Source organism: Nonomuraea jiangxiensis (assembly GCF_900099965.1).
Lineage (GTDB): Bacteria > Actinomycetota > Actinomycetes > Streptosporangiales > Streptosporangiaceae > Nonomuraea > Nonomuraea jiangxiensis.
Window position 1 is genome coordinate 1 of record NZ_FNDJ01000042.1, and the last position, 57,281, is coordinate 57,281.

Here is a 57,281-nt window from a genome sequence, read left to right on the forward strand (position 1 = left end):
CTGGATGTGGGGTTGCTGGAGCGGGCGTTGGTGGGGTTGGCGGAGCGGCATGAGGTGCTGCGGTCGCGGTTCGTGCAGGTTGAGGATGAGGTGCTGGTGTCGGTGGGGGCCGAGCCGGTGGTGCCTTTTGAGGTGGTGGAGCTGGGTGAGGGGGAGGCTCGTGGGTTTTTGCTGGGGGTGGCGGGGCGGCGTTTCGATCTGACGGTTGAGCCTCCGGTGCGGGCGTGTGTGGTTCGGCATGGTGTGGTGGATCATCAGTTGCTGGTGACGGTCCATCATGTGGTGAACGATGCGTGGTCGGCGGTGTTGTTCGCCCGGGAGTTGGGTGAGCTGTATGCGGCGTTGGCGGAGGGGCGGCCTGCGTCGCTGGCGGAGTTGCCGGTGCAGTACGCCGATTACGCGGCGTGGCAGCGTTCGCGGGTGGAGGGTGAGCTGCGTGACACCCAGTTGGCCTACTGGCGTGAGCGGCTGGCGGGCATGCCGGAGCGCCTCGAACTCCCCGCGAGCAAGCCACGTCCTGCTCGACGCGGTCACGACGGTGCCAATGTTCCGTTCATGATCCCGACCCCGGTCTTCGAACGGCTGCGAGCGCTGGGCGCCGAGGAGAACGCCTCGCTGTTCATGGCACTGCTCGCCGCCTTCGCCGTCCTGCTCTCCCGGCACACGGGGCAGCAGGACATCTCCGTCGGCACGCCGACCGCGGAACGGCCCAGGCCGGAGCTTGAGCCCTTGATCGGTTTCTTCCTCAACACGTTGGTGCTCCGTACCGACTGCTCGGGTGACCCCACCTTCCGGGAGCTGATCAGGCAGGTCAGGACCACCACGCTGGACGCCTTCGCCAACGCGGAGGTTCCCTTCGAGGCGCTCGTCGAGGACCTGCGGCCGCGCCGCGATCTGGGCAGTACGCCGCTGGTGCAGGCCATGCTCAGCCTGGAGGACACGGAACGGCCTGCGATGCGGGCCGGGGATCTGCAGGTCGAGTGGGTGTCGTCGAACACCACGACCGCCAAGTTCGACCTCTCGCTCCACCTCCAGCGCTTCCCCGGCCGGCTGGGCGGCATCTTCGAGTACCGTACCGACCTCTTCGACGCCGACGTGATCGAGCGCATGGCCGAGCACTTCGTCGCCCTGCTCACCGCGGCGGTGGACGACCCCGACGCGCCCGTCTCCGAGCTTCCCCTGCTCTCCCGGGATGTGGCGGCGGTGGAGGGGTGGAACGCGACGGGGGCGGCGCGGGAGTTCGTGTCCTTGCCCGACGCGGTGGCCGCACGGGTGGCCGCGACGCCCGACGCGCCCGCGGTGTGCGACGCCGACGGTGCATGGCTGACCTACGCCGAGTTCGGCGCGCGGGTGAACGCGCTGGCCGGAGCCTTGCGTGAGCGTGGTGTGCGCGTGGGTGACGTCGTGGGTGTGTGCCTGCCGCGCGGCGTCGATCTGGTGGTGGCCGTGCACGCCGTGGTGGCGGCGGGAGCGGCGTACCTGCCGCTTGCGCCCGACGACCCCGACCAGCGGCTGGCGTTCATGGTCACGGACAGCGGAGTGCGGGCCGTGATCACCGAGGAGCCGCAGCGTTTCGCCGGGTGTGTCACGGTGAGTCCGGCGGCTGAGCCCGAGGACGGGGAGCCGGGACGTGTGCCGGTTCATGCGAGTGCGCCGGCGTATGTGATCTACACGTCGGGGTCCACGGGGCGGCCGAAGGGCGTGGTGGTCTCGCATCGGGCGATCGCGAATCGGCTGGTGTGGATGGGGGAGGCCTTCCCGTTGGCCGCCGGTGATCGGGTGCTGCACAAGACGCCGTTCACGTTCGACGTGTCCGTGTGGGAGTTGTTCTGGCCGTTGATGTCCGGCGCGGGGCTGGTGGTGGCGGGCCCGGGTGCGCATCGTGACACCTCCGCCTTGATCGGGCTGATTCAGCGGCATGACGTGTCGATGGTGCATTTTGTGCCGTCGATGCTGGAGGCGCTGCTGGAGGAGCCGGTCCTGGAGGTGCCTTCGCTGCGGCGCGTGGTGTGTTCGGGGGAGGCGTTGCCGTCGTCGTTGGCGGGGCGGTTCTTCGAGCGGATTCCGCATGCGCGATTGCACAACCTGTACGGGCCGACCGAAGCCGCCGTCGATGTGAGCTGGCATGAGTGTGTGCCGGGGGAGACGCGCACGCCGATCGGCGCGCCGATCCGGGGCATCCGGCTGGAAGTCCTGGACCAGGACCTGCGGCGGGTGCCGGTGGGGACGGCGGGGGAGCTGTGCATCGCCGGGGTGGGCCTGGCCGACGGATACACCGGCAGGCCGGGATTGACGGCGCGGCAGTTCGTCCCCGATCCCTACGGCCCACCGGGTTCGCGGTTGTATCGGACAGGTGATCTGGCGCGGTGGTCGCCGGAGGGTGAGGTCGACTACCTGGGCCGGATCGATCACCAGGTGAAGATCCGCGGGATGCGGGTGGAGCTTGGTGAGGTCGAGGCGGTGCTGGCCGGGCACGCGTCGGTGACCGCGGCGGTGGTGCGGCCGTTCGGCGGAGGGTTGGCGGCGTACGTGGTGGGCGAGCCGGACATCGCGGAGCTGACGGGGTATCTGCGTGCGCAGTTGCCCGATCACATGGTTCCGTCCTGGTTCACGGTGCTGGAGCGGTTGCCGGTCACCGCCAACGGCAAACTCGACCGTGAAGCGCTTCCCACGCCTCAGGCCCCGGCGGACGTGCCCTACGAGGAGCCGAGCGGGGCGGCCGAACGGGCGGTCGCCGAGGTCTGGGCCGAGGTGCTGGACATCGCGCCGCCGGGCGCCCACGACGGTTTCTTCGCCCTCGGCGGCGACTCCATCAGATCGCTCAAGATCGTCGCACGCCTCCGGGCCCGCGGCTACACCCTCAAGCTCGAGGACGTTTTCGTCCACCAGACGGTACGGGAGCTGGCCCAGGCGATCACCCTCGGCGAGACCGGCGAGAGCACGGGCAGCCAGGCGTTCGGCCTGCTCGGCTCGGCGGATCTGGATCGGCTCAAGCAACGATTCCGAGGAGGCAGGCGTTGACGGCGACAGAGTCCGTGACCGGGCTGGAAGACGCCTACCCGCTGACCGCGCTGCAGGCGGGAATGCTCTTCCACAGCGCCTACCAGGAAGACTCCGCGACCTACCACGACGTCTTCACCCTGATCCTGCACGGCACCTACCGGAGCGAGGTGTTCAGGTCCGCGCTGCGCGACGTCATGGCCGGGCACGCCGTCCTGCGGACCTCGTTCGACCTGACCGGATTCGACGAGCCGATCCAGCTCGTCTGGGAAGACGTCGAGCCGCCCGTACAGGAGATCGACCTTTCCGGGTTCGAGGATCCGCGGCAGCGGCTGAGCATCTGGCGGGAGGAGGAGAAGCGGCGGCCGTTCGACTGGGAGGCCCCGCCGCTCTTCCGCGCCGTCATTCACCACCTCGCACCGGGACGGTTCGCGCTCACGCTGAGCTTCCACCACGCGATCCTCGACGGCTGGAGCGTGGCCTCGCTCGTGACCGAACTGCTCGGCCGCTACGCCGCCAGGTTCGCCGCCGACAGTGAACCGGCGGTCCGGCCCGGTGAGGCCCCGAAGCTGACCTTCCGTGATTTCGTCGCCAGGGAGAAGGCCGCGGTGGCGTCCGCGGCGACCGAGCGGTTCTGGCAGGACGTGCTGGCGGAGGCGCCGACCACCACGCTGCCTCGCCTGCCCGGATACCGTACGGGGGACGCGGAGGAGACGACGGCTCACGCCGTACCCCTCGGCGAGCCGCTCGTGGCGGCGCTCCAGCAGGTCGCGCGCCAGGCCAAGGTGCCGCTGCGGACCGTGCTGCTCGCAGGCCACCTCCGCGTGCTCGCGCTGCTCACCGGCGACGCCGATGTCATCACCGGCCTGGTCACGCACGGCAGGCCCGAGCACGAGGCGGCGGAGCAGGTCCTCGGCCTGTTCCTCAACAGCGTGCCCGTCAGGGTCCGTACGGACGTCGGCACCTGGCAGGAGCTGATCAGGAAGGTCTTCGAAGCCGAGGTGGCCCTCCTGCCGCACCGCCTCTACCCGCTGTTCGAGATGCAACGGCTCACCAACCGGTCGCCGGTGATCGACGTCCTCTTCGACTACCGCGACTTCCACGTCTACCGCGACCTCGGTCCTGGCGGCCCGATCGAGGTCGTGGAGAGCGAGTTCTTCGAGCAGACCAACCTGCCGCTCTCGGCCAACTTCACGTGGTCCCCGCAGAGCGGCGGGCTGGAGCTGAAGCTGAAGTACGACGTCACCCAGTTCTCCGCGGACCAGATCCTCCGCATGGGCGAGTACTACCACCAGGTCTTCACCAAGATCGCCGCGGATCCCGCGGCCGATCCCCGTGGCGCGGCGGAGCTCCTCGCCCACGATGTGGCGGCGGTGGAGGGGTGGAACGCGACGGGGCCGGCGCGGGAGTTCGTGTCGTTGCCTGCGGCGGTGGCGCGGCGGGTGGCCGCGACGCCGGGTGCCGCGGCTGTTTGCGGCGGCGACGGGGTGTGGCTGTCCTATGCGGAGTTCGGCGCACGGGTGAGCGCGCTGGCTTCGGCCCTTCGTGAGCGGGGTGTGCGGCTGGGCGATGTGGTGGGGGTGTGCCTGCCGCGGAGCGTGGAGCTGGTGGTCGCCGTCCATGCGGTGATGGCGGCGGGGGGCGCCTATCTGCCGCTGGAGCCGGAGTACCCGGATGAGCGGTTGACGTTCATGGTGGCCGATGCCGGGGCGCGGGTCGTGATCACCGAGGCTCCGGAGCGGTTCGGGGAGGTGGAGACCGTCTCCACCACCGTGCCGGACGTCGGCCGCGGGGCGGAGCCTGTGGCCGTTCCTCCGGAGGCGTCGGCGTACGTGATCTACACGTCGGGGTCGACGGGGCGGCCGAAGGGCGTGGTGGTCTCGCATCGCGCGATCGCGAATCGGCTCGTGTGGATGGGGGAGGCATTCCCGCTCGGAGCGGGGGATCGGGTGGTGCAGAAGACGCCGTTCACGTTCGACGTGTCGGTGTGGGAGTTGTTCTGGCCGCTGGTGGAGGGCGCCGGGCTGGTCGTGGCGCCGCCCGGCGTGCACCTGGACGCGCCGGCGTTGGTGGAGTTGATGCGGCGGGAGCACGTGTCGATGGTCCATTTCGTGCCATCGATGCTGGACGCGGTGATGGAGGCGCCGGATCTGGCGATGCCGTCCCTGCGGCGGGTGGTGTGCTCGGGGGAGGCGTTGCCGAGCGCGCTCGTGGCGCGGGTTCACCAGATGTGGCCCGGTGTGGAGGTCCACAACCTGTACGGGCCGACCGAGGCGGCGGTGGATGTGACCTGGCATGCGTGCCAGGTGGGGGAGGAGCGGACGCCGATCGGGGCGCCGATCCGGGCGACGCGCATCGAGATCCTGGATGCCGATTCGCGGCGGGTGCCGGTCGGGACGGCAGGAGAGTTGTGCATCGGCGGAGTGCAGGTGGCCGAGGGGTATGTGCGGCGGCCCGGGCTGACCGCCGAGCGGTTCGTCCCGGACCCGTATGGCCCGCCGGGATCGCGGTTGTATCGCACTGGTGACCTGGCGCGGTGGTTGCCGCACGGCGAGGTGGACTACCTGGGCCGGATGGACGACCAGGTGAAGGTCCGCGGGATGCGGGTGGAACTGGGCGAGATCGAGGCGGTGCTGGCCCGGCACCCCGCAGTGCAGGCGGCGGCGGTACGGCCGATGAACGGCGTGCTGGCGGCCTACGTGGTGGGCCGGGCGGATGCGCAGGACCTGGTGGGGTTCCTGCGTGAGCGGTTGCCGGAGCACATGATCCCCGCGTCGTTCACCGAGTTGGAGCGCTTACCGGTCACCGCCAACGGCAAACTCGACCGCCAAGCACTCCCTGACCCGGCACCGGCGGCCCGTGCTCCGTACGAAGCCCCCCGGGACGACCTGGAGCGGACCCTCACCGAGATCTGGGCCGACATCCTCGGGGTCGAGCAGGTCGGCATCCGCGACGACTTCTTCGATCTGGGCGGTCACTCGCTGCTGGCGCTCCGCCTGGCCCTGCGCATGCGCCAGGAGCTCGGCCGCGAGATCCCGGTGGGGACGGTCCTCGCCGCGCCCACGGTGGCGCTGCTCGTCGAGGCGCTCGCCGACGAGGGCGAGAACCCGGTGTCACGCGGCAGGGTCGTCCCGCTGCGCACCACGGGCAAGCGCCCGCCGCTCTTCCTCATCCATGCCCTCGGCGGGCAGGTGTTCCGGTATCGGCCGCTCGCCCAGCACCTGGGCGAGGACCAGCCGGTCTACGCCATCCCGGCGCATGGCCTCACCGCGGGCGACGCCGTACACTCCTCGATCGACGAGATGGCGGAGGCCTACGCGGGTTACATCCGCGAGATCGCCCCGGCAGGGCCCTACTTCCTGGGGGGATTCTGCATCGGCGGGAACATCGCCCTGGAAGTGGCCCGCAGACTGCGCGCATCCGGCGAGGCCGTGCCGTACGTCTTCCTCGCCTGGTCCTCCGCGGACGAGCCGGTGGTCGGCTCCACCCTGGAGGACGACACCGCGCTGATGGTGCACGCGCTCGCCGGCGGCGCCACCTCGCTCGACCCACGCGAGCTCAGCCTGCTCGAACCGGCCGAGCGCCTGCTGAAGATCGTCAACGCGGCCACCAAGGAAGGGCAGCTGCGGACGGAGACCGACGACCTCGACCAGATCCAGCGCTACGTGGAGGTCTTCCGCGCCAACGCGCATGCGGTCGGCCGCTACCAGCACGACGTCTACGACGGGCCCGCCGTCCTGCTGATTCCGGAAGAGGACAAGGCGCCCGCCGATGAGGATTTCGGCTGGCGGCCGATCGTCCCGGGCCTGGACACCGGGCTCATCCCCGGCGCCCGCTTCAGCGCGTTGTACGACCCCTACGTCACCAGAACCGCCCACGAATGGAGGAGGTGGATGGACCGTGGCCTCGGACACGCCGACCACTGAGACACCGGCGCCCGCACCGGCCGTAGAGGAGCCCGCGAGCCTCTGGAAGCATCGGGAGTTCCTCAAGCTCTGGCTCGGCTACACCACCTCGCAGTTCGGTAGTCAGATCACCGTGGTGGCCATGCCGCTGGTGGCGATCGTCATCCTCGGCGCGGACGAAGCCGCGGTCGGCACGCTCGGCGCGGTCGGCCGACTGCCGTTCCTGTTGTTCCTGTTCGCCGGCTTCTGGGCCGACCGGTTCCGCAAGCGGCCCACCATGATCGCCGCGGACGTCGGTCGCGCCCTGCTGTTGCTCCTGATCGTCGTCATGTACCTCACCGATACGCTCACGCTCTTCTGGCTCGGCACGATCTCCTTCTTCTCGGTCGCGCTGTTCGTGTTCTTCGAGGTCGCCAACATGTCGCACCTGCCGTTCCTGGTGGGTCGCGAGCATCTCGGTGACGGCAACGCCAAGTTGCAACTGAGCACCTCCGTCTCCAGGATCGCCGGAAACAGCGCGGGATCGGCCCTGGTCAGCACGTTCGCCGCGGCCCTGGTCCTGGTCGTCGACGTGGTGACGTTCCTCGTCTCCGCGATCAGTTGCGCGCTGATACGCAAGCCCGAGCCGGTGCCCACCCCCGGCGAGGACCGGCCGGGCGTGTTCTCCTCGATCGCGGAGGGCCTGCGCTGGGTGTGGCGGGACCCGCTGATCAGGCCGGGTGTGATCGCGGCCGGCTTCTACATGTTCTTCTACACCGGCATCGAGGTCCTGCTGCCGCTCTGGATGGTCCAAGGGCTCGGCCTCAGCCCCTACTGGCTCGGTATCCTGCTGGCCGTCGGCGCTCCCGGCGCCATTCTCGGGTCGCTGCTGGCCACGCGGTCGATGAAGTGGATCGGCATCGGCCCGGCGTTCTTCTGGCCCACCGTGGTCGGCAACCTCTCGTTGTTCCTCATCGGGCTGGCGACGGGGCCGACGTGGCTGCTGCTCGTCATGATCGGAGCCGCGCAGTTCCTGCTGGGCATCACCGGGCCCATCGCGATGGTGGCGAGCGCGACGCTGCGCATGGGCGCCACCCCGCAGCATCTGCAGGGCCGGGTGATGGCCTCACAGCGTGCCGTCGCCCTCAGCCTCGCCCCGCTCGGCGCCCTGCTCACGGGGCTGCTCGCGGCCGGGATCGGGATGCGTACCACACTGCTGATCTGCGCGGCTGGCGCGGTGATCCCGATCTTCGTGCTCGCGCTGTCACCCATTCCCAAGACCAAGGGCATGCCAGAACCGCAGGAGCACTGACCATGGACAAGATCACCTCGGGCGCGACCACGATCGCGGTGCTCGGCGACGCCGCGCGCGGGCCCGCGGACGAGCTGCTCGTCCAGCACGGTGCCGTGCTGTTCCGCGGGCTCGGCATCGCCTCACCCGCCGACTTCCACCAGTTTGTCAGCACGTTCGGGGAACCGTTCACCGACTATCGGCACGGCAACTCTCCCCGCATGGCCGTGCAGACCGGCGTGTGGACCTCCACCGAGTACCCGGCGGAGTACGAGATCTCCCTGCACAACGAGCTGTCCTACGCCCACCGCTGGCCCTCGCGCCTGTTCTTCTACTGCGACCAGGCCCCCGCGACCGGAGGCGCGACGCCCGTCTCGGACTCCCGGGCCGTGCTGGCCGGCATCGCACCCGAGGTTCGCGAGCGCTTCGCCACCCGCGGCGTCGCCTACCTGCAGAACCTGCACGGGGGATTCGGCTTCGGCAAGTCCTGGCAGGACACCTACGAGACGACCGACCGGGCCGAGGTGGAGAAGGCCCTGGCGGAGACCGGCGCGGAGTTCCGCTGGACCGACGACGAGGAGCTCAGAGTACGGCAGGCCCGCCCGGCCATCCGGCGTCACCCCGTCACCGGCGAGGAGGTCTGGTTCAACCAGGCCGAGCAGTGGCACGTCTCCAACCTCCCGGACGACGAGGCCGACGCCCTGCTGGAGATGGCGGAGACCGACGAGGACCTGCCCCTCCAGGCCACCTACGGCGATGGCAGTCCGCTGGACGTGGTCGACCTCCAGCACATCCGCGACGTCGCCAAACGGAACGAATGCTCCTTCCCCTGGCAGGAAGGCGACGTCATGATGATCGACAACCTGCTCGTCATGCACGGCAGGCACGCTTACACCGGCCCGAGACGGATCCTGGTGGCGATGATCTGAGCGGCGCCGGCGCAGCGTCCCTGTATCTGCCGCTAGGACGTCAAGACCCGCGCACGCGGGTCGAGCCGGGGTTTGTCCGAATGCGGTCGGTCGTCCAGCCAGGACCGGATCTCGGCGTCGGTGCCGTCGGCCGGCCGCGCGGCCGGCTGGTCATGGGGTCCATTCGGTTTCGAGAATGGCGTAGATGGCTTCGCTGGCCCAGGTGCCTTTGACGAACTCGTTGTCGATGAGGGTCGCTTCGCGGCGCATGCCGAGTTTTTCCAGGACGCGGGCCGAGGCGGTGTTGAGTGCGTCGAGGCGCCCGGTGATGCGGTGCAGGCCGAGGTCGGCGAAGCCGAGGCGGAGCATGGCGCGGGAGGCTTCGGTGGCGTAGCCGTGGCCGTGGTGGTCGGGGTGCAGGATGTAGCCGATCTCGCCTTGGCGGTGTTGCTTGCTCGTCCAGATGAGCAGGCAACTGCCGATGAGGTGGCCGGTGTCGCGCAGGGTGACGGCCAGGTCGAGGGCGTCGCCTTCGTCGTGGAGCGCGGTGCGGGTGGTCTTCTTGTCAAGGAAGGTGGAGCTGGTGTCGCGGTCGCGGGGCTCCCAGTAGAGGTAGCGGGCGACGTCGGGGCGCGATTCGTAGGCGTTGACGGCGCCGAGGTCGTCGGGCGAGAAGGGGCGCAGGAGCAGGCGCTCGGTGATGATCGGGTAGTGGGGCTTGAGCACGGGGGAAGTGTAGGGGCCGGTCATGGAGGCTTCAACGCGTTTTCGACGGGCACGGTGAGACGTTCCCTCGCCGAGGCACCGCATGGTGACGCCTACCGGCGCGACGACGCGCAGGGGCCGAAACGCCACCGGTGAGACACCGGTGAGATGCCCGTGGAACGCCGCGCTCCCAGGCTTGGCGGCATGGCAATGACTGACAGGACCAGGAGCGCGGCCTGCGGGGCGGCACTTGTTCTCGCCCTAGCCGCCTGCGGTTCATCGGGGCAGGCGGCTCAGTCCTCGGCCGAGCCCTCGGCGAAGGCCCCTGCGACGACTCCGGAGGAGGCCCTGGCAGAGGAACCCGCGGAGGATCCTTCCCCCTCGCAGGAACCCCTTCCTTCGCGAGCGCAGGGCCTCGTCGCCGGACCCACCTCGACCGCCTTCCCGATCGAGGGCAGGAACCTGCGCCTGGTCAGGTCCGGGGAGAAGGAGCTGGCGCTGCAGTTGGACCTCTTCAACGGCACTGACAAGGAGATCTCGCTCGGCACGGTCGGCCTTGACAGTCGCGAGCAGCTCATCGCACTGGTGGACCTGCCCAGGGCCACGGCCTACGGCTTGGTCGGCGGCTCGGGCCCGGACGGGCGGATCAGCGAGGACCTCGACATCGAGCCGGGGCAGTCGGCGCCGGTGACAGCGGTCTTCACCGCTCCGCCCGAGGAGACCACCGAGATGCTCGTCGTGGCCAACGGCCTGCTTCCGGTGACCGTCCCGATCACGGACGACGAACTGACCGACGACCCTGCCCTGCACGGCCCGTACGGCAAGGCCCAGGTCGGCCCTCTGGTCTGCAGGACGGCGGACGGCGCGCGCGAGAAATTCCGGCTGCCCAGCGATGTGCTGTTCGAGTTCGGCAGCTCCAGGCTGTCACCGGCGGCCCGATCCGCCATCGAGGGGCTGCGCGGGCAGATCTCCGCCCCCTCCGGATCAGTGACTGTGGACGGACACACCGATGGGGTCGGGGGCGACTCCGCCAACCAGAAGCTGTCGGAGGAACGTGCCGCGGCCGTCGGCCAGGTGCTCCGGCCCTCCCTGGGCGACGGCTTCGCCTTCCAGGCGAAAGGGCACGGTGAGAGCGACCCCGTGGCGCCCAACACCAAACCCGACGGCAGCGACGACCCGGATGGGCGGGCGCAGAACAGGCGGGTCGAGGTGCAGGTCGAAGGCGACACCACCGTGCAGGCTCCGGCGACCGGCGGCGAGCTGTCGGAAGCCGGTCTGCAGGCGCGGGTGCAGAGCGTACGGCGGCTGTCCGGCTACCTCCTGGCGAGCGTCAAGGTCACCAACCCCGGATCGGAGCCCGCATCCCTCGAATACGAGAACCACTTCACGCCCAAGGAGCTCACCACCGGCCAGCTGTCGATCACGGACCAGAACAGCCGCGGCGACCTGTGCGGCTTTGCCGAGCCCACGTACTTCGACTTCATCGGCACCATGAGCGCCGGCTTCGCGCCGGGCGAGCTCGATTCGGTGCCTGCGGGGGCCGAGGTGACGTTGTGGGGGCTCTTCCCGGCCCCGAGTGCGAGCGTCACGTCGGTGAAGGTGCAGCTCGGCGGGTACGGCGAGCCGCTCCAGGCCGAGATCTCAGCGGACTGAGCCAGGCGCCTCCCCGACCAGGTCAAGGCATACGGCGGGCTGGGTCAGGCGACTCCCCGACCAGGTCGAGGCATACGGCGGGCTGGGTCAGGCGCTTCCCCGACCAGGTCAAGGCACACGGCGGGCTGGGTCAGCCGCTTCTCTGACGGATCAAGGTCCGGCGAGTGCGGCTCGTACCGCGGCCAGGCGGGCCGCGTAGCGGGGCCAGCCGAAGCCAGAGTCGGCATAGGCCGAAGCCGTCGCCTCCGCCAGCTTCCCGGCCCGCTGCCGATCCCCGGCCGCGAGCGCCAGCGCCGCCGACACGGCCCGGGCCGCGAGCCAGGGAATGCTGTGCTCGGCCGCCTCGGCGTAGACCTCGTCCAGCAGCGCCGCGGCCTCGTCCAGTTCGCCGCGCAGGATGAGCAGGTCGGCGAGGTCGATGTGCGCCATACCCGCCCCGGAGCCATCGGTCGCCGCGTAGCCGACAGCCGCGCGGATGTGCCGTTCCGCCCTGGTCAGATCCCCCTCGGCCGCGGCGGCGGCACCCCTGATCAGTTCGTTCAGCGGCAGGATCTGCCGGTCGTCCAGGCGCTCGGCGTAGTGGTCCGACCGGGCGGCGCAGGCCACCGCCTCATCTGGGCGCCCCATGCCCAGCAGCGCCTGCGCCTGGTTGCTGAGGCCGCGCGCCAGCCCGTGCTCGTCGCCGCTCTCCAGGTCGAAGGCGTTGGCGGTGACGTAACGTTCGAGTGCCTGCCGAGCATCGCCGGAGTACAGGTGCAGCGTGCCGAGTGCGTCGGCGAAGGCGGACATCCGCTGCGTGTGGGCGATCCCTTCCGCGTGCTCCAAGCCCTGGAGCAGTGGCGGGAAGGCGTCGCGCAGGCGGCCCCGCTCGATCTCCACGATGCTTCGGTAGTACAGGACGTTCAGGGTCACCAGGTCGTCGGAGGAGATCTCGGCCAGCTCGGCGGCCCTGGTCAGCAACTCGGCCGCCTCGTCGAACCTGCCGACCATGGTGGAGACGAAGGCATGGTCGTTGAGCGCCGTCGCCTGCTCGGTCGGCGTGCTGCCCGGCGCGTCGGCCAGGGCCGAGAAATGCCGCCTGGCCTCGCCGTACCAGCCGCGGATCAGCCACGGCGTGTGCAGTTCGAGCGCCAGCCGCAGCCCATCGGCCGCCCGCTCGGTGCCCGGAGCGCGTTCCAGCGCGTCGAGCAGGTTCGGCCACTCCGCGAACACGGCGGTCACCTCCTCCGCCGCGGCAAAGTCCGTCGGCTCGCCGATCCGGCGAACGAACGCCAGGCACCACCCCAGATGGGCCGCCAGCGCGCTCTTCGTCTCCCCGGCGGCGTCCAGCTCGGCCCGCGCGTAGTCCTTCACGGTCTCCAGCAGCCCGAACCGCCGCCCGCCGCCGGACGTATCCACCGTGACCAGGCTCCGATCGGCCAGCTCGGCCAGTGCGGGCGCGACGTCTCCGGCGGTGACATCCGGCACGGCGCGGTTCGCCGCGGTGGTGTCCGAGGGGGCGCCGCCCGCCGCCCCCGGCGCGGGGTGATCCGCCGCGGCGGCCACGACGCTCGGCACGACGTGTTCGGCCGCCTCCAGGTCGAAACCGCCGCTGAACAGCGACACCCGCCGTAACACCGCCCGCTCCCGCTCGGCCAGCAGGTCGTGGCTCCAGTCGAGGGCGGCACGCAGGCTCGTGTGCCTGCCGCCCGCGTCGCGGCCGCCACCCACCAGCAGGCGTAGCCGGTCCTCCACCCGTGCGGTGAGCTGCGCGACGGTGAGCGTACGGGTCAGACCGGCCGCCAGCTCGATCCCCAGCGGCAGCCGGTCGACGGCGGCACAGATCGCCGCGATGGCGGCGGGCTCGGCGCCGACCTGGTCGGGAGCGCATCGCTGGGCGAACAGCGTCGCCGCCTCCTGCTCGGCGAGCGGCCCGACCCGGTGCAGCTCCTCTCCCGCCGCCAGCAGCGGGCGCTGCGAGGTGACCAGAACGGTCAATGCCCTGGTACGGCTCAGCAGCCCGATGACCAGCTCGGCCGCCTGGTCGATGAGGTGCTCGGCATTGTCGAGCACCAACAGCCCGCCGTCCAGTCGCCCAGCCAGCTCCGGCACCGGATCGTCGGACTCCGACTCCAGCCCCACGGCCGCCGCCACCGCCGCGCGCACTGCTCCTTCCCGCCGTAACGACGCCAGCTCCACCAGCGTCACCGCCCTGGGCGCCGCGCTCGAACGGTCCGTCGCAGCCGGCAGGCCCGCCCCGTCCGGCGGGGCCGCGCCGAGAGCGACGGCTCTGGCCGCCTCGACCGCGAGCCGCGACTTCCCGCTTCCCGGGCTGCCCGTGAGCGTGACGAGCCCCGGTCGCGCGAGCCGCCCCACCAGCGCCGCCAGATCGCTGTCCCGGCCGACGAAGCTCGTCGTCGGCCCTGGCAGACGCACCGACGGCTGAACCGGACCCGGCGCGCGCACAGACGGCTCGGCCGGAAACTCCGCGGGCGACTCCCCGGCGGGGTCCGCCGGGCCTCTGGACGGCTCGCCCGCCGTGGGCTCGCGTCCGCCGGTGATCTCCAGGGCGACCTTTTCCTGCGGTCGCCCGCCTTCCTGCAGGGACGGATCCTGGCGGAGCATACGCAGCTCCAGAGCGGAGGTCTCAGGAACCGGGTCCACGCCGAGCGTGTCGGCCAGCCTCCGGCGAAGCCTGGCCAGCCGGTCGAGCGCGTCGGCCTGCCTGCCGGTGCGGTAGAGAGCCAGCGCCAGCAGCCCGCACAGGCGCTCGTGCAGTGGATGCTCGGCGGCCAGCCGTTCCAGCTCCATGCTCACCTCGGCCGCCGCGCCCAGGGCCAGGTCGGCGGTGAGCCGTCGCACCAGCAGGTCCAGCCGCCACGCCTCCAGCCGCTCCCCCTCCACCTCCGCATAGGGAATCGCCCGCAGGTCCGCCAGCGCGGATCCGCGCCAGAGCCCGAGCGCCTGCGCCGCGGCGCCCCGAGCGCCTTCGTGGTCACCGGACCTGGCGGCCGCGTGCGCCCGCTCGGCGGCGGACCGGGCCTTGGCCAGGTCCGCGGCGTGGGCGGCGAGCGCATATCCGCCGGGCGTCCTGACCAGTGGCGGCAAGGCCGAGCCACGCCCGCCATCCCGCTCCGCAAGGGTACTGCCGGCGACGAGGGCGGCACGCAGGCGAGAGGCGAGGACCCGCAGGCGCTCGGTGGGACGCGCCAGCTCCGCCTCCCCCCACAGGTCGGCGGCCAGTCGTAGGTCGGGAACCGGAGACCCTTCCGCGAGGGCGAGCCGGGCCAGCAGCGCACGCTCCAGGAGACGCTCCACCGCGATCGTCTCGTCTCCGGCACGGACGGTGACCGGTCCAAGCACGAGGACGTCCAGGCGGCAGGGGGAGGACATGAGGGGATTATCGCAGCGAACCCTCGTGAGAGGCCCGTGAAAGTGGCGGGCATGCCGCCGACGGGTTATGGCGCCGTACTGGCGTCCATGTCGTTGAAGAGCAGTGACTTGATCGTCACCGGCACCGTGCCCGAGGGTTGCCGGACGCGCCCGAGGTCGACGTAGTCGAAGTCGCGCAGGAGCAGGCCGTCGAGGATCAGGAGGTCGTTCTCGACCCCCAGTTCGTCGCGCAGGATCCGGCCGAGTGTCCGGGCGATGTCGCCGTCGACCACGAGGTAGAGCCGTTCACCGGCGGTGAGCCGGGGCGACAGCCCCTTGACGATGCCCTCGCCGAAGGCGCGCAGCCGATGGTACTCAGGGTCGCCGCTCCACGACAGGGCGACGGCGAGGTCGCCCTGCGTGAAACGGTCGAGGTGCTTCCTGAGCGTGTCGGCCATGGCCGCGGAGTCGACGGTGTCGCCGGGAACGTACGCGGGCCGCGCCACCGGCAGGTTGCGCCGGGGGAGGGTCCCCTCGGCCGAGTCGAGGTGGCTGGTGATGCCGCTGAGCTGCACGGTGTACTGCGAGGCGCCGAGCACCGTCGCGCGGATGCGCTCGGCGGCGGGCAGCACGGGGGCGGGGAGGAGCGCGCGTTCCGCGCTGCGTCGCAGCTCACCGCCGAGCCGGCGGCCGAGGTCGCCGAAGTCGGCGGTCTGGGTGCCGTAGACGTACTCGGCCACGCCGCCCGAGAAGACGATGCCGTCGAGCCGCTCCGGGATGAGAAGCGGCTCCGTCAGCCACAGGCCCTCCGTGTGTCGCCCGGCGAGGGCTCCCAGCAGCTCACCCGCCATGAGCGCGGCCACGTCGTCGAGCTGGTCGCCGGTCACCGGCGAGCCGAGCGCCAGGTCGTGCCCGGCCCGCAGGGCGTGCCGATGACCGCCGGGCTCGATCCGGGTGACCACGCCGCCGGCGACCGCGATGAGCCGGCCGCCGACGTGGAACGCCGCCGTCCCGGCGATCCGCCCGTCCTCCACCAGGGTCAGCTTGGTGGTGCCGCCGCCGATGTCGATGTTGAGCAGGCGACTGTGCTCCCGGCTCGACGTCCTGACGGCGCCAGAACCGTAGGCGGAGAGCATGGCCTCCATGTGGTGGCCGGCCGTCGCGCAGACCAGTTCGCCCGCACGCTCGCTGACCACCTCGGCGATCGCCTCGGAGTTGCGGCGGCGGAGCGCCTCGCCGGTGAGGATGACCGCACCGGTGTCGATCATCTCGGGCGTGACCCGCGCCTCGGCGTACGCCTCGTCGAGGAGCGCGCCGAGGCGGGCCGCGTCGATCCGCAGGTCCGCGCCGAACGGCGTCAGGTGGACCGGTGACTCGTAGAGCGACTCGCGCCGGACCACGACGTACCGGCTGGTGAGGTCCTCGCTCAGCCGCCGCAGGTGGAGCCGCGAGAACGCGAGCTGGGTGCCTGAGGATCCGATGTCCACGCCGACGCTGTGCAGGGTGACGTTGTCCTGCTGCCAGATCGGGTTCTGCTCCAGCGGGACGTCGGGCTCGTCGTCGTGGTCGTGGTCGCGCCCGGCGCCGTCAGCGTGGTGCCCGGTGCTCATGCGGTGGCGGTGCTCTCGCCCGGCTTCGGCGGCAGGTCCTCGAGCTCGGCCGCGTAGGCGGCCTCCATCCGTGGGGTCAGCCCCTTCTGGGCGAGCGCCTTGGCGAAGGTGTCGCGGACGATGGCGGACTCGTCGGCGTAGTCGATCTGATCGCCGCCGATCCGCCGGCTGATCCAGGCCTTCGGCACGCCCTGGGCGTTGCGGATCGAGACCACCTCGTGCTTGAACGCCAGGTACCGGGCAGGGCTGTCACCGGTGTTGAAGTGCTGGTGGAACCACATGTTGGGCGGGACGATGAGCGTGCCCGGCTGCCAGTCGTAGCGCTTGGGCTCCTCGCCCTCGGGCCACATCAGGCTGAAGCCCTCGCCGCTCATGATGATGACGTGCGCGCCCGGGCCGTGGCGATGACCCTTCTTGTACGTCGCGACGGGGAACTGCGAGATGTGGCTGTTCATGGAGCCCTTGGCCATCATGAAGCGGATGTGGCCTCCGCCCGCGCCGCGCTCCTTGGCGTGGATGAGCGGGAGGTTCACGGCGTCGGCGACGAAGTTCGTCTTGAGGAGCAGGCCCTCGACCTCGTCCTTGTCGGCGAAGTAGTCGGGCTCGCCGTTGAAACGGCCGACGAAGTCGTGTGCGGTGCCGAAGACGAACTCCGGCTCGTCGTACATGTTCATGACCGGCGGCATGTTCGTCGAGGAGACGAAGCGGGCGGCGGTGGTCCCCGAGCCGTTGAAGTGCTGGTGCCAGGTGTTGAGCGGAATCGCGAAGATGGAGCCGGGGCCCCACTCGAAGGTGACCTTTTTGCCGGCGTCGTTCCACACGCTGGTCGAGCCGTGGCCCGAGAGCACCATGAGCATCTCTTCGAAGAGCTGGCGCTGCGGGGCCAGCTTGCCGCCGGCGGGGATCTCGCACACGTAGCAGTCATTGGAGGTGCGGGAGGCTTCGTGGTTGATGAAGACCCCGCGCCCGCCGCGGCGCTCCCAGGGTTTCAGCTCGACCGTGTTGAGGTCGGGGATGTAGTGGGCGGAGATGATGTCCAGACCCTCGTTGCGGACCCATGAGGCGTACGGGGTGTCCTTCTCGCGGGCGAAGTTTTTCGCCATGCTGTCCGAAACGAGCGCATCTTTTGTCACAGAAACCTCCACTTTCATCTGGTACAACGGTAAGACCAATAGCTAGGTGGCGTCAACAAACGCGCCTCGATCCAACGGCTGGGTACGAGCGCCGCGGGCATCCCCGCCGCCTGGGTAGACTCGACCAGGCGTTGCCCGTCGAGCCGGTCGGTGCGCACGCCCGCGCTGGTCTCCGCCTCCGGACCGCGCCAAAGGACATACCATCAGACCTGAGTGTCATACCATTAGCTAATAATCTGTTTGGGGTGCCCGGCAACGTCTTGCCCCACGACGGCCTTGAGGAGTGCGCATATGGGGACTACGAGATCCGGGAGCAGCGCCGACCCGGCGGAACTCTTCAGTCCTGTCAACGTCGACCGCGTCTCGCAGGTCATCGTCGACCAGGTCAAGCTTCTCATCCGTGACGGGCAGCTGAGCCCTGGCGATCGCCTGCCCAGCGAGCGTGAGCTGTGCCAGCGTTTCGGCGTCAGCCGGGTGACCGTGCGCGAGGCCCTGCGTGTGCTGGAGGCCAGCGGGCTCGTCACGATCAAGGTCGGCTCGCACGGCGGCGCCTTCCTGACCTCGCCTTCGGCCGAGCGCCTCGGTGCCGGCCTCGCCGACCTCATCTCGCTGGCGCCCCTGACGGCGGCGAACGTCACCGAGGCGCGCACCATCGTGGAACTGGGCATCCTTCCGCTGGTCGTCGAACGAGCGACCGAGGAGGACATCGACGGCCTGCTCGCCATGGTCGAGGAGAGCCGGCAGGCCGTCGAGAAGGGCGAATACGCGGTCGAGATGTCGGCCGCGTTCCACACCCGGGTGGCGGCGTGCACGCACAACCCCGCCATCGAGATGCTGGTCCAGAGCTTCCACGGTCCCCTGCTGATGTCGTTGCAGGAGTCGCACGTCGACGCGCCGATGGGCCACCAGGGGACGGACGAGCACCGGGCGCTCACCTACGCCATCAAGGATCGCGACCCGGCGGCGGCTCGCGAGATCATGACCCGCCACCTCGAGCGAACGGCTCGCCGCGTCCGGCGCGACGGCTGACCGGCCTGCGATCACGACCGGAGGTCACTCCTCGCGCAGGGCGCGCATCTTCCGCAACCACGGCAACACCGCGAGGGCCGCGAGCCCTGCCGAGATCCCGGCCAGCAGAAGCCCCGTGCGCGCTCCCCACTGCTCGCACACCCACCCCGTGATCGGGGCTCCCAGCGGGGTGCTGCCGAGAAATATCAGGCTGTGCAGGGCGATCACCCGCCCCTGCATCGTAGGATCCGCCCTGATCTGCAACAGCGTGCGTGCGAGCGTGTTGAAGCAGATGTTCGCGACACCGAGGGCGACGACCGCAGCCATCGCCAGGCCGAGCGCGGGAGAGGCCGCGACGGCGACGTTCACGCCGGCGAAGGCGAACGTCCACAACAGCAGGGACCACGCGGTGGCGTCCACGCGCGCGGCGCTCGCGAGGGCACCGAGCACCGCGCCCACTCCGAGGGCGGAGGTGAGCCAGCCGTAGATCTCGGCGCCTCCGCCGAAGGTCTCGCGGGCGAGCAGAGGGAACACGACGCGAAAGTTCTGGCCGAGTAGCGCGACCACGGCTACGAGAAACAGGCACGCGCGTAACTCCGGGTGCTCCCATACATATCGCAGGCCCTGCCTGGCCTGGCCCTTGGCTCGGGGAAGGGCCGGAACCCGGTGCAGCTCCCGGGGATTCATGCGCGCGAGCCCGAGCAGGACCGCCACGAACGACAGCGCGTTGACCGCGAACGCCGCTCCGACGTCGACGGTAGCGATCAGGACTCCGGCGATCGCCGGGCCGACGAGGCGGCCGGCGTTGTGCACCGTCGAGTTCAGGGCCTGCGCGTTCACATAGTTCTCCGGGGTGACCATCTCGGTGACGAAGGCCTGCCGCGCGGGCACGTCGAGAACGGTGACCAGGCCGAGCCCGAGGGCGAGCGCGTAGACCATCCAGAGCTGCACCAGGTCGCTCAGCACGAGCACCGCGAGGGCGGCCGCGAGGACGGCGCTGGCCGCCTGCGTCGCCATGATCGTGCGGCGCCGGTCGAGCCGGTCGACCAGAACACCTCCCCACAGGCCGAACATGAGGGTGGGCAGGAACTGCAGCGCGGTCGAGATGCCGAGCGCGACGGGCGAGTCCGTCAGTTCGAGCACGAGCCAGTCCTGTGCCACCCGCTGCATCCAGGTTCCGATCACGCTCACCGCGTGACCGGTGAAGAAGCGCCGGTAGTTGGGCACGGTGAGCGAGCGGAAGACACGCCGGTGCGCGGTGCGGACGCGGGCGAGGAACGTGGCATCTGCCGAGCCCATGGACACCCCTCTTCCTAAATCAGGCTAATGGTATTACCTTTGCGTCGTTGGCCGGGAGGTTTGGGGTAATTGTTATGACTTGTTCCTGGACCGGGGTTGTCGTGAAGGGATATCCCGGTTTCACGGCCCTCGGGGGGTGCGGGTCGCCCGACGACGAAGGGTTCGCATGCCGGCGACAGTCGCCGCGGCCGGCTTGGAGCGCCGCCGCGTTGCGGAAGGCCCCGCGGGCGGACCTGCCCGCCGTACGGACTCGGGGCGCCGGAGTGGCACCTCGCGTGCTCCCCCCAGGGGTCTGACCAGCGCACTGGCGGGCCCCTATCAAGAGAGCCGCTCCGGGGCTTGTCCGCCGTGTAACGGTCCGGTAAAAGTATGGCTAAAGGGTTAGACCTTTAGTCCTACCGAGGTGTGTACTCGGGTAATTCGCTCAAAGGAGGCCGATATGTGCGATGACCATCTGGCTGGAGCTCTCGCCCGAGAGACGGGGAACCAGGACGGGCCGGAGATCGCCGCACGTGTTCCGTGGCGCCGGCGCTCCAACCTGGGCCGGATCGAGACGGGCGTGATCTGAGCACTACTTCTCGCGGGGGAACAGAAACGCATCATCGCCGGGTCGGTGGTCACACCGCCCCGCCGAGCTCGCGGGAGAGCATCCATGCAACACCAGAAATTCTTCGGATCGGTGGCGGTGGCCGCCGCCGTTCTCCTCCTAGGAGCCTGTGGCGCCTCGCCGACAGCCGGAGGGCCCATGCCGACCGGCACGTCCAGCGGAAAAGCTCAGGAGGTCTACGACCGCATCAACGGGCTCACCGGTGACGAACGCACCAAAACCCTCGTTGACCTCGCGAAACAAGAGGGCACGCTTTCGATCTACACCTCGAACACCGACCTGGACAAGGTCATCGACGGATTCGAGAAGACCTACCCGATCAAGGTGGAGGTCTACCGCGGGAACTCGGAGTCGGTGCTTCAGCGCGTGGTGCAGGAGCAGCAGGCGAACTACAACGGCAACGACCTCGTCGAGACGAACGCCGGCGAGCTCAACGTCATGGCCGACCAGAACATGCTCTACCCGTACGAAGGCGCGCTGCGTGCCGCCGTACGCAAGGAGGGCCAGGCGGATGGCTGGACCGCCACCCGGTTCAACGTGTTCGTGGTCGGCTGGAACACCACCAAGGTGAAGCCCGGCGAGGAGCCGAAGTCGTTCGAGGAACTGGCCGACCCGAAGTGGAAGGGACGTGTCTCCCTGGAGGTCGGCGACGTCGACTGGTTCGCGGCCATGTACAAGTACTACCTCGACCAGGGCAAGACGGACGCCGAGGTCCGCGATCTGTTCAACCGGGTCGTCGCCAACGCGAAGATCGCCAAGGGGCACACGGCGCAGGGCGAGCTGCTTTCGGCCGGCCAGTTCGCGGTGACCGCCTCCTCCTACAGCCACACGATCGACAAGGCCGCCGACCAGGGCGCCCCGGTGAGCTGGCATCCGGCCTCGGGGACTCCGGTACAGCCCATCGTGATACGGCCCAACGGCGTGGCACTGATGAAGACGGCGCCACACCCGGCAGCGGCGATGCTGTTCGTCGACTACGAGCTCAGCGAGGGACAGAAGATCCTGCACGAGTCCTTCCGGGTCGGGTCGATCCCCACGGCGGACGATCCCGTGGCCGGACTCACGACGATTTCCGTGCCCGAGAAGGAAATGCTCGACAACCCCAAGAAGTGGGACGCGCTCTACGAAGAGATCGTCCAGTCAGGCCGGGAGGTCAAGTGAACACCGCCCCCCTGTCGGGCCGCCGTGGCGGCGGGCCCGCGAAGCGTGCGCTGGTCTCAGGGTCCGCACTCGTACTCCTGCTCTCAGGCTGCGGAGGCTCGCCCACGGCCACGGCACCACAAGCCGCGACCGGCGGTGGGCCTAGCGCGGCGGAGAAGCTCTACACCGAGGTCAACGGAATGAACGGTCAGCAGCGGCGTGACAAGCTCGTCCCGCTGGCCGAGAAGGAAGGCGCGCTCGACCTCTACACGTCCATGACGAGCGATGTGGCTGACGCGGTCCTGAAGGCGTTCGAGGACCAGTTCAACGTCACGGTGAACCTGTACCGCGCCGGGTCGGAGACGGTGCTCCAGCGGGTCGTGCAGGAGCAGAAGGCCGGCTACCAGGGCAACGACGTGGTGGAGACCAACGCGACCGAGCTGTTCGACCTGAACACCGAGGGCGTTCTCGCCAATTACGACGGTGAGCGGCGCCGCATGGTCCCGGAGGCCGGTCGGCAGCAAGGATGGACCGCGACGCGGATGAACCTGTTCGCGCCGAGCTGGAACACCGGGCTCGTCACTCCGGAGCAGGCGCCGAAGACCTGGGAGGATCTCGCCGACCCCAAGTGGGACGGCAAGCTGGCGATGGAGCTCAGCGACTCCGACTGGTACCTGACCCTCTACAAGTACTGGGAGAAGCAGGGCAAGACCGGCGAGGAGATCGACAAGCTCTTCGACGGCATGGCCAGGGGCGCGAAGATCGTCAAGGGCCACACGGTGCAGGGCCAGTTGCTGTCCGCCGGCCAGTTCTCGGTCGCCGCCTCCAACTACTCCTACATCGTCCAGCAGGCCAAGGCCAAGGGCGCGCCCGTCGACTACCTGCCCTTCGTCCAGCCGGTCATCGCCCGGCCCAACGGCATCGGGCTGATGAAGACGGCCAAGCACCCCGCCGCGGCGATGCTGTTCGCCGACTGGATGCTCCAGGAGGGCCAGGCGCTTCTGGCGAAGCAGGGGCTCACCCCGGCCATCGTGGAGGGCGACGATCCCCTCAAGGATGTGGAGATCATCCCGATCGACGTCGAAGAGCTGACGAAGAACGGCGACGAGTGGAACAAGCGGTACGACCAGGTCATCTCCAACGGTGAGCAGGTAGACGGAAATTGAGTCACCGATCGTGCGGCGGCACCGGCATCGGTGGTGCCGCCGCGCCCGTGATCATCGCAGACTGGTTCAGAAAGAGGTGAGGGCATGACCACGGCATCTCCCGCCGTCTCTGCCCGCAGGGGAGCCACGCTCGGATGGCTGCGCCGGTTGGGGACCCCTAAAGTCATCATCATCGTCGTGGTCGCCGGCTTGATCGGCTATCTCGCGCTCGTGCCCCTTTACTACCTGATCTGGGGCACGTTCTTCGATGCCGACGGCTTCACCCTCGGCGGCTTCGCCCGAGCATACGGTGACCCGCGCGTCGGCGACATGATCGGGAACTCGCTGTGGTTCGCGGTCGGCTCGGCCGTGTTGTCGCTGGTCGTCGGCACCGCGCTGGCCTACCTCAACGTGCGGACGGATGTCCCGTTCAAGGGGCTCTTCTTCGCGGCCTCGATCATTCCGTTGATCATCCCGGGGATTCTGTACACCATCGCGTGGATCTTCCTGGCGAGCCCGGACATCGGCCTGCTCAACAAGGCGATCGAACCGATCCTCGGCCCAGGGTTCTTCGACATCTTCACCGTGTGGGGGATGGTCTGGGTCGAGGGCCTGCACCTTTCCCCCATCGTGTTCCTCCTCATGGTCGCCGCCTTCCGGTCCATGGACCCCTCGCTTGAGGAGTCGGCCCTGATGTCCGGGGCCAGCAGGTGGCAGGTCTTCCGCAGGGTCACCATGCCGCTGACGCGCCCGGCGATCGTCGCCGCGGTGCTCGTCATGGTCGTGCGCAGCCTGGAAAGCTTCGAAGTCCCCGCCCTGCTCGGCCTGCAGAACGGGATCTACGTCTTCACCAGCCGCATCTACTTCGTACTGCGCTCCTACCCGCCGGACCTCGCCGCGGCCGGCGCGCTGGCGGTGGGGCTTCTGGTGCTCGCGTTGATCGGCGTCACGATCTCCAACCTCGTCGGCAGGTCGGGCAAGACCTACCAGACCGTGACCGGCAAGGGCTTTCGTCCTCGTCCGATGGAGCTCGGCAAGTGGCGGCCGGTCATGGGCGGCGTCATCGTGCTGTACTTCTTCCTCACCGTCGTCGGGCCGCTGTTCGTGCTGCTCTACACGTCCCTGCTGAAGTTCTACCAGGCGCCGTCGGCCGAGGCCTTCGCGTCGATGTCCCTGGACAACTATCGCCAGCTCTTCGACATCTCGGACGCGATGACAGCACTGAAGAACTCCCTCGCGCTCGGTCTGGGGTCGGCGACGCTCGTCATGATCCTGATGGCGGTCGGCGCCTGGATAGTCGTGCGCTCGCGCATTCCCGGGCGGCAACTCGTGGACCACTTCTCGTTCGTCCCGCTCGTGATCCCCGGTCTGGTCCTCGGGCTCGCGCTTTCGTTCGTGTACCTGCGCAGCCCTGTCCCGATCTACGGCACGATCTTCATCCTGCTGATCGCCTACTGCACCCGCTACATGCCGTACGGCATGCGTTACGCGGTCACGTCGATGCACCAGATCTCGGCTGAGCTGGAGGAGTCGGCGCAGGTGAGCGGGGCGAGCTGGTGGCAGACGTTCCGCAGGGTGCTCCTGCCGCTCCTCTCGCCCGGCCTCCTGGCCGGCTGGATCTACATCCTCGTGGTCTCGTTCCGCGAACTGTCGAGCTCGATCCTGCTCTACAGCCCCGGCAACGAGGTCCTCTCCATCCTCATCTTCGAGCAGTACGAGAACGGCCAGTTCACCGTCCTGGCGGCACTCGGTGTCGTCATGGTGCTCACCCTCGCCGTGCTCGTCATCATCGCCTACAAGCTCGGCGCCAAAGTCGGGCTCCGGCAGGACTGAACAACGGGTTTCATCAGGAGGACAGGTGCTCCGCATCAACAACCTCGTCAAGACCTTCGACGGAGAGCGCCGCCGCCGGCGTGACTCGCGCGCGTCCTCGGCACAGGAGGCCCGGGTGTTCGCGGTCAACGACGTCAGCTTCAACGTCGAGAACGGTCAGCTGTTCACCTTGCTCGGCCCCTCGGGGTGCGGCAAGACGACGACGCTGCGCTCGATCGCCGGGCTGGAACGCCCTGACTCGGGGACCATCGAAGTCGGCGACCGTGTCCTCTTCTCCACCAACGAGGGGAAGAAATCGGTGAACGTCCCCGCGAATGAGCGGGGACTGGGCATGGTCTTCCAGTCCTATGCCATCTGGCCGCACATGTCGGTCTTCGACAACGTCGCCTTCCCGCTGCAGGTGAAGAAGCGCGGCGACCGGCTGGGCCGTAAGGAGATCTCCGAGCGGGTGATGCGCGTGCTCGAGACGATGGAGCTCGCCCACCTGGCCGACCGCCAGGCCACCAAACTGTCCGGTGGCCAGCAGCAACGGCTCGCCCTCGCCCGGGCACTCGTCATCGAACCCCCGCTCCTGCTGCTCGACGAACCGCTGTCCAACCTCGACGCGAAACTGCGGGAGTCACTGCGCTACGAGCTGAAGCGGGTGCAGCGCGAACTCGGCATCACCTCGGTGTACGTGACGCATGACCAGGTCGAGGCCCTGGCCCTCAGCAACGCGATCGCGGTGATGCGGAACGGCAACATCGTGCAGCTCGGCCGTCCCCGCGACATCTACGAGAACCCCAACTGCAGGTTCGTCGCCGAGTTCATCGGTACGTCGAACTTCGTGTCCGGCAACGTGGTGGCCAAGGACGGCGACCGATACACCGTCAACACCATCGACGGGCAGCTCGCACTCGACTCTGCCATGAGCCTTCCCCTGGGCACCGACGTGATCGTGTCCGTGCGGCCTGAAGTCCTGGAGGTCAGCACCACCTCCCGGGCGGGTGAGGTGCCCAACGAGTGGAAGGGTACGGTCCTGACCCGTGCCTACCTTGGGGACAGCCTCGACCACGTGGTGGGTGTCGGCAAGCACGAGCTGCGGACCCGCGGGAACCCCTCGACCTCGATAGAACCCGGGACCGAGGTCTATCTGCGGATGGATCCCGCCAAGCTCGTGCTCGTTCCCGTCGACTGACCGTACCTCCGATCAGTGAATCTGCGGGCCCGGCGCTCTCCGGGCCTTCGACGTGAGCAGGAGTGCGTGATCAGAAAGGTGGGAGACACCGCGTGATACCCGCGATCCTGCGGAACCGCGAGTTCACGCTGTACTGGGCCGGGGTCGTCCTGTCCCAGATTGGCACCCGCGGCACCGTGGCGGCGAATTTCTACCAGGTTTACCAGCTCACCGGCTCTGTCGCCTACACCGGGCTGGTCGGCGCCGCGCAGGCGGTCGCGCTGCTCGTCCTCAGCCCGCTGGGCGGGGCGCTCGCGGACCGCCTGGACCGGCGCCGGCTGCTCCAGGCCGCGCAGGCCGTCGCGTTGCTCGTCGCCGTCGCGCTCTCCTGGCTGACGCTGATCGGCCGGGCCGAGGCCTGGCACGTCGTGGTCTCCGTGGTGCTCACCACAGCCGCGGCGACCTTCGACCAGCCGGCCAGGCAGGCACTGATTCCCGCTCTGGTGCCGAAGAACCAGATCGGACAGGCGGTCGCGCTGCTCAACCCGTCGCGGGAGCTGGCCATCCTGGTAGGCCCGCTGCTGTCCGGAGTGCTCATCAGCCTGGCCGGGCCCGGACTGATGTACGTCGTCGACGCGGTGACCTACGCGGTGCTGGTCGGAGTGCTCGCCACGCTCCGGATCTCCAAGCTGGAGCCGGCCGCGGAGCGCCGCTCGATACTGGGATCGATCGCCGAGGGCGCCAGGTACATCGCCCACCGGCCGCTCATCTACAACCTCATGCTGCTCGACCTGTCGGCGACCGTGTTCAGCGCCTATCGCGTTCTGCTGCCGGCGCTCGCGCTGGATGTGCTGCACGTCGGCGCGACCGGATACGGAGTGCTGTCCGGTGCCCCGTCCGCCGGTGCGTTGATCGCGACATATGCGGTCTTCCGTACGGTGCAGCGAAGTCGAAGGCAGGGCCGGGTCCTGCTGGTTTCCACGGTCCTCTACGGCATCGCCGCCATTCTGCTGGCGCACTCGCCGGTCTTCCTCCTGGCCGTGCTCGCCGCCCTGCTCCTCGGCGCCTTTGACGCCATGGCGACCACGATCCGGCATGCCGCGGTCCAGATCGACACCCCGGACGAGATCCGGGGCCGGGTCACCGCCTTCTACCAGATGTCTTCGCGGGGAGGCCCGGCGATCGGGGACGTCGTCGTCGGGGCGGTGGCCGGTGTGATCGGACCCGTGGCGGCACTCACCATCGGCGGGCTGGGCCCGATGGTCGTCGCCGGGTGGTCATGGCTGCGGGGCGGCGTGGTGCGGTCCTACACCGGAATCGTGGAGGCCGACGACAATCCCGATGAGAAGCGGCGCTCCACACCGGGGACATGACCCTCACGGCCGGAAGGGCCGACGCCAGGCGCGCGCTCAACGCCCCTGGTCCGCCACCGCCAGGGCGCCCACAGCGGCCGCCTCCGGGTCAAGGTAGCGGCCACCGCGCAGGACCGGCTTCAGCTCGTCGTCGAGGTCATAGCGCAGGGGAACGCCGGTCGGGATGTTCAGCGCCATGACCTCCTCACGGTCGAGGCGGTCGAGGTGCGCGACCAGTGCCCGCAGCGAGTTGCTATGTGCCACGACAAGCACCGTATGCCCGGCGCGCAGGTCGGGAGCGATGACGTCGTACCAGTAGGGCAGCAGGCGGGCGACGACGTCGGCGAGCGACTCGGTCCGGGGCACGAGGTCGCGGGGTAGCCCGGCGTAGCGGGGGTCGCTCCGCACGTGCCACTCGTCGTCCGGGTCGGCCGGCGGCGGCACGTCGTACGACCGGCGCCAGAGCCGGAACCGCTCCTCGCCGTACTCCTGGAGAATCGCCCTTTTCTCCTTGCCCTGCAGTGCGCCGTAATGCCGCTCGTTGAGCCGCCAGTGCCTGCGGGCCGGGATCCAGACCCGGCCGGCCGCCTCCAGCGCCAGGTTCCCGGTGCGCACCGCGCGTGTGAGCAGGGAGGTGTGCACCACGGTCGGCAGCAGCCCGGCCTGGTGCATCAGTCGCCCGCTCTGCCGTGCCTGCTCCTCGCCGGACGGCGTCAGGTCGACATCGACCCACCCCGTGAAGAGGTTCTTGGAGTTCCACTCGCTCTCGCCGTGGCGCAGGAGGACCAGTCTCATCGTGGCCCCTTTCCGCCACGGTCACCGTCGACGCGAACGCCTCGCTCCGGGTGCTGGAGCGAGGCGCCCTTCGTCGGCGAGGTGACTACATCAGATCGAGGCCGGCTCGAAGTAGTGGACGGTGTCGTAGCCGAGGTGCTTGAAAACGCGGTTCTGCGCGTTGAACAGCCGCAACGGGGTCCCGTCCGCCGCGAAGATCTGGCAGACGTGGTTCTGCGGGACATAGAGCGTGTCGCCCCGCCTGATCTCATAGCGCTTCGGTTCGAGGGCGATCCTCGCGTAGTACTTCTCCGCGATCTCGGCCTCGACCTCCCACTGAAGCGCGTATCCGCCGCCGTCGAGGACGTAGTAGACCTCGTCGGCCATCTTCCAGTACTTGCCGCTGTGGCCACCCGCGGGGATGTCGAGCTCGAAGGCGTCCACGCTGAAGATGCGGGCATCCGTGCGCTCCGGGGACGACATGACGCGGACCCGCCCGAGCGGGGTCTGCTCCCAGGTCGTGTCGGCGGGCGAGATCACCTTCTTCCGGTCGAGCACCCCCGGCGTCCAGATGCGCGACCAGTCCTCACGGGGACCGAACCGCTCCTCCTCCTCGACCGGTCCCGACCGCCCCTGCTGGATCAGCCCCATGAACATCCACGTGCACTTCGCCTTCACCACCAGCGCGACGGCCCGCTCCTGGTACGGGTTGAAGTGCCGGTGCACGGAGTCGGTGTGCACGAAGACCAGGTCGTCCTTGTTCCAGTCATAGCGCTGGTCGTCGTGGATCTCGTAGCCCCGGCCCTCCAAGATGTAGAAGGCGGCCTCGTTCTGGTGGCCGTGTCCGTGATTCGACGACTCCGGCGGCAGCTCCACGAAGTGCACCTGGATCGTCTGCGTGAGGAAGTCCTCGTCACCCGGACCGATCCGCCACCAGGTCCGGCTCTTCGCGCTGTCGCCCGAGTGCGCGACCTTGGCGTCGTCCACGACGACGCTGTCGTCGCGTACCCGCTCGACTGCCAATTGGCGGCGCCGGAAATCTCCGAGGCCGTATGTCTGCGAGGTCAGTCCGCGCACGAACACTCGTCCGCTCTTGCCCATGGGTCCTCCTGTTTCGGTCATCGTCCTGCTCGGGCTCCGGTCGCCGACGATCGCGTCGACGGGGCAGAGGGTTTGTACGAACGCCTCATGCACATGCGGCAATTAGGATCAATGGTATTACCTTCCTACCGTAACCGCAATGGAGGCCGAGATCGCCCAGTCGGCGCGGAGGCTTGAGTGCAGGCCCGTAAGGCATTACGGTATAAATGTTATACCTTTAGGGAGGTGCAGTGAACTCCAGTGACTCGGAACGCGTCGGCACGCTGATCGTGGGCGCCAGCCAGGCTGGGCTGCAGGTGGCCACGAGCCTTCGGGAGCTGGGCGCGACCGATCCGATCACGCTGATCGGCGGCGAGGCGCGCCCGCCCTACCAGCGGCCACCGCTGTCCAAGCGCTTCCTCCAGGGCGATCTCCCCGAGCACCGTCTCGCGCTGCGCGGCGAGGACTTCTACGCGAGCAACGCCATCGAGCTGATCTGCGGTGAATGGATCGAGACCATCCGTCTCACCGACCCTGCCGCCGGGACGGGTGAGGCGCTGACGCGCAGCGGCCGGCGGCTGGCCTTCACCGGGCTCGCCCTGACCGTCGGCGGCACCCCTCGGCGCATGCGCGTTCCCGGCCACCACCTGGCCGGCATCCACTACCTGCGCGATGTCGACGACGCGCTCGGGCTGCGCCACGACCTGGCGGCCGCCGAGCGCGTCGTGGTCGTCGGTGGCGGATTCGTCGGCCTCGAAGCCGCTGCCGGGGCGCGGGCCGCGGGCAAGGACGTCACCGTGGTCGAGGCCGCCGACCGGCTGATGGCGCGTGCTGTCGCACCCGTCGTCTCCGACTTCTATGCCGAGGCGCACCGGCGCCGCGGCACGGCGGTGCGCCTCGGCGCGATGGTGACCGCGTTCACCGGCGACGAGCACGTACAGGGCGTGCAGCTGAGCGACGGCGCTATCCTTCCGGCGGACGTGGTGGTCGTGGGCATCGGCCTGGAGCCTCGCACCGAGCTCGCCGAGCAGCTGGGACTGCGGGTGGACCGCGGCATCGTCGTCGACGCCGACGCGAGGACCAGCAACCCGGCGATCGTCGCCGCCGGCGACTGCACCGTTCTTCCCCATCCGCTGACCCGGCGGGGCCAGGTGCGGATCGAGTCGGTGCAGAACGCCGTCTCGCAGGCGCAGGTCGCGGCCGCCTCGCTGCTCGGGCTCAGCAGAGAGACCCGTTCCGTGCCGTGGTTCTGGTCGGATCAGGCCGATCTGAAGCTGCAGATCGCCGGCCTGTCCGCCGGCTACGACGAGTGCGTCGTGCGCGGCGACCCGGCGACCGAGCAGTTCTCCGTGTTCTACTACAAGACCGGCCGGCTCATCGCGTCGGACTCCGTCAACGCGCCGCGTGACTACATGGTCGTGCGCAAGGTGCTCGGCGACGGGGGCACGCTGCCGCCCGACCGGGTCGGTGACGAGTCCGTCTCCCTCAAGGACCTGATGCGCCCCTCGACCTCGACCGCGGTCGCCTGAAGGCCCGCGCGTCAGCCGACGTCCGCGAGACCGCGCAGCTCCAGGAGCCCCAGGTGGTGGCGCCACAGCGCCTGTTCGTTGAACGCCGCGCCCAGATCGGGCAGGTGCTCACGGTCCTGTTCGGTCACCACGGACGGCGCGGCGCCCAGCCGGGCCAGCTCGACGCTGACCCGCAGGAGCTCGTCCAGCGCGAGCAGCCGGCTCAGCACCTGCGGCACGTCCTGGCCGGCCGTCGCGACACCGTGGCCGCGGAGCAGGACGGCAGGGGACCCGCCGAGGGTGCGGGCGAGCTCCTCGCCCGCGGCGGCGGTGCGGACCAGGCCGGCATGGGGATAGACGGGCACGCCGCCGTCGGCCAGCCGGAACGCCGGGATGTCGTAGGCGCCGAAGACCGGGCGGATCGGCACCTCGGCGAGCCCGCCGAGAAGGGCCGAGCGGGGATGGGCGTGCAGTACGGAGGCGATGTCCGGTCGGGCGCGCAGGATCTCGGCGTGGATCGGATACTCGTTGGGCAGCCGGTAGCCGTCGCCGACGTCGCCCTCGTCGTCGAGGGCGACGAGCCGGATGTCCGACACGGTGGTGAACAGCAGGCCGCGCTCCCGGGGGCCGCGGCAGCGGATCAGGACCCGGTCCGGGCCGACGCGCAGGCTGATGTGCCCGAGCAGCGGCGTGGTCAGCCCGGCCGCCGCCACGATGCGGCAGCCGAGTGCCAGGGTCCTGCGGAGTTCCTCGACGTTCATATGACGAACGACTCCAGGCTCTCAGGGGCGAAGATCGCCTCGGGCTCGCGAAGCCGGCGGGACAGGCCCTGCTCGTGGTGATAACGCAGGAACGTGGCCAGCACGTGCTGGTTCGCCCGCACGCCGTACGACCAGTAGTCGGCGCCGAGCAGGTCACGGGCCTGCTCGATCTCCTGGATCAGCCACGGCGTCATGAAGCGCAGCGCGGAGGAATCGTAGATCCGTCCGTAGGCGTCGTCGCGCGCGGCCACGAACGCCTTGTAGAGCGACTGCGCCACCCAGCGGTGACGTTCGTAGACGTCGCGGCGGATGACGACGACGTGCATGATCGGGAAGATCCCCGTCTCGGCGAAGTAGGCACGTTCCGCCCCCACGACGTCGGGGAAGAGCCGCTTGACCCGAGAGTCCCGCCGCTGGAAGGGGCTCGGCACGCGAGGGGTGTAGAGCGCGTCGATCTCGCCGTTCGCGAGCATGTCCGCCAGGGTCCGGTCAGGCGGTGCCGTCTCCATCCGGAACGGCGTCTCGACCCGGCCCTTCTCGATGCGGCCGGGCGACTCCTGGCCGCCGGAGACATAGGTGACCGAGTCGAGGGGCACACCGTGATGCTCGGCGAGGATGCCGCGGATCCACACCCCCGCGGTCAGCTGGAACTCCGGGTTGCCGACGCGCTTGCCGCACAGGTCGGATGGCTTCTCGATGCCGGCGTCGGCGTTGAGGTAGATGCCGCCGTGCCGGAACATCCGTGAGGTGAAGACGGGCAGCGCCACGAACGGCGGTGTCTCGGCGTCGAGCGTGGCGACGTACGTCGACAGCGACATCTCCGCCACGTCGAATTCGCGGTGCCGCAGCATCCGGAAGAAGGTCTCCTCGACCGGGAGCCGCAGGTAGGTCAGATCGATGCCGTCGGGGCGGATGCTGCCGTCCTCGAGGGCACGGGTGCGGTCGTAGTCGCCGCAGGCGAGTGTCAGCGCCAGCCGGCCCATGTCAGGCTCCCATCGCGACGCGCTCGAGCCGGGCCGCCAGCCGCGGGTAGACCCGCCGCGCGTTCGTCTCGCAGACGGCCGCCAGGTCGGCGGGGGACAGGCCAGCGGCCTCGACGTACCTCAGCGTGTCGTCCCACGCGATGCCGGTCTCGGGGTCCGCGCCGCGTACCGCGCCGAGCATCTCCGAGGCGAACAGAACGTTCGCCACCGGTACGACGCGGGTCAGCAGGTCGATCCCGGCCTGGTGGTAGACGGCGGTGTCGAAGAAGACGTTGCCGAGCAGCTCGGCGGGATCCTGCCAGCCGTAGCGGATCGCCAGTCCCCGGTAGCGGCCCCAGTGGTAGGGGACCGCGCCTCCGCCGTGCGGGATGACGAAGCGCAGCCCGGGGAACCGCCGGAAGAGGTCGCTCTGCAGCAGCTGGACGAAGACGCTCGTGTCGGCGTTGAGGTAGTGCGCGCCGAGGGTGTGGAAGTTCGGGTTGCACGCGGTCGAGACGTGCACCATGGCAGGGACGTCCAGCTCCTGGAGCACCTCGTAGACCGGGAACCACGACTCGTCGGTCAGCGGCAGCCCGGACCAGGTGCCTGACGGGTCGGGGTTGAGGTTGCAGCCGACGAAGCCCAGCTCCTCGACCACCCGGCGCAGCTCCGCGAGCACGCCGTCGAGGTTGCCGCCGGGCGTCTGCGGCAGCTGCGCGACCGGGGCGAAGCGCCGGGGATAGAGCTCGCAGACCCGGTGGACCAGGTCGTTGCACGCGCGTGCCCAGGCATCGGCCACCGCGGGGTCGGGAACGTGGTGCTCCATGCCGGAGGCCCTGGGGGAGAACAGCATCACGTCACCGCCGCGCTCGTCCAGGACGCGCAGCTGGTTGCCCTCGACGCTCTCCCGCAACAGGTCGTCGGAGATCGGGGCCGGTACGGCGTCGCCGCCGGCGAGCTGGGCCTCGCGGAAGGCCTGGAGCGCGGGCGGCGCGGTGGTGTAGTGGCCGTGGACGTCGATGATCATGCGTGCTCCCCACGGTAGGTCTCGTACGCGACGTAGCGCAGCCCCTTGCGTTCGAGCCGCTCGCGCATGGCGTTCACGTCCAGCCCGAGCTCGCCGGCGGCGTACCGCTCGCGCGAGCGCGACTCCTTCTCCTCGCGCGCCTTCGAGGCCGCGAGCACGGCCGCCGCCTCGGCCCGGCGGACGACCACCACGCCGTCGTCGTCGGCGACGATCACGTCACCGGGCTCGACCAGCCGCCCGGCGCAGACGACCGGCACGTTGACCGCGCCGAGGGTCTCCTTGACGGTGCCCTCGGCCGAGACGCACTTCGACCAGGCGGGGAAGCCCATCGCCTCCAGCTCGGCGACGTCACGCACGCCGGCGTCGATCACCAGGCCGCGCACCCCGCGGGCCTTGAGCGAGGTCGCGATCAGGTCGCCGAAGTAGCCGGCGTCCGACGGCGAGGTCGGGGCCACCACGAGGACGTCGCCGGGCCGGCACTGCTCGACGGCGACGTGGATCATCCAGTTGTCGCAGGGCGGCACGCTGACCGTGACCGCCGTGCCGGAGATGCGGGAGCCGCGGTAGACGGGGGAGAGGTAGGACGCCAGCAGCCCGGTGCGCCCCTGCGCCTCGTGGATCGTGGCGACCCCGTACGCGCCGAGGCCGTCGCGCAGGTCGGCCGGCGTGCGCGGCGGATCGGTGACGACGATGCCGGTCAACGTGCCACCGCCCCGCCGGCCTGGCCGATCAGCTCGGGCATGAGTGAGATGTGGATCGCGTCCTCCGCGGTCTCGCCGGCCAGCACGCGGATGGCGTGGTCGACCTGGTCGATGCCGTAGCGGTGGGTGGCCAGCCTCTCCAGCGGGAAGCGGCGGGAGGCGAGCTGGTCGAGGGCGAGCTCGCAGGCCTTGAACGAGTGACCGCGAGCGCTCTTGATGGTGATCGCCTTCTCGGTCAGCTTCTTGACCGGGAAATCGGGGAAGGCGGCCAGCTCGCCCTGGATGAGGAGCGTGCCCTCCCGCCGTACCAGCGCGTCGATCCCGAGCAGCACGGGCGCGGTCCCGGCGCGCGAGGTGCAGTCGAGCACGAAGTCGACCCCACGGCCGCCGGTGAGGTCCATGACCTTCTCCAGTGGGTCCTCCTGCAGGATGTCGATGACGTCGTCGGCGCCGAGCTCGCGGGCCAGGTCGAGCCGCGTCTTGTCACGGGTGGTACCGCTGACGATGATCCGCGAGGCGCCGGCCTGCTTGCAGGCCACCACCTGGGAGAGGCCCTGCTGGCCCGGGCCCTGGATCAGCACGGTGTCGCCGTAGCCCACTCCGGCCGCCCGCAGCGCCCACTCGATCCCGTTCGACAGGGGAGTGACGAGACCGGCGAGCTCGGCGGTGACGGTGTCGGGCACACGGTGGAGCACGGCGTTCCAGGGCAGGTACATGTACTCGCCGAAGCCGCCCCACAGGGTGCCCGGGTTGTCCGCCGAGGTGTAGCCGTAGCGACGCGCGTCGGGGTTGGTGCGCCAGTCGGTGGCCTCGCAGTGGCGGTATTCGCCGATGCGACACCACTCGCAGGCGAAACAGCCGACGTAGTGCTCGACGAAGACCCGGTCGCCCTCGGTCAGGCCGTGCCGCTCCCTGAACCGGGCGCCGGCCTGGGCGATCACGCCGACGTTCTCGTGGCCCATGATCACCCGGCCGTGGATCATGCTCGGCGGGCTGGCGTACATCTTCACGTCGGTGCCGCAGATGCCCGCGACCTCGACCCGCAGCAGGGCCGAGTCATCGTCGATCGCCGGGAGAGGGAACTCTTGCATCTCGGTCGTGCCGGGCGCGACGCGCACCGCCGCGCGTACCGTCTCGCTCATGGCTCTCCTTATGGCAAAATGGTCATGCCATTAGTACCATAGACCGGTGCCTTACGTAACTCTCACCCGAGCCCAGGGCAACAACCGGGCCGTGATCGACGGCAGCGTCGTCCCTGAGGGCTTCCCGCTCGAGTTCGCCCAGGAGGCGGTCCTCGTCCAAGGGTTCCGCAAGATGGTCCGCGACCTGGCGTACGACGTCAGCGAGATGGCGCTGACGACCTACCTGTGCGCCCGCGAGCACGGCGTCCGCTTCACCGCGCTGCCGGTCTTCCTGGTCCGCGGCTTCCACCACGGCGCGACCCTGGTGCGTCGCGACGGCTCGATCACCGCCGCCAAGCAGCTGGCCGGGCGGCGCGTCGGCGTCAACCGCGGCTACACGGTCACCACGGGCGTCTGGGGCCGGGCGATCCTGGACACCGAGGGCGGGCTCGACCTCGACTCGGTCACGTGGGTGCGCTCGGATGACGAGCACGTCGCCGGATACCGCCCGCCCGCGAACGTCGTCCCGGCTCCCTCGGGCCGCACCCTGGTCGACCTGCTGAAGGCGGGCGAGCTGGACGCGGTGGTCGGCGTCGGCACCGACGACCCGGACCTCATGCCGCTCATCCCCGGCCCCGGTGAGGCCGGCTTCGCCGCCCTGCGTGAGCGCGGCCTCTACCCGATCAACCATCTCGTCGTCGTCAAGGACGACGTCCTGGCCGCCGAGCCCGGGATCGCCGCCGCCGTCTTCGAGGCCTTCGCCGAGTCCAAGCGGCGCTACGTCGAGCGGCTCCGCTCCGGGACGGTGGAGAACGCCACCGACCGGATGTACGCCCGCGTGCTGGCCGAGACCGGCGCGGACCCGTTGCCGTACGGGCTCGAGCCCAACCGGGCCGTCCTGGAGGAGCTCATGGGCCACGCCGTGCGGCAGCACATCCTCGCCACGCCGGTCCCGCTCGAAGAACTCTTCGCGCCCTCCACCCTCGACCTGGCGGGCTGAGGCATGCGAGTCGTGATCGCGGCCGACCACAACGGCGTCCCGCTCAAGAGCCGGCTGGCCGGCTGGCTCACGGGGCGCGGCCACCTGGTCGCCGACCTCGGCGCCCACACGACCGACGTCGTCGACTACCCGCCGCTGTGCGCCGAGGTCGGGCGGCGGGTGGCCGCGGGCCACGACGACCTCGGCATCGTCATCGGCGGAAGCGGCCAGGGCGAGGTGATCGCCTGCAACAAGGTGCGCGGCGTGCGCGCCGGTCTGGCCTACAGCCGGTTCGCGGTCGAGATCTCGCGCGGCAACAACGATGCCAACGTGATGGTGCTCGGCACCAAGGTCCTCGGCGACGACGAGGCCGAGGAACTGCTCGCGCTCTGGCTCGACACGCCGTTCAAGGGCGGCGTGCACGCGGCCCGCGTGGCGCAGATCGGCGCCCTCGAACAGCAGGGCTGACCACCGCGGCCGCGCCGGCACCGAAGGTCAGCCGTCGTGGGCCCGGAGGAACTCCAGGATGCGGGCCGGTGCCGTCTCCGCCGTCTGCTCGGCCACCGGGACGTCCCAGTATTCGTGGACGGGCAGGCATTCCTGGAGATAGCGCGCGGCCGAAGGGGCGTGCGAGGCGTCCTGGCCTGGCACGATCAGCGCCGGCACGCCGAGCGTCATCAGGTCCTCCGGCTCCACCCCCGGGACGGTGTCGCGGTCGAAGAGCCCGCGCACGCTGCCCGTCACGATCAGGTCGTAGCGGACCGGGTCAAGGGCGGCGTAGGCCGCCGCGAACGCCTCGTCGGTGCGGAGCGGGGCCGCCCACGGACCGACGCGCGGGTCCTTGCCGAAACCGGCCGTCGTGGCGCGGGCCAGCTCGACGACCGCGCCCAGCCCCTGCTCGGCGACGAACGCGAGGTGCCGCACGAAGCGGCGGTGCTGGGCCATCCGGTAGCGGGGCCCGCCGGCTGGGGAGAAGAGCACCATGCTACGGACCCGGGCCGGCGCCTCGACGGCGAGCGCGGCCGCCGTCGAGCAGCCCACGCAGCCCCCCATCGTGTGGGCGGAGCCGATGCCGAGGTGGTCGAGCAGCCCGAGGGCCTGCCTGACGTACTTCTCCCAAGTGAGCCGCTCGACCCTGCCGCCCGACTGGGCGGCCTCCCGCCGATCGAAGACCACGCACGTGTAGTGCGGCGCGAACGCGTCCACGAAACCCAGCTCCCGATAGCGGCCGAAGCCGGTCCAGTTCTCCAGGCCGGAGTCGAAGCCGCCCGGGCTGAACATCAGCAGCGCAGGACCCTGGCCCACCGTCTCGTAGCGGGTGCGGATGCCGTCGAGTTCGGCGAAGGGCATGAAAGGCTCCTAGATCTTGATGCCGCCGCGGATCTGCCGGCCGGCGCGGATGTCGGCCGCGCACCGGCTGAGCGCGTCGTAGGCGAGCCGGGCGACGTTGAGGTAGGTGTCCGGCTCCCTGTCGAGGTTGTCGGCCGAATATCCGAGCGCCGCGGTCGTCATCCTGATCCGGCCGTCGAGCCACGGCCCGCCGCCGAAGCCGCCCAGCACCGGGATCGACACCGCCTCGACCACGGCGGGCCCGACGACGGGACCGGAGTTGGTGAAGTTGAGGGCCACGGCGCCGGCCGACTCCAGCCGCCTCGCCTCGCCGACCAGCTCGTCCAGCATCTCCTCGGGAACCTGCGCGGAACTGGCCGCCGAGTACGCGATGCCGTACTTGAGCGCGGTCTGCGGGGTGATCCCGAACTGCGCGAAGACGGGGATGCCGGCGCGGGTCACCGCCTCCACGGCCTCGGGGAAGTTCGCGGCGCCGTCGAGCTTGACCAGGTCGACGCCGGCCTCCTTGACCAGCCGGACGGCGGCGCGGACGGCACCGGCCGGGCCCTCCTGGAGCGGGCCGAAGGGGAAGTCGCAGCTGAGCAGCGCACGGGTGACGCCTCGCCGTACCGCCTTCGCGACGACGAGCATCTCCTCCATGGTGATCTCCAGCGGGTGCGGCTGACCCCAGAGGTTCACCCCGACGGTGTCGCCGACCGAGACGATCTCGACACCGACCCGGTCGGCGATGCGCGCCATCTGGTAGTCCCAGGCGACCAGGCAGACGCTCTTCTCGCCGGCGGCCTTCATCGCCTGCAGCGACGGAACGGTCACCTTGCCGGGAGCGGCCGCGGCACTCATGCGCGGGTCGCCCTGAGCAGCTCGAACAGGTCGTCGTCCTCCGCGGGGACCAGCAGGATGCGGGTGTGGGGCCGGAGCGCGAACAGCGCCTCGCCGGTCAACCGCCCCGATGTGACGGCCAAGCCCGCCGTCATGATGCCGCGCGCCTTGCAGGCCGCGCCGATCGTCGCCGCCGCCTCCGCGTTCTCCCCGCTGGTGGAGACGAGAACGAGGGTGTTGCTGTCCTCCAGCTCCCCGGCCAGCGGCACCGTCCGCCCGGACATGGTGAGGAGGCTGTGCCCAGGGTCGGCGGCCGAGTAGAATCTGGCCTGCGCCCACCGCATCTCCGACGCCCGGCGCACGATCTCCTCGGCCTCGACGTCCAGAGCCACCACCCGCGTGTTCCGGGCGGCCGCCAGGGGATAGTCGATCCGGAAGGCCGCCTCCTCGGCGGTCGCCGCGCGGGCGCAACTGCTGATCGGGCCGGACTGTGTCACGGCGTACTCCTTGGGGTCTCAGACGGTGGTCTGCGGGACACCGGGCTTCGCGATCATGGCCTCGCCGATGCCTTCGACGAACGACTGGTCCGCCGGCAGCACGATGGCGACGGAGCGCACCTTCTGGTCCTGCGGGCGGTTGCCGACCGGCTCGACGCCCTCCGCGAGTGCCAGCGCCGCCTTGCGGAGCTTCTGGCGCGCCTTGATGATCCCGGCGTCGGTGGCGACCAGGCGTTCCTTGGTCCGGTCGACGATCGGGCCCATCGACTCCTGCAGCGAGGAGTCCTGGAGGGCGATGCCCTTGATCCCCGAGTACGTCTCGCCCCGGCGCTGGGCCTCGCGGTCCATCAGGTAGTCGTTGTCCCTGTTGGCGAGCGGACGGTAGTTCTCGTCATTGGCACTGTGGACACCCATCCCGGCGCGCATGGCCGCGACCTCGGTCTCGGTGAGCCGGCGGGTCGGGTGGTAGTCGAAGCTCCAGGCCCAGCAGTTCTCGTCGTCGATCGGCACCCAGAAGTGGCCGTGCACCGGATGGTCGCCGCGCGGCGGCACCATCGTGAAGTTGGGCAGCACCCACGGCGTCACGCGCCAGTAGTAGTGGCCCTCCTCGGCGTTGCGCCGGGCTCCGATGAGCAGACCGCCCTCGTAGTCGACGACCTCGAAGAACGGCTTGAGGTCGCCCTTGTTGTAGGCGTTGCCCCTCGACCCCTTGAACAGCGGATCGCTGTCGAGGCTGCCGGAGTGCAGGAAGGAGACGTGGCTGGAGTCGATGCCGCCCTCCAGGGCCTGCAGCCAGTTGCACTCCTGGAGCCGTTTGGAGGTGTAGGCCTGCCCCTCCGGCACGGTGACGAACTCCCACTCCGGCAGCGGCGGCTGCCGGGCCGGGTCGCCGAGATAGGCCCACAGCACGTCGCCGCGCCTGACCAGGGGATAGGACTTCAGCTTCACGTTGGCGCAGAAGTTGCTGGTCTCGGGCTCGCTGGGCACCTCGATCGCCTGGCCGGTGTAGTCGTACTTCCAGCCGTGGTAGGGGCAGCGCAGGCCCCCTTCCTCGTTGCGGCCGAACCAGAGCGAGACGCCTCGGTGGGCGCAGAACTCGTCCATCAGGCCGTAGCGGCCCTCGGAGTCGCGAAAGGCGATCAGCCGCTCCGAGAGGACCTTGACGCGGACCGGTGGGCCGTCGTTCGCTGAGAGCTCCTCCGCCAGCAACACCGGCTGCCAGTAACGGCGGAACAGGTCACCCATCGGGGTGCCTGGCCCGGTCTGGGTCAGCAGCTCGTTGATCTCGGTGCGCAGCATTTACGGTCCTTTCGCCCTCTAAGGGAATAACTATCAGACCATTAACCAGGTGGCAATGGCCGGGAGACGGGGGTGGACGCTAGGCCTGGGTCGGGGGCACCTCGACGACCAGGCCGTCGAGGTCGCCGGTGAGCTCGACCTGGCAGCCGAGCCGGCTCGTGGGGCGTCGGTCCTCCACGCCGAGGTCGAGCAGGTCGTCCTCGAGGTCGCCGGGACCTCCCACGCGATCTGCGAAATCGCCGCGCACCCAGACATGGCACGTGGCGCAGGAGTTGTTGCCCCCGCACTCGCCGATGATTCCCGGCACACCGTTGCGGACCGCGGCGGACATCACCGTCTCTCCGTCTGCGGCTTCGACGACGCGCTCGTCGCCCTCGGTGCTGACGTAGACCACTTTCGGCACGTACGCCTCCTTCTGGAATAATGGCCTAACCAATATACCTAGCTTGATATCGGATCGGTCAACGTTTGCCACCCGCCAAAGTTGGCCTGCCGAGGCGGGCCACTACGGCTGTGCCGCCGGGGCCTGGGCGAGGGAAGGGCGGCCGACCCAGCCGATGTCGACGTCGCCCAGCGCGCCGAAGCCCGGAGCGGAGCGAGTGCCGGCCGCCATGGCGAACGGCGCGCGTCCGATCCGCGAGAAGGCCACGCCGAACCGGTGGAGGTCGAAGTCGCGATGGCCCAGGTTCGGTGGCGGTTTCAGCAAGGCGGCTCTCTCCCTTCGGCGGTGCGCTCGCCACCTAGCAAATGATAAGACCATTGGCTGTTTTCGGGAATTGGTTAGACCATTCCTTGCTAGGATGGGGGGCCGGGGGACGGCCAAGATCAACCGACGAGAGCATGAAGGGGGCGCCGGCATGGCCGATGCGTCATTGGGCCCACTGGGCGAGACGCCGGGCAAGAGGAGCACCGCCGACCTGTTCAGCCCGGTGAGCGTCGATCGCATCTCCGAGGTCATCGTCGAGCAGATGCGGCTGCTGATCAGGGAGGGCAAGCTCGTCCCCGGCGACCGGCTGCCCAGCGAGCGGAGCCTGTGCGAGCGGTTCGGGGTCAGCAGGGTGACCGTCCGCGAGGCTCTCCGCGTGCTCGAGGCCAGCGGTTTGGTGGAGATCCGCGTCGGGGCCCGGGGCGGCGCCTTCGTCACCCGCCCGTCGAGCGAGCGTGTTGGGAAGGGTCTGGCCGAGCTGCTGACGCTGGCCCCGATGACCGCCGCCGACGTCACCGAAGCCCGCATGGTCGTCGAGCTCGGCATCCTTCCCCTGGTGGTGGAGCGCGCCACCGAGCAGGACATCGCGGAGCTGCGCGTCCTGGTCGAACAGGGTCTCAGCGCGCTGGAACACGGCTCCTACACCATGGCGATGTCGGCGGCCTTCCACGTGCGGGTCGCCTCGTCCGTGCACAATCCGGCGATCGAGATGCTGGTGCACACCTTTCACGGCCCCCTGCTCATGTCGCTCCAGCACGCGCAGGTCGCCGCGCCGTTGATGGGCCTGCGGGGAGCCCACGAACACTACGAGCTGGTCGAGGCGATCGAGCAGAGGGACGTCGAACGCGCCCGCAACGTCATGACCCGCCATCTCCAGCGCACCGCCGATCGCCTGGCGAACTACGACGCCGAGGAGTAGCCGACGTCCCCCACCGGAGGGAACGCCGGCCGGCCGCCACTCACCCCAACACCACGACAGAGTCCTTCGGACCCCGGCCCAAGAAGGCGTCGCCTACGTGAGCACCCCGCTGTTTCCTATGTCCTGAACAGCACACCGTAGGGCGCGCCGACCTCGCTCGTCAGTGCGACCCGGCCCCGCGGACCCGAGCGGCCTGGATTCAGTCGTCGCGGTGCCGGCGGCCGGCTCGGTCAGGGGTCGCGGACGTCTCGCCGGGGGCCAGCAGGGCGGTGAGCTGGTCCTGGCACAGCCGGCGGTAGTCCTGGGACCCGGGGGCGACACCGAGGAGGTCTTCCGCCAGCGTTGGCATGGCGACCGGCGCGAAGGCGGCCAGGTGCATGAGCAGGACGACGAATTCGGCGCTCACCGAGTCGGTCAGTTCGCCGGCGCGTTGACGCTCCCGGATCCGGCGTACGCCTTCTTCGAGTCGCTGCCGCTGTGCGCTGCGGGACTCCTCGCCCGCCTCGCCTGACTCCTCGCCGAGGGCCTGCCACACCACCAGACGTGCCCAGTCCATGTGGTCGAGGGTCACGTCGAGATAGGCCCGTAGCGACTCGGCGAAGGTGGCCTCCGGCGGCACGAGACTGTCCGTCCGCGCCGACCAGTGCCGCCGGAGCTCGTCGAGCAGGCCCTGCTTGCCGCCGAAATAGTAGGCGATCAGCTGCTGGTTCACCCCTGCGCGGGCGGCGATGCCCGCCGTCCGCGCTCCGGCGTAGCCCTTGGCGCCGAACTCGGCCACGGCGGCATCGAGGATCCGCTGCCTGGTGCGGACGGCTGCCTGGTCGCGCTCGGTCCGGTCGCGATGTCGGCGGGGCGACCGCGAGCCCCCTTCGACGCTCTCTCGCTCGGTCACCTCGGCATTACATCAGATAATCAATTGATTGACAAACATCATGCGTTTGATTGACACTCGACACCGAGCCAGACAGCCGATCAGGAGGTACGGGACACATGGCCCGAGTGGTGGTGTTCGCCGAATACGGCGAACCGGAAGTGCTGCACGTCATCGAGACGGACGATCCGGTGCCCGCCGATGACGAGATCCGCATCCGGGTGAGGGCGGCAGGTGTCCAGCCCTTCGACGCCCTCTACCGGCGAGGCGATTTCGCCCGGTATAAGCAGGCGTCGTTCCCCGCACGGCTGGGTAACGAGGTCGCGGGTGTCATCGACGCGCTCGGCGACGCGGTCAGCGGGTTCGCGATCGGGGACGAGGTCATCGCCTTCGTCGACTCGATCGGTTACGCCGACACGATCGTCGCCCCGGCGGCCGGCGTCGTTCGCAAACCGGCGGGCATGCCCTGGCCGGAAGCCGGAGTCCTGTCGGCCAGCGGGCAGACCGCCGACACCGCTCTCGACGCACTCGGCATCATCGCCGGCGACCGCCTGCTGATCCACGCGGCGGCCGGCGGCGTCGGCTCGTTCGCCACACAGCTCGCGGTCGCCCGGGGCGCCACCGTGGTCGGCACCGCGAGCGAGCGCAACCACGCCTACCTCACCCGTCTCGGCGCGCTGCCCGTCACGTACGGACCTGGGCTTGTCGAGCGGGTCGGCCGGCTGGTGCCCGAGGGCATCACCGCGGCGCTGGACTGCGTCGGCGGCGAGGCCAACGACGTTTCCGTACGGCTGCTCGGCGCGTCCGGCCGCGCCGTCACCCTGGTCGACTGGCAGGCGGAGCAGCGGCTCGGCGTACGCAGGGTCGGAACCGACCGCTCCGTCGCCCGGCTCGCCGCTCTGACCAGCCTCTACGAGAAAGGGAGCCTGATCGTGCCCATCTGGAGGCAGTACCCGCTCGACGAGGCGCCCGCGGCGCATCGTGAGATCGAGACCGGCCACGTCCGCGGCAAGATCGCGTTGGTGACGACATGAGAGAGGGCGACCCGACCGTCCTCACCGAAGGGGAGATCGCCTACGTCGCGGCCCAGCGCCTCGGCAGGCTGGCCACCGTCGCGCCTGACGGCGCCCCTCAGGTCAACCCGGTCTCCTGCTACTTCAACCCCGCGACCAACACGATCGACATCGGCGGCCACAACATGGCCGCCAGCCGCAAATACCGCAACGTCCAGGCGAACCCGCAGGCCGCCGTCGTCATCGACGACATGGCCGAGAGCATGGACGGGATCCGCTGCCTGGAGATCCGCGGCACCGCCGAAGCCCTCGGCACGCCCTCCGACAGCGCTGCCCGCTCGGCCGGCCCGATCATCCGCATCCATCCGCGGCGGATCATCAGCTGGGGCATCGACCCACCCGGCCACGCTCGCGGCACCCGCTCCATTCCCCGGGCTTGATACCGGGCGCCCGGTAAAAAGCAGCGGTTACGGGACACTACGCGGCCGCTTGGGGTCTTGCCGGGCGGCTCGCCCGGGTGTGCTCCCGGGTCAGGCTCCGGGAATGCCGGCCGGCTACTGGCCGGCGCCGAGAGCCGCGAGAACGGGTTCGGGCGTCATGCCGGGGAATCGTTCCTGGAAGTCCAGGACCCCGACCCAGGTCGGGCGTAGCGCGATCCGGACCATCCGCAGGCCGGGCTTGTCGATGGCCGACAGGTAGGCGCCGCTCGCCTCCTCGCCCCGTACGGCGCCCATCATGGTCGCGTACTCGGGCAGGACGCCCTCGACTTCGTTCAGGGTGACCTTCCCGCGCAGCATCAGGACCTGCGGGGGACCGTCGGCGGTGTCGATGGTGATCGCCACGTCGGGGCGGGCGTTCAGGTCGCGGATCTTGTACGTGCCGGCGAAGGCGGCGACGACGATCTCCTCGCCGTTCCACAGGAAGTTGACCGGGATCACCCGCGGGGTGGCGTCCTTGCCGGTGTAGGCCAGTCGCGCCACCAGGGTCAGGTCGTTGAGCAGGCGCTGCGCGGTGGGAGTGGCCAGCAGTCGCACGTCGCCCTGCGGCAGGCCCACTTGGGTGTCAGAGAGGATCATGGGGCTTACGCTAGAGAGGTAACTCCTAAAAAACAAGTACTACTCCTAAATAAGGAGTTTTGAGGTAGCCTGGCGAGCATGAACGGCATGCGCAGCTATGGGGACCCCTGCGGTGTGGCCCGCGGCCTGGACATCATCGGCGAACGCTGGGCCCTGCTGGTCGTACGTGACCTGCTGCTGGGCCCCAAGCGCTTCAATGACCTGCATGCCGGCCTGCCGGGCGTCAGCCCGAACGTGCTCACCCAGCGGCTGCGCGACCTGACCGAGCACGGCGTCGTCCAGCGCCGCGAACTACCGCCCCCGGCCCGCGTCCGCCTCTACGAACTCACCGACTGGGGCCGCGCACTGGAGCCGCTCCTCCTCCACCTCGGCCGCTGGGGCAGCCAGGCCCCCACGACCCCCGATGGCCCCCTGGGCATCGACTCCATCCTGCTCAGCATCAAGGCGGTCTTCGACCCGGCGAACGCCGCCGAGCCAGCCGGCGTCTACGAGTTGCGCATCGACGCCGACACCTACGTCATCGAGGTCACCGACGGCTCGCTCCACATCAGCCGCGACACCGCCCCCGAGCCCCCCGACGCCACCCTCACCACCGACCTCGACACCCTCCGCGCCATCTGCGACCACCGGATCACCATGGCGGCGGCACTGGACTCGGACTCACTGCGCCTCGACGGCGTCGAACACGCCAAACAGGGCCTCACCGACCTTCTCCTGGCTCCGTTCGACTCCTCGCCTGGACCGACCGATGCCCCCCGCCCCTGAACCGCCCGGAAGCACGGGATCTCTCCGAGCTCGCGCAGCCCCCGCGCTCACTGCGCCAGTGCGGCGCTGCGATGCTCCTGCGGGCTGATGCCGTACACCCGCTTGAACGCCGAGCTGAGGGCGAACCCGCTGCCGTAGCCGACCTGCCGGGCGACGGCGTTCAGCGTGGCGTCGGACTGGCGCAGCAGGTCGGCGGCCAGAGCCATGCGCCACTCGGTCAGGTAGGTCATCGGCGGCGTGCCGACGGCGTTGCGGAAGGACTCGGCCAGCGTCGCCCGTGACACGCCGACCTCGGCGGCGACCCGCGCCAGCGTCCAGTCGTTCGCCGGGTTCTCGTGGAACAGGCGCAGCGCCTCGCCGGCCACCGGGTGGGTGTGGGCCCGGTACCAGGCCGGGGCCTCGGTCTCGGGCCGGTCGAACCACACCCGCAGCACCGAGATGAGCAGCAGGTCGAGCAGGCGGTCGAGCACGACGCCCTGGGCCGGCCCCTGTTTGGTGACCTCGCCGGCCAGCACCGGGATGAGCGTCGAGTCCCACGTGTCCTCGGACACGACCAGCAACGGCGGCAGCACGTCGAGCAGGCGCTGACCGACGGCGCCGACCTCCTCGTACACGCCGAGCACCAGCTGCACCGACCCGTCGGGGTTGCTGCCCCACGTGCGCACCCCCAGCGCCATCCTCTCGCGCAGCTCGACGCCCTCGGGCGTGACGCACTGCTGGCCGGGGTACACGATGACCTGCGGCGGGGCCGCCGGGTCGTCGCTCATCACGTAGGGGTCCGGCCCACGGACGAGGGCGATGTCGCCCGGGCGCAGCCGCACCGGCTCGCCGTGGTCGGGCTCGAAGCACGCTTCGCCGCTGAGCATGACGGCGACGCACAGCGGCGACCCGTCCTGGACCCGGATCGACCATGGGGGGTCCAGCAGGATGCGGAGGAGGAAGGCGCCGCTGGCCCGCGGGCCCTCGAGTAACCCTGCGAGTGCGTCCACACCATTCAGGCTAGACGATCGGATATGCATTCCGGCATCTCGGCCATGGAACATCCAGATGGCGCCGTTCAGGCTGTAGCCATGACAACAACAGAGCGCACGACGTTGGTCCTCGGTGGTACCGGCCGGGTCGGCCGCCGGGTGACCCGGAGGCTGATCGAGCGAGGCGTGAACGTGCGGGTCGGCTCCCGTACCGGCGAGCCCCCGTTCGACTGGGAGAACCCCTCGACCTGGGCCGACGCCTTCGCCGGAGTCAGGTCGGCCTACCTGATGTACTACCCCGAGGTCGAGTGGCCCGGCGCCGGCGACGCCATCGGCGCCGTGGCCCGGCTGGCGGTCGACGCCGGCGTCGACCGGCTGGTCCTCCTGTCCGCCCGCAACCAGGACGAGGCCGTCCGGTGCGAGGACGCCGTGACGAGCCTGCCGATCGAGTGGACCATTGTCGCCCCGGCCTCGTTCAACCAGAACTTCGACGAGGGCGTGTTCCTCGAGCCGCTGCGCCACGGGGTGCTGGCCCTGCCCGCCGGCGACAACGCCGACCCGTTCGTCGACGCCGACGACATCGCCGACGTCGTGGTGGCGGCCCTCACCGAGAAGGGTCACGTGGGCGAACGCTACGAGCTGACGGGCCCCCGCCTGTGGACCTTCGCCGAAGGCGTCGCCGAGATCGCCCGGGCGACGGGCCGCGAGCTTCGCTACGAGCCGATCACCCGGGAGCGGTTCGCCGACTCCATCGTCGACGACGGCGCCCCGCGCGAGTTCGCCGAGCCGCTGGCCACGCTCATCTCCGAGTTCTTCGACGGCCGGAACAGCTCGCTGGCCGACGGCGTCGAGCGTGCCCTGAACCGCAAGCCCCGCGACTTCGCGGACTGGGTGGCCGAGATCGCCCCCACCGGCGTGTGGGACGCCGCCAGGTAGGACCGCGTCGGGTTCAAGTTGATCTTCGAGGTCTGAAGCGGCGTCCGGTGGTGGGAGGCGTCGCCGGCCGTCCTGGGGGTCAGCCGGCCGGGTCCGCGAGGTGCCGGCTCCGGTATTCCTGCGGGTTCATCCCGTACGCCGCGCGGAAGGCGCGGCTGAAGACGGCCACGTCGGAGAACCCCCAGCGGTTCGCTATGACGTGGATCGCCTCCCGCTGGCCGGGCCGCACCAGGTCATGGCGGCCACGCTCCAGCCGCTGCTCGCGGATCCACCCGGCGACGGTCGTGCCCTCGGACGTGAACAGCCGGTGCAGACTGCGCAGGGACATGCTGTGCGCGGCGGCGATCGTCGTGGGAGACAGTGTGGGGTCCCCGAGATTGCGCTGGATGTGGTCGCGCACGCGCATCAGGAGGGCGCGACGGCCGGTCTCGGGGGGTACGGCGGTGTCCAGGCGGTGGCCGAGCAGCATCGTGATCAGGTCGGTCAGGGTGATGCCGAGCCACAGCAGATCCGCTGTCGAGTGGGGGCCCCGGTGGGCTGCCAGGCCGCTGAGGAATTGCGCGGTCAGCCTGCCGATGCCCTGGGTCCCCGGCAGGACGTGGACGGCGGCCTGCTTGAGTGCGCGCCCGGAGAAGGGCAGCAGGCTGCCGGGGAACGACAGGGTGAGCGCGTGGTGCGACCGCTTCGTGCCCGTCCGCATGTGATAGGGCCGCGACGTGTGGAACAGCGTCATGTCGAACGGGCGCAGGATGGCGTCCTTGCCGTCCTGCGCGAGGCCGATCGGTCCATCCTGGACGAAGAGCAGGTTGAGCAGCTCCGGATCGGACTGGCGGATCAGCCGGGACGTGCGGAACGCCTCGCACTCGGCGGTGACATGGGCGGTGACCTGGATGGCGCCCAGGTCCATTGCCTCGATCCTGCCGCGGAAGTCGGATCGGTGCTCCGAACTGAAGTGCGTCGGCGCCGGCGCCACGAGTCGCGTCATGTGGTTCAGCCAGCCGTCGAACCGCTCCCCGGATGGCAGGCCATCGGTGGTCATGATCAGTTGCACCGGCTCGTCCCTCTCACCGCCCCGCCGGGCCCCCGCCCGGATTCTGGACCAGAGGGTAGCGAATCACCACGAGCGAGGTGGGTCAGAACCTGACGCCCGCCCTCAAGTGGATGGCAAGTCCACGTCCTAAGCTCCTACCGTGATCACGCCTCCCTACCGCAGGTCGACGCGGCTCTGTACGGTCGACGACCTCGACGCCCGCCTCCAGACGCTTCTCGACGGTTACACCGAGCAACATCTCCTCCGGGATCTGCGCCCTTCCGCCCAAATCTGCTGCGAGACTCACAGCGTCCCGCTCCAGCAGTCGCGACGTGGCCTTTTCCGCGGCCGGACGCGCGCGCCCATGATGGTGGAGAACCTGGCCGCCGCAGTAGTCACCGACACGTACGTGGTCATCGCGCTGGTCCGGGTGGACGGCGAGTCGGTACGCCTGGGCGGGCGCTTGGCCGACACCGTCCTGGAGACCCCGAACCCCCAGTTGTACGGCGGCGATACCGGCGTGTTCGTGCACGCCAGGTGGCTGGGGCACGAGGAGGCCAGTTCATACCTGCTGCCGTTGGACTCCGGTCCGGATGGACAGGCGTTCCTCACCCGTTTCCGCGACCTCGCCGCAGCCGCTCGCACCCGAACGTGAGCCGCGGCCGCCCTCCTCGGCGACCCGGATGATTCCAGGGCAGGCTGCTGCCGCCGTCGCTGCAGGAGAAGATGTTCGGCGGCTCGGCGCCCGGCGGTTTGAAGCTCTCCTCGGCATCCGACGCAGCCTGAGAGGAGCCTCGCACCAGGGCGTACGCGCTCAGGCGCCGGTGTGGAGATGGGCGGCCCAGTGGGACGGGGCCAGCGGGAAACGGCGGCGCATGTCCTGGGTGGCGCGGTGCAGCGCGTGGGCGGCGTGCCGGAAGTCGGGCTGGTCGCCTGTCCCGGTCAGGGTCGTGTAGAAGGTCGTGGCGACGTCAAGGGCCTCCTGGTCGTAGATGGGCCACAGCGTGCCTATCACGTGCGGATAACCGGCGAGCTGGAAGGCCGACGTCAGATGGATGGACTCGTCGAGGAGGTTGTAGGCGAGCGCGGTCTCGCAGGCCGACAGGTACGCCAGCCGGGCGCGGTCCAGGCGGATCGCGCCGAGGGCGGAGACGGTCAGCGGCTCGGTACGGTGGTCGGACAGAAGCAGCCGGCTGTTCGAGGGATCGGCCGGGTCGCTGATCCCGTGGCAGGCGAAGTGCGCGACCGGGTGGGTGGGCAGCAAGGCCAGGACGTTGGCGCGGGTCGGCCGCCGGTCCGCTGGGCCGGGGACGGTCGGGTCGGGTTCGGTGAGCGTGGTGGAGTCGGGGGTCGCCGGGTCGGGTTCGGTGAGGGTGGTCGAGTCGGGGAAGCACGCGGCGGCGAGGGCCGCCTCGGCCGGCACGTACGGCAGGTTCCCAGGGGTGCCGGGGGTCGTGGGCATCGCGACGATCAGCGCGCGGACGGGGCCGCTCTGGGCGGTGCCGCCCCGGGCATGGCGTAGCGCGCCGATGGTCGGGGTGTAGGAGGAGATGACCCGGTCCATGACCGTCCGGGCGCCGGCATCGGGCGGGTCGGTATGGTGGCCGGCCGCGTGCAGGGGCAGCAAGCTGAGGTGTCTGCCGGGCACCCACCAGATCCGGGGCCAGTCGTGCGCGGCCATGTCCGTCGCGGGCGGGGCGTCGATGCCCAGAGCGTCGAGCACCGGGCCGGTGGCGCTGTCCCACAACCACGCCAGCACCGCGCGCAGCCGTTCCTGCGCGGCGTTGTGCTGGGCCAGCGTCGTGTCCTCGCCGGTCGTTCGCAGGGCCTCGAGAAAGATCTCGATCTGCGCGACGAGCGCTTCCGTGCCCAGGTTCGGCAGCGGCACGCTGTCGATGCCGTCGCGCGTGAGAATCAGCGCGTCGCTCCGGTGCTCGCTGGTGTTGAAGACGACCACCGGGCCGTGCTCGGCCTGCGAGGTGAGCTCGGCCGTCGGCGGAGGCAGCGCGAAGGACGCGAACCCGGGGCGAGCCCGGATCTCGGTCAGCAGGTCGGTCCAGCGCCGGGCCACCTGCCGCCGATCGGCGACACTCTGCCGGGGGCCGCCGGGGTCCCCGAGCGGGCCGGACGGCCGATCCAGGAGCTCGCGCAACTCGCGGAACCGGGACGCCAGGTCGGGGTGCGCCTCAGAAAGGTCGGTCAGGTCGGTCCGGGTCTCCAGCGCTTGCCCATAGAGCAGCGCCCGGCCGCTTTCCAGCAGCCGCAGTGCCAGCGCCGCGCGTTCGCCCGGGGGTTTGGTCGGGTCGCTGAGCACCAGGGCCGCCGCGTCGTGCGCCAGCCCGGGATGCCGGTCGAGTGCGTCCTGCTGGTCAGAGCGGCCCAGAGCGCGTGGCGCGACCTCGGGGAGGAGCCGTACCGCCAGCTCCAGCAGCCGGGCGCCCCGGGCAGGCTGGGTGGCCGCCGCCAGACCGCCTCCGACCTGAGCCGACCGGATCCGTACGAGGGGCGTGGCGAGTTCGGTGCTCGCGGCCTGTTCGAACCGGGTGACGGCCTCCTCGAGATCGCTCGTGGAATCGATCAGCTCGGCCCGCTCCCACAGGGCGAGGCCCAGGTTGTGCGCCATGACCGCATATTGTGGATCCTCCTCCGAGGCGATGGCCGCCACCGCCCTCCGGTGCCAGGAGACGGCCTCGTCGAGGTCTTCCCGGGAGCCGTACGCCTCGAACCGGGACTGGAACGCGAGTCCGAGGTTGGAGATGCGTCCGGCGCGTTCCAGATGTCCTGAAGGGGTGTTCTCCACCCCTTGGCGGCCGACGTCGATGGCTTCGTCGAGATCGGCCGGCTGCCCCGTCCTGTCGAACCGGACCTTCAGGGCGACTCCCAGATTGGCCAGGAACCCGGCACGGTCGGGATGCCTGGACGACCCATCCGCGACCGCCCGCCGTCCCACCTCGATCGCCCGGTCCAGATCGGCCATCACCTCCGTGCGCTGGAACCGGTTGCGCAGCGCCGTTCCCAGGTTGGACAGCACACCCTCACCGAGCGGTCCCCGGTCGAGCTCCGCCGACTCCTCAAGCAGGGTGATCGCCTCGTCGAGGTCCACCAGTGCCGCGCTCTTCCTGTAGCGGACCTGAAGCGCCTGTGCCAGGTTGTTGAGCACCGCGCCACGGGTGCGGTCGGTGGCGGGGGTCGTGCTCAGGGCCTCGCGGAGCCGGTCGACCGCCTCGTCGGCGTCGTCGGCCGTTCCCGCGGCCTCCGCTCGGGTTCGCAGGCCGTTGCCGAGGTTGGACAGGTAGTACGGACGTCCAGGAACGCCTTCTGGGGTCAGGTCCACGGCGCGCGACAGGAGGGTGATGGCCTTGTCGAGGTCGGCCGGGGGCAGCGGGCCCCGCAGGAACCCGTCACGCAGAGCCGTCCCCAGATGTGACAGCGAGTTCGCCCGTTCGGCGTCGGTGGTGGAGGCCGCGAGCGCTCCTTCGAGCGCACGGATCGATTCCTCAAGGTCCTCGGGGTGTCCGGCCAGCAGGAACCGGCTGTGCAGGGCGCCCCCGAGCAGGCCCTGCCGTTCTCTGGGACTGGGCCCCTCGGCCACCGGCGCCCCGGGCATGTCGCGGAAGCAGGCGATGGCCTCGTCCAGGTCCGCCGCGGGTCCGCCCCGCTCGTACCGGGTGGTCAGGGACTCTCCGAGGTTGTACAGCATGATCGCGCTGTCCTCGTCGTCGGTCTCGTCGAGCTCGTCGATCTGCAGCGCCCTGCGAAACCAGGCGATGGCCTGATCGAGATCGTCCGCCGATTCGCTCGACTTGAACCGGTTGCGCAGCGCGCTCCCGAGGTTGGCGTACGCGCCGGCCAGGCCGGGATGGCCGCTGTCGAGCGCGACGATGAGCCGCTGACGCAGCCGCACGTCCTCGGCCTGCGGATCCACCCGGTTCACCAGCGAGGGCAGCATCTCCGGAGGAAGGTCATCGAACTCGACGCCGGCCTTGAGGCAGTACGTGAGCAGGGTGAGCGCCCGTTCGATGTCCTTGTCGCCCTCGTGCGCGATGTACCGGATCCAGTGGAACCAGCCGAGCTCCAGCCGCCCCAGGATGTCGCCGTCGCCGTCGGTGAGCTGCCGCCACAGCCGCAGGGCCGCTCGCAGCCCCCGGGAGTCGACGACAGGAGCCGTGCTCATCGTTCGCCGGGCTTCGTCGATGCGGATGTGGACCGAGGCGTAGGCCGTGGCGTAGGCCGGATTGAGGAGCAGCTTGCGCCCCGACGAGCCACCGGGGTACCTGCCCAGCGGACGGTACGAGGGGTGCGTGGACAACGCTGATCAGCCTCCCTCAGTCGGCGAGCGGAGAATCGGGGTCCCAGCGGCTCCTGCGGAGCAGCGCGGTCAGCGATCTGCCTTGCTCGGGGGTCAGGGCGGCCGGAGCCGCGGCCGGGTCGAGGTGGGCGGCCAGCACCGGGGCGTACACGTCGACGGCGGCCTCGATGAGATCGGTCAGCAGGACGGTGGCCGATCGCGTGGTGAGCTGGGCCGTCGTGGCGATGGCGAGCGCGATCACCGCCGCCGGCCACCACCAGACGGCCAGCATCAGGTACAGCAACGACCAGCCGTAGAGGCGGGCGCTGGCGGCGTAGCCGTCGCGGGCCGCGTTGATCTCGGCGCGCGCCGAGTCCGGCAGGATCAGCCACAGGCGCGGCCAGATCACGTCGAGGTCGAGCCCGTAGGCGCGCTCGATCCGTACGCGGCAGGCGTGCAGGCGGTCGGCCGTCCAGGTCGGACGGTCGGCTTCGATCCGGCTGAGCCGGTCGGCGCCGCGGATGGCCGCTCGGATCTCGGTGGCCGTCTCCGCGCTGTCGGCGGCCCGCTTGGCGGCCTGCGACCTCGACCGGCGGCGGTCGGCGAGCCACCTGGCGGGCGGGCGGCGGCCGGGAAGATGACGGATGATCTCGGCGAGACGGCCTAGCGCCGCGGCGGCCAGACCGGCCATGACCGATCCGGCGACGACCGCCGCGGAGATCAGCACGATCCCTCCGGTCGACCGCACCGCGGGGCTGCTCGCCCAGGTGTCGATCTGGCGGCTCATGCGGATCGGATCCAGCGCGTGCGCCCATCCCAGGACGTGCGCGACGGCGGCGACGGCGACGTACAGCAGACCGGGCAGCGCCAGGAGCGAGAGCCATCGTTCGGCGAGTTTCTTGCCGATCTCACGGAGGAAGTCGGTCATGGCGGGATCGGTTCGGCGATCAGGTCCGCGCTGCCGAGGGCGCAGAACGGCGGTGCCTGACCGGGCCTGACCCGCCCCCTGCCGCTGCAGCGGCCCCGCGGGCAACTCCAGTATTGAGCGCCGGTGGCCTCCTCATGACCGGGAAGCGGCGCCGCCCGGCTGGTGGAGGGGTAGAAGCCCTTGCCCAGCCGGCGTTCGGCCAGCCCGTTCAGGGTGTCCAGGTCCGCCTCCAAGGAATGAGGCATCCGGCCTGCCGCGAGCTCGTCCCGTACGTGCAGGAAAAGGTCTTCGCGGCCCTCCAGGGCGGTCAGTTCCTGAAGAGTGCCGCCCTCCGTCTCGCGACAGAAAGCGGCGATCTTGCGAGACAGGTCGAGCCGCACGACGACATCCCTTGCTGCCTGGTGAGATCCCCCGAGGAATTCGAGTGAACGGCATCTCGTCCATCGAGCCGGAACCGGGGGTCGTTACAGCTCAGCGGTGATCACGACCGGGGTCACGCGCTCGGCGTGACCTCACCGTTACGCGCCGAGGTCTGTACGAGAAGTTAACGTGCCTGGCACACTACATTTGTGTAAGCGCTTTCATCGCTAATTAGGTAAGCGCTTACATATGAGGGAGATCCGTGATGGACGTGACCATCTACGAAGTGGCCAAGCGGGCCGGCGTGTCGATCGCGACCGTGTCCAGGACACTGCGCGGCACCGGCCCCGTCGCCGCCAGGACGCGCGAGAAGGTGCTCAAGGCCGTCGAGGAGCTCAACTTCACGCCCAGCCGCCTCGGCGTCAGCCTCGCCGAGGGCCGCCATGCCGCCAACGGCATCGTCTTCCCCGACCTGGCCGGCCCCTACTACACCGAGGTCCTGCTCGGATACGAGGAGGTCGCCTCCGAGCTGGGGCGCTCGGTGGTCATCCTGTCGACCAAGGGCCGTACGAAGGTCAACGACCTGATCAAGGACCTCGCCGGGCGGGTGGACGGGCTGGCGATCTTCGGTCACACCGTGCCTGAGCCGCTGGTCGCCGAGCTGGTGCGACTGGGCGTGCGGCTGGTGTTCATCTCGCGCGAGCCGCTGTCCGGCGCCGACACGCTCCGCAGCGAGAACATCGCCTCGGCGCGGGCGTTGGCCGCCCACCTGACCGGGCACGGCTACGAGCGCTTCACCTTCCTGGGCGCCCCCCTGGCCAGCCAGGACGACGTGGACGAGCGCTGGCGCGGCGTCCGGGCGGTGCTCGGCGGCGCGATCGAGGCCGTCCCGACCCGCGAATACACCGTGGACTGCGGGTTTGACGCCGCCAAACAGCTGCTCGGCGGCCGGGCCAGGCCCGAGGCGATCATCTGCTCCGATGACGAGGTGGCGCTGGGGGCGCTGCTCGCCGCCGAGGAACTCGGGCTCGACGTGCCCGGCGACGTGGCCGTGACCGGCTGGGACGACATCATGGCCGCCCGCCACGCCCGCCCGGCGCTGACCACCGTACGCCAGCCGATGCGCGAGCTCGGAGCCCGCGCGGCCCGCGCGCTCGACGAGCTGATCACCGGCGCCCGCGACACTCACAAACATCTCATCCTGACCACCGCGCTGGTCGTCCGTGACAGCTGCGGTCACCACCCCCAGGAGGCAGCCCCGTGAACACCACCACCCCGCGCGCCGCCGTCGGCGGCGCGCTGGCCCTCGTGATCCTGGCCGCGGGTTGCGGCCGCGACGCGGGCGAGGCACCCGAGCAGGCACGGAACGTCACGACCGGCAAGGCCACGGGGGAGGTCACGGTCTGGGCGATGGGCGAGGAGGGCAAGGCGCTCGGCGCGTTCGTCAAGGACTTCGAGAGCGCCAACCCGGGCGTGAAGGTCACCGTGACGGCCATCGGCTGGGACGTGGCCCACGACAAGCTCACCGCTGCCATCGCGGGCAGCGCGACACCCGACGTCAGCATGATCGGCTCGACCTGGTCGGGCGAGCTGGCCAAGACCGGCGCGCTTGAGCCGACACCCGGCAACCTGGTCGACAAGTCCCGGTTCTTCCCCGGCGCCTGGCAGACCGTAGACGTCAACGGCACCGCGTACGGCGTCCCGTGGTACGTCGAGACCCGGGTCCTCTACTACCGCACCGACCAGGCCGAGAAGGCGGGCGTACAGCCGCCGGAGACCTGGGAGGAGTTCACGGCGTTCGCCAAGGCGCTCAAGGAGAAGGGCGGCGCCAAGAACGGCTTCAACCAGAGCTACACGCTGGGCGCGTCATGGCAGGAGGTGCTTCCGCTGATCTGGCAGGCCGGCGGCGAGATCGTCAAGGACGGCGAATACACCTTCGACACCCCGCAGGCGGTGGCCGCGCTCAAGCAGTACGAGTCGCTGTTCAGGCAGAAGCTGGCCCCCACCGACACCCCCGAGAACGCCTTCCCGCAGACCTTCATCAAGGGTGAGGTGGGCGGCTTCTTCTCCGGCCCGTGGATGATCGGCGTGCTCGACAACGACGGCGGGCCCGGGTTCGGCGACAAGTTCGACGTGGCGCCCTACCCCAAGGGCCCGGTGGCGGGCACGAGCTTCGTGGGCGGGGCAGACATGGCCGTCTTCAAGAAGGCGAAGAACCGCGACGCGGCCTGGAAGTTCATCCAGTGGCTGAGCGAGCCGAAGGTCCAGGCGAAGTGGTACACGACGGTCAAGGCGCTGCCCGCCGTCCAGTCGGCCTGGCAGGAGCCGGAGCTGACCGCCGACAAGCGGCTGGCGGTCTTCGGCGAGCAGCTCAAGGACGCCAAGACGCCGCCGCCGTTCCCGACCTGGGAGCAGGTGGCCAAGGTGCTGGAGGCCGAGCTGGAGAAGCTGGCCCGCGGCAGGCAGACGCCCGAGCAGACGGCCCAGGCGATCCAGTCGCAGGCCGGCACGATCGGCACCGGCCTGTGACGGTGGCGGCCCCCGTGAGCAGGGCGGCGCCGCTGCGCATCAGGGGCGCCTTCCGCCAGTCCGGCATCGGCTGGATCTTCATCCTGCCGTTCGTGGTGCTGTTCGTCGTGTTCTACCTGGGGCCGCTGCTCGTGGGCATCGGGATGAGCTTCACCGACATGCGCAGCACCGACGTGACCGACCCGCTCGGCGTCAACCTGGTCGGCGTCGACAACTACCTGCGGCTCATGAACGACGGCGCCATGCGGCAGGCCGCGCTCAACACGGTCGTGTTCGTCGTCACCGCGCTGCCGCTGACCATCGGCCTCGGGCTGGCCTCGGCCGTGCTGCTCAACTCGGGCATCGCCCGGCTGCCCGCGGTGTTCTTCCGGCTCGGCTACTACCTGCCCTCCATCACCAGCATCATCGGCATCGCGGTGGCCTGGAAGTTCCTGCTGGAGCCGGAGGCCGGGCTGGTCAACCGGCTGCTGGAGCTGGTGGGCCTCCAGGGCCCCAACTGGTTACAGGACCAGAGCACCGCGCTGCCGTCGATCATCGTGATGACCGCCTGGCGCAGTTTCGGCTTCGACATGGTCGTACTGCTGGCCGCCCTGCAGACCATCCCCAGGGAACTGTACGAGGCGGCGGAGGTGGACGGCGCTGGGCGCTGGGCCCGCTTCCGCTCGGTGACCGTGCCAGCGCTGCGGCCCGTGCTGCTGTTCTGCACCGTCTACAGCTCCGTCGGGTTCATGCAGTTCCTGGAGGAGCCGCTGGTCATGACCAGGGGCGGGCCGCTCAACTCCACGCTGTCGGCCTCGCTGGCCATCTTCGGCCAGTTCGGCGTCGGCAACTACGGCTACGCCGGCGCCGCCGCGACCGTGTTGTTCACGGTCATCGTGGCGCTCGCCGTACTGCAACTGAGGCTGGGGAGGAACAGGTGAGCCGCACCCGCCGCCA

The 57,281-nt window shown here is 70.1% G+C and carries 50 protein-coding genes (1 of these 50 running past the window's edge); 25 read left to right on the forward strand and 25 right to left on the reverse strand.

Annotated features, from left to right (window positions below; all coding sequences use genetic code 11):
* From BLS95_RS49595 to BLS95_RS49610, 4 genes are all read left to right on the forward strand, one after another.
* The coding region (locus BLS95_RS49595) for a non-ribosomal peptide synthetase (RefSeq protein ID WP_143044241.1) at window positions 1-3,021 on the forward strand (3,021 nt) is incomplete at its 5' end.
* Window positions 3,018-6,926 carry a non-ribosomal peptide synthetase gene (locus BLS95_RS49600; RefSeq protein WP_143044242.1) on the forward strand — a complete coding sequence of 1,303 codons (3,909 nt, stop codon included), beginning with the start codon at window positions 3,018-3,020 and terminating at the stop codon, window positions 6,924-6,926. The genes BLS95_RS49595 and BLS95_RS49600, both read left to right, overlap by 4 nt.
* Window positions 6,901-8,196 carry an MFS transporter gene (locus BLS95_RS49605; protein WP_176993828.1) on the forward strand — a complete coding sequence of 432 codons (1,296 nt, stop codon included), beginning with the start codon at window positions 6,901-6,903 and terminating at the stop codon, window positions 8,194-8,196. Before BLS95_RS49600 ends, BLS95_RS49605 begins: the two co-directional genes overlap by 26 nt.
* A 2-nt stretch (window positions 8,197-8,198) precedes the next feature.
* Window positions 8,199-9,104 (forward strand): TauD/TfdA family dioxygenase, encoded by a 906-nt coding sequence (locus BLS95_RS49610; protein ID WP_090946613.1) that lies wholly within the window; start codon window positions 8,199-8,201, stop codon window positions 9,102-9,104.
* Window positions 9,105-9,254: 150 nt separating this feature from the next.
* On the opposite strand, the gene BLS95_RS49615 is transcribed toward BLS95_RS49610, so the two are convergent.
* Complete coding sequence (locus BLS95_RS49615; protein WP_090946667.1) at window positions 9,255-9,809, reverse strand: GNAT family N-acetyltransferase; 555 nt, start codon at window positions 9,807-9,809, stop codon at window positions 9,255-9,257.
* 183 nt (window positions 9,810-9,992) lie between these two features.
* On the opposite strand from BLS95_RS49615, the gene BLS95_RS49620 reads away from it, so the two are divergent.
* Complete coding sequence (locus BLS95_RS49620; protein ID WP_176993829.1) at window positions 9,993-11,441, forward strand: OmpA family protein; 1,449 nt, start codon at window positions 9,993-9,995, stop codon at window positions 11,439-11,441.
* Between the two features lie 150 nt (window positions 11,442-11,591).
* Here BLS95_RS49620 and BLS95_RS49625 read toward each other — a convergent pair whose 3' ends face one another.
* The 3 genes from BLS95_RS49625 to BLS95_RS49635 form a co-directional block, all read right to left on the reverse strand.
* Entirely contained in the window at window positions 11,592-14,813 is a 3,222-nt protein-coding gene (locus BLS95_RS49625; protein WP_090946615.1) for an AfsR/SARP family transcriptional regulator, read from the reverse strand.
* 65 nt (window positions 14,814-14,878) lie between these two features.
* Entirely contained in the window at window positions 14,879-16,402 is a 1,524-nt protein-coding gene (locus tag BLS95_RS49630) for an ethanolamine ammonia-lyase reactivating factor EutA (RefSeq protein WP_090946616.1), read from the reverse strand.
* Window positions 16,399-17,505: a cupin domain-containing protein gene (locus tag BLS95_RS49635; RefSeq protein WP_218136398.1), complete on the reverse strand. Its 1,107-nt coding sequence runs from the start codon at window positions 17,503-17,505 to the stop codon at window positions 16,399-16,401. The genes BLS95_RS49630 and BLS95_RS49635 overlap by 4 nt, the downstream gene beginning before the upstream one ends.
* A gap of 321 nt (window positions 17,506-17,826) precedes the next feature.
* Between BLS95_RS49635 and BLS95_RS49640 the strand changes: the two genes are divergently transcribed.
* On the forward strand, window positions 17,827-18,564 hold the full coding sequence (locus tag BLS95_RS49640; protein WP_090946618.1) for a FadR/GntR family transcriptional regulator: 738 nt from the start codon (window positions 17,827-17,829) through the stop codon (window positions 18,562-18,564).
* Between the two features lie 24 nt (window positions 18,565-18,588).
* Here the strand turns inward: BLS95_RS49640 and BLS95_RS49645 are convergent, their stop codons facing one another.
* Complete coding sequence (locus BLS95_RS49645; protein WP_090946619.1) at window positions 18,589-19,842, reverse strand: MFS transporter; 1,254 nt, start codon at window positions 19,840-19,842, stop codon at window positions 18,589-18,591.
* A 439-nt stretch (window positions 19,843-20,281) separates the two neighbouring features.
* Between BLS95_RS49645 and BLS95_RS59440 the strand changes: the two genes are divergently transcribed.
* The 6 genes from BLS95_RS59440 (at window position 20,282) to BLS95_RS49670 (ending at window position 27,096) form a co-directional block, all read left to right on the forward strand.
* Window positions 20,282-20,410 (forward strand): hypothetical protein, encoded by a 129-nt coding sequence (locus BLS95_RS59440; RefSeq protein ID WP_281250137.1) that lies wholly within the window; start codon window positions 20,282-20,284, stop codon window positions 20,408-20,410.
* Window positions 20,411-20,587: 177 nt separating this feature from the next.
* A complete protein-coding gene (locus BLS95_RS49650; RefSeq protein WP_176993831.1) occupies window positions 20,588-21,610 on the forward strand; it encodes an ABC transporter substrate-binding protein in 1,023 nt (340 codons plus the stop codon).
* On the forward strand, window positions 21,607-22,755 hold the full coding sequence (locus tag BLS95_RS49655) for an ABC transporter substrate-binding protein (protein ID WP_143044243.1): 1,149 nt from the start codon (window positions 21,607-21,609) through the stop codon (window positions 22,753-22,755). The genes BLS95_RS49650 and BLS95_RS49655 overlap by 4 nt, the downstream gene beginning before the upstream one ends.
* 84 nt (window positions 22,756-22,839) lie before the next feature.
* Complete coding sequence (locus BLS95_RS49660; RefSeq protein WP_090946622.1) at window positions 22,840-24,567, forward strand: ABC transporter permease; 1,728 nt, start codon at window positions 22,840-22,842, stop codon at window positions 24,565-24,567.
* A gap of 25 nt (window positions 24,568-24,592) precedes the next feature.
* Window positions 24,593-25,744 carry an ABC transporter ATP-binding protein gene (locus tag BLS95_RS49665; RefSeq protein ID WP_090946623.1) on the forward strand — a complete coding sequence of 384 codons (1,152 nt, stop codon included), beginning with the start codon at window positions 24,593-24,595 and terminating at the stop codon, window positions 25,742-25,744.
* Between the two features lie 92 nt (window positions 25,745-25,836).
* On the forward strand, window positions 25,837-27,096 hold the full coding sequence (locus BLS95_RS49670; RefSeq protein ID WP_090946624.1) for an MFS transporter: 1,260 nt from the start codon (window positions 25,837-25,839) through the stop codon (window positions 27,094-27,096).
* Between the two features lie 36 nt (window positions 27,097-27,132).
* Here the strand turns inward: BLS95_RS49670 and BLS95_RS49675 are convergent, their stop codons facing one another.
* Window positions 27,133-27,870 (reverse strand): phosphoglyceromutase, encoded by a 738-nt coding sequence (locus tag BLS95_RS49675; RefSeq protein WP_090946625.1) that lies wholly within the window; start codon window positions 27,868-27,870, stop codon window positions 27,133-27,135.
* Between the two features lie 90 nt (window positions 27,871-27,960).
* Complete coding sequence (locus tag BLS95_RS49680; RefSeq protein WP_090946626.1) at window positions 27,961-28,950, reverse strand: cupin domain-containing protein; 990 nt, start codon at window positions 28,948-28,950, stop codon at window positions 27,961-27,963.
* A 230-nt stretch (window positions 28,951-29,180) separates the two neighbouring features.
* Between BLS95_RS49680 and BLS95_RS49685 the strand changes: the two genes are divergently transcribed.
* Window positions 29,181-30,458 (forward strand): NAD(P)/FAD-dependent oxidoreductase, encoded by a 1,278-nt coding sequence (locus BLS95_RS49685; RefSeq protein WP_218136399.1) that lies wholly within the window; start codon window positions 29,181-29,183, stop codon window positions 30,456-30,458.
* 11 nt (window positions 30,459-30,469) lie between these two features.
* Here the strand turns inward: BLS95_RS49685 and phtC are convergent, their stop codons facing one another.
* The 5 genes from phtC to BLS95_RS49710 are packed head-to-tail and all read right to left on the reverse strand — an operon-like array spanning window position 30,470 to window position 35,030.
* Complete coding sequence (gene phtC / locus BLS95_RS49690; RefSeq protein WP_090946627.1) at window positions 30,470-31,198, reverse strand: 3,4-dihydroxyphthalate decarboxylase; 729 nt, start codon at window positions 31,196-31,198, stop codon at window positions 30,470-30,472.
* Complete coding sequence (locus tag BLS95_RS49695; RefSeq protein WP_090946628.1) at window positions 31,195-32,181, reverse strand: substrate-binding domain-containing protein; 987 nt, start codon at window positions 32,179-32,181, stop codon at window positions 31,195-31,197. Before BLS95_RS49695 ends, phtC begins: the two co-directional genes overlap by 4 nt.
* Before the next feature lies 1 nt (window position 32,182).
* Window positions 32,183-33,187: an amidohydrolase family protein gene (locus BLS95_RS49700; RefSeq protein WP_090946629.1), complete on the reverse strand. Its 1,005-nt coding sequence runs from the start codon at window positions 33,185-33,187 to the stop codon at window positions 32,183-32,185.
* Window positions 33,184-33,888: a 4-carboxy-4-hydroxy-2-oxoadipate aldolase/oxaloacetate decarboxylase gene (locus BLS95_RS49705; protein WP_090946630.1), complete on the reverse strand. Its 705-nt coding sequence runs from the start codon at window positions 33,886-33,888 to the stop codon at window positions 33,184-33,186. The genes BLS95_RS49700 and BLS95_RS49705 overlap by 4 nt, the downstream gene beginning before the upstream one ends.
* Window positions 33,885-35,030 (reverse strand): zinc-dependent alcohol dehydrogenase, encoded by a 1,146-nt coding sequence (locus BLS95_RS49710; protein ID WP_090946631.1) that lies wholly within the window; start codon window positions 35,028-35,030, stop codon window positions 33,885-33,887. The genes BLS95_RS49705 and BLS95_RS49710 overlap by 4 nt, the downstream gene beginning before the upstream one ends.
* 46 nt (window positions 35,031-35,076) lie before the next feature.
* Here BLS95_RS49710 and BLS95_RS49715 point away from each other — a divergent pair, with 46 nt between their 5' ends.
* Window positions 35,077-36,009: a type 2 periplasmic-binding domain-containing protein gene (locus BLS95_RS49715; protein WP_090946632.1), complete on the forward strand. Its 933-nt coding sequence runs from the start codon at window positions 35,077-35,079 to the stop codon at window positions 36,007-36,009.
* A gap of 3 nt (window positions 36,010-36,012) precedes the next feature.
* On the forward strand, window positions 36,013-36,456 hold the full coding sequence (locus BLS95_RS49720) for an RpiB/LacA/LacB family sugar-phosphate isomerase (RefSeq protein ID WP_176993833.1): 444 nt from the start codon (window positions 36,013-36,015) through the stop codon (window positions 36,454-36,456).
* 27 nt (window positions 36,457-36,483) lie between these two features.
* Here the strand turns inward: BLS95_RS49720 and BLS95_RS49725 are convergent, their stop codons facing one another.
* From BLS95_RS49725 to BLS95_RS49750, 6 genes are all read right to left on the reverse strand, one after another.
* Window positions 36,484-37,338, reverse strand: a complete 855-nt coding sequence (locus tag BLS95_RS49725) for an alpha/beta fold hydrolase (protein ID WP_090946633.1) — start codon at window positions 37,336-37,338, stop codon at window positions 36,484-36,486.
* 9 nt (window positions 37,339-37,347) lie between these two features.
* Window positions 37,348-38,178, reverse strand: coding sequence for a 3-methyl-2-oxobutanoate hydroxymethyltransferase (locus BLS95_RS49730; RefSeq protein WP_090946634.1), 831 nt, complete (start codon window positions 38,176-38,178; stop codon window positions 37,348-37,350).
* A complete protein-coding gene (locus tag BLS95_RS49735; RefSeq protein WP_090946635.1) occupies window positions 38,175-38,654 on the reverse strand; it encodes a hypothetical protein in 480 nt (159 codons plus the stop codon). Before BLS95_RS49735 ends, BLS95_RS49730 begins: the two co-directional genes overlap by 4 nt.
* Before the next feature lie 18 nt (window positions 38,655-38,672).
* Window positions 38,673-39,953 carry an aromatic ring-hydroxylating dioxygenase subunit alpha gene (locus tag BLS95_RS49740; protein ID WP_090946636.1) on the reverse strand — a complete coding sequence of 427 codons (1,281 nt, stop codon included), beginning with the start codon at window positions 39,951-39,953 and terminating at the stop codon, window positions 38,673-38,675.
* A gap of 79 nt (window positions 39,954-40,032) precedes the next feature.
* Window positions 40,033-40,356, reverse strand: a complete 324-nt coding sequence (locus BLS95_RS49745; protein WP_090946637.1) for a 2Fe-2S iron-sulfur cluster-binding protein — start codon at window positions 40,354-40,356, stop codon at window positions 40,033-40,035.
* 102 nt (window positions 40,357-40,458) lie between these two features.
* Window positions 40,459-40,659 carry a hypothetical protein gene (locus BLS95_RS49750; protein ID WP_090946638.1) on the reverse strand — a complete coding sequence of 67 codons (201 nt, stop codon included), beginning with the start codon at window positions 40,657-40,659 and terminating at the stop codon, window positions 40,459-40,461.
* A 151-nt stretch (window positions 40,660-40,810) separates the two neighbouring features.
* Here BLS95_RS49750 and BLS95_RS49755 point away from each other — a divergent pair, with 151 nt between their 5' ends.
* Window positions 40,811-41,578 (forward strand): FadR/GntR family transcriptional regulator, encoded by a 768-nt coding sequence (locus BLS95_RS49755; RefSeq protein ID WP_090946639.1) that lies wholly within the window; start codon window positions 40,811-40,813, stop codon window positions 41,576-41,578.
* 199 nt (window positions 41,579-41,777) lie between these two features.
* Here BLS95_RS49755 and BLS95_RS49760 read toward each other — a convergent pair whose 3' ends face one another.
* The gene (locus BLS95_RS49760; RefSeq protein ID WP_218136400.1) at window positions 41,778-42,470 is read right to left on the reverse strand and encodes a TetR/AcrR family transcriptional regulator; all 693 of its coding nucleotides are present in this window, start codon (window positions 42,468-42,470) and stop codon (window positions 41,778-41,780) included.
* Window positions 42,471-42,568: 98 nt separating this feature from the next.
* Here BLS95_RS49760 and BLS95_RS49765 point away from each other — a divergent pair, with 98 nt between their 5' ends.
* Both BLS95_RS49765 and BLS95_RS49770 read left to right on the forward strand, forming a co-directional pair.
* Window positions 42,569-43,483, forward strand: a complete 915-nt coding sequence (locus BLS95_RS49765; RefSeq protein ID WP_090946640.1) for an NADP-dependent oxidoreductase — start codon at window positions 42,569-42,571, stop codon at window positions 43,481-43,483.
* The gene (locus BLS95_RS49770) at window positions 43,480-43,902 is read left to right on the forward strand and encodes a PPOX class F420-dependent oxidoreductase (RefSeq protein WP_090946641.1); all 423 of its coding nucleotides are present in this window, start codon (window positions 43,480-43,482) and stop codon (window positions 43,900-43,902) included. Before BLS95_RS49765 ends, BLS95_RS49770 begins: the two co-directional genes overlap by 4 nt.
* 114 nt (window positions 43,903-44,016) lie before the next feature.
* Here the strand turns inward: BLS95_RS49770 and BLS95_RS49775 are convergent, their stop codons facing one another.
* Window positions 44,017-44,538, reverse strand: a complete 522-nt coding sequence (locus BLS95_RS49775) for a pyridoxamine 5'-phosphate oxidase family protein (protein WP_090946642.1) — start codon at window positions 44,536-44,538, stop codon at window positions 44,017-44,019.
* Between the two features lie 78 nt (window positions 44,539-44,616).
* On the opposite strand from BLS95_RS49775, the gene BLS95_RS57375 reads away from it, so the two are divergent.
* Window positions 44,617-45,303, forward strand: a complete 687-nt coding sequence (locus BLS95_RS57375; RefSeq protein WP_090946643.1) for a winged helix-turn-helix transcriptional regulator — start codon at window positions 44,617-44,619, stop codon at window positions 45,301-45,303.
* A 47-nt stretch (window positions 45,304-45,350) separates the two neighbouring features.
* Here BLS95_RS57375 and BLS95_RS49785 read toward each other — a convergent pair whose 3' ends face one another.
* A complete protein-coding gene (locus BLS95_RS49785; RefSeq protein ID WP_090946644.1) occupies window positions 45,351-46,292 on the reverse strand; it encodes an AraC family transcriptional regulator in 942 nt (313 codons plus the stop codon).
* Window positions 46,293-46,373: 81 nt separating this feature from the next.
* Between BLS95_RS49785 and BLS95_RS49790 the strand changes: the two genes are divergently transcribed.
* Entirely contained in the window at window positions 46,374-47,210 is an 837-nt protein-coding gene (locus tag BLS95_RS49790) for an NmrA family NAD(P)-binding protein (protein ID WP_176993834.1), read from the forward strand.
* Window positions 47,211-47,289: 79 nt separating this feature from the next.
* On the opposite strand, the gene BLS95_RS49795 is transcribed toward BLS95_RS49790, so the two are convergent.
* The gene (locus BLS95_RS49795; protein ID WP_090946646.1) at window positions 47,290-48,261 is read right to left on the reverse strand and encodes a helix-turn-helix domain-containing protein; all 972 of its coding nucleotides are present in this window, start codon (window positions 48,259-48,261) and stop codon (window positions 47,290-47,292) included.
* 139 nt (window positions 48,262-48,400) lie between these two features.
* Between BLS95_RS49795 and BLS95_RS49800 the strand changes: the two genes are divergently transcribed.
* Window positions 48,401-48,895, forward strand: a complete 495-nt coding sequence (locus BLS95_RS49800) for a hypothetical protein (protein WP_090946647.1) — start codon at window positions 48,401-48,403, stop codon at window positions 48,893-48,895.
* Window positions 48,896-49,054: 159 nt separating this feature from the next.
* Here the strand turns inward: BLS95_RS49800 and BLS95_RS49805 are convergent, their stop codons facing one another.
* The 3 genes from BLS95_RS49805 to BLS95_RS49815 are packed head-to-tail and all read right to left on the reverse strand — an operon-like array spanning window position 49,055 to window position 53,836.
* Window positions 49,055-52,549 carry a CHAT domain-containing protein gene (locus BLS95_RS49805; protein ID WP_090946648.1) on the reverse strand — a complete coding sequence of 1,165 codons (3,495 nt, stop codon included), beginning with the start codon at window positions 52,547-52,549 and terminating at the stop codon, window positions 49,055-49,057.
* Between the two features lie 16 nt (window positions 52,550-52,565).
* Entirely contained in the window at window positions 52,566-53,456 is an 891-nt protein-coding gene (locus tag BLS95_RS49810; RefSeq protein WP_090946649.1) for a hypothetical protein, read from the reverse strand.
* Window positions 53,453-53,836 (reverse strand): hypothetical protein, encoded by a 384-nt coding sequence (locus BLS95_RS49815; protein WP_090946650.1) that lies wholly within the window; start codon window positions 53,834-53,836, stop codon window positions 53,453-53,455. The genes BLS95_RS49810 and BLS95_RS49815 overlap by 4 nt, the downstream gene beginning before the upstream one ends.
* 245 nt (window positions 53,837-54,081) lie before the next feature.
* On the opposite strand from BLS95_RS49815, the gene BLS95_RS49820 reads away from it, so the two are divergent.
* The 4 genes in view from BLS95_RS49820 to BLS95_RS49835 are tightly spaced (at most 14 nt apart) and all read left to right on the forward strand, a layout consistent with a single transcriptional unit that may run on beyond the window.
* Window positions 54,082-55,080 (forward strand): LacI family DNA-binding transcriptional regulator, encoded by a 999-nt coding sequence (locus tag BLS95_RS49820; RefSeq protein ID WP_090946651.1) that lies wholly within the window; start codon window positions 54,082-54,084, stop codon window positions 55,078-55,080.
* Entirely contained in the window at window positions 55,077-56,345 is a 1,269-nt protein-coding gene (locus BLS95_RS49825; protein ID WP_090946652.1) for a sugar ABC transporter substrate-binding protein, read from the forward strand. Before BLS95_RS49820 ends, BLS95_RS49825 begins: the two co-directional genes overlap by 4 nt.
* Before the next feature lie 14 nt (window positions 56,346-56,359).
* Window positions 56,360-57,265, forward strand: coding sequence for a carbohydrate ABC transporter permease (locus tag BLS95_RS49830; RefSeq protein ID WP_218136401.1), 906 nt, complete (start codon window positions 56,360-56,362; stop codon window positions 57,263-57,265).
* Window positions 57,262-57,281 carry the 5' end (the start) of a carbohydrate ABC transporter permease gene (locus BLS95_RS49835; protein WP_090946653.1) on the forward strand. Its footprint extends 802 nt past the window's final position, so 20 of the gene's 822 nt are visible here — the first part of the coding sequence; the start codon lies at window positions 57,262-57,264; its stop codon lies beyond the right edge, outside the window. Before BLS95_RS49830 ends, BLS95_RS49835 begins: the two co-directional genes overlap by 4 nt.

What these genes read in the sequence shown, in the direction of transcription:
- BLS95_RS49610 (WP_090946613.1), top strand. Translation starts at nt 8,199, where the DNA reads ATGGACAAGATCACCTCGGGCGCGACCACGATCGCGGTGCTCGGCGAC.
- BLS95_RS49620 (WP_176993829.1), top strand. Translation starts at nt 9,993, where the DNA reads ATGGCAATGACTGACAGGACCAGGAGCGCGGCCTGCGGGGCGGCACTT.
- BLS95_RS49625 (WP_090946615.1), bottom strand. Translation starts at nt 14,813, where the DNA reads ATGTCCTCCCCCTGCCGCCTGGACGTCCTCGTGCTTGGACCGGTCACC.
- BLS95_RS49630 (WP_090946616.1), bottom strand. Translation starts at nt 16,402, where the DNA reads ATGAGCACCGGGCACCACGCTGACGGCGCCGGGCGCGACCACGACCAC.
- BLS95_RS49635 (WP_218136398.1), bottom strand. Translation starts at nt 17,505, where the DNA reads ATGGCGAAAAACTTCGCCCGCGAGAAGGACACCCCGTACGCCTCATGG.
- BLS95_RS49640 (WP_090946618.1), top strand. Translation starts at nt 17,827, where the DNA reads ATGGGGACTACGAGATCCGGGAGCAGCGCCGACCCGGCGGAACTCTTC.
- BLS95_RS49645 (WP_090946619.1), bottom strand. Translation starts at nt 19,842, where the DNA reads ATGGGCTCGGCAGATGCCACGTTCCTCGCCCGCGTCCGCACCGCGCAC.
- BLS95_RS59440 (WP_281250137.1), top strand. Translation starts at nt 20,282, where the DNA reads ATGTGCGATGACCATCTGGCTGGAGCTCTCGCCCGAGAGACGGGGAAC.
- BLS95_RS49650 (WP_176993831.1), top strand. Translation starts at nt 20,588, where the DNA reads ATGCCGACCGGCACGTCCAGCGGAAAAGCTCAGGAGGTCTACGACCGC.
- BLS95_RS49660 (WP_090946622.1), top strand. Translation starts at nt 22,840, where the DNA reads ATGACCACGGCATCTCCCGCCGTCTCTGCCCGCAGGGGAGCCACGCTC.
- BLS95_RS49675 (WP_090946625.1), bottom strand. Translation starts at nt 27,870, where the DNA reads ATGAGACTGGTCCTCCTGCGCCACGGCGAGAGCGAGTGGAACTCCAAG.
- BLS95_RS49680 (WP_090946626.1), bottom strand. Translation starts at nt 28,950, where the DNA reads ATGGGCAAGAGCGGACGAGTGTTCGTGCGCGGACTGACCTCGCAGACA.
- phtC (WP_090946627.1), bottom strand. Translation starts at nt 31,198, where the DNA reads ATGAACGTCGAGGAACTCCGCAGGACCCTGGCACTCGGCTGCCGCATC.
- BLS95_RS49695 (WP_090946628.1), bottom strand. Translation starts at nt 32,181, where the DNA reads ATGGGCCGGCTGGCGCTGACACTCGCCTGCGGCGACTACGACCGCACC.
- BLS95_RS49700 (WP_090946629.1), bottom strand. Translation starts at nt 33,187, where the DNA reads ATGATCATCGACGTCCACGGCCACTACACCACCGCGCCGCCCGCGCTC.
- BLS95_RS49710 (WP_090946631.1), bottom strand. Translation starts at nt 35,030, where the DNA reads ATGAGCGAGACGGTACGCGCGGCGGTGCGCGTCGCGCCCGGCACGACC.
- BLS95_RS49720 (WP_176993833.1), top strand. Translation starts at nt 36,013, where the DNA reads ATGCGAGTCGTGATCGCGGCCGACCACAACGGCGTCCCGCTCAAGAGC.
- BLS95_RS49725 (WP_090946633.1), bottom strand. Translation starts at nt 37,338, where the DNA reads ATGCCCTTCGCCGAACTCGACGGCATCCGCACCCGCTACGAGACGGTG.
- BLS95_RS49730 (WP_090946634.1), bottom strand. Translation starts at nt 38,178, where the DNA reads ATGAGTGCCGCGGCCGCTCCCGGCAAGGTGACCGTTCCGTCGCTGCAG.
- BLS95_RS49740 (WP_090946636.1), bottom strand. Translation starts at nt 39,953, where the DNA reads ATGCTGCGCACCGAGATCAACGAGCTGCTGACCCAGACCGGGCCAGGC.
- BLS95_RS49755 (WP_090946639.1), top strand. Translation starts at nt 40,811, where the DNA reads ATGGCCGATGCGTCATTGGGCCCACTGGGCGAGACGCCGGGCAAGAGG.
- BLS95_RS49765 (WP_090946640.1), top strand. Translation starts at nt 42,569, where the DNA reads ATGGCCCGAGTGGTGGTGTTCGCCGAATACGGCGAACCGGAAGTGCTG.
- BLS95_RS49770 (WP_090946641.1), top strand. Translation starts at nt 43,480, where the DNA reads ATGAGAGAGGGCGACCCGACCGTCCTCACCGAAGGGGAGATCGCCTAC.
- BLS95_RS49775 (WP_090946642.1), bottom strand. Translation starts at nt 44,538, where the DNA reads ATGATCCTCTCTGACACCCAAGTGGGCCTGCCGCAGGGCGACGTGCGA.
- BLS95_RS57375 (WP_090946643.1), top strand. Translation starts at nt 44,617, where the DNA reads ATGAACGGCATGCGCAGCTATGGGGACCCCTGCGGTGTGGCCCGCGGC.
- BLS95_RS49790 (WP_176993834.1), top strand. Translation starts at nt 46,374, where the DNA reads ATGACAACAACAGAGCGCACGACGTTGGTCCTCGGTGGTACCGGCCGG.
- BLS95_RS49810 (WP_090946649.1), bottom strand. Translation starts at nt 53,456, where the DNA reads ATGACCGACTTCCTCCGTGAGATCGGCAAGAAACTCGCCGAACGATGG.
- BLS95_RS49820 (WP_090946651.1), top strand. Translation starts at nt 54,082, where the DNA reads ATGGACGTGACCATCTACGAAGTGGCCAAGCGGGCCGGCGTGTCGATC.